The 56,291-nt window shown below is 62.0% G+C and carries 52 protein-coding genes (2 of these 52 running past the window's edge); 36 read left to right on the forward strand and 16 right to left on the reverse strand.

Translation table 11 applies throughout. From position 1 onward, the window contains the following. The 3 genes from nirD to cobA all read left to right on the forward strand — a co-directional run. Positions 1-181 carry the 3' portion of a nitrite reductase small subunit NirD gene (gene nirD / locus LCH97_RS02095; protein ID WP_227303151.1) on the forward strand. Its footprint begins 134 nt before the window's first position, so 181 of the gene's 315 nt are visible here — the last part of the coding sequence; its start codon lies beyond the left edge, outside the window; the stop codon is at positions 179-181. Between the two features lie 30 nt (positions 182-211). Then, entirely contained in the window at positions 212-2,905 is a 2,694-nt protein-coding gene (locus LCH97_RS02100) for a nitrate reductase (protein WP_227303152.1), read from the forward strand. Between the two features lie 109 nt (positions 2,906-3,014). After that, positions 3,015-3,773, forward strand: coding sequence for a uroporphyrinogen-III C-methyltransferase (gene cobA, locus LCH97_RS02105; protein ID WP_227303153.1), 759 nt, complete (start codon positions 3,015-3,017; stop codon positions 3,771-3,773). A 10-nt stretch (positions 3,774-3,783) separates the two neighbouring features. On the opposite strand, the gene LCH97_RS02110 is transcribed toward cobA, so the two are convergent. Beyond that, on the reverse strand, positions 3,784-4,191 hold the full coding sequence (locus LCH97_RS02110; RefSeq protein ID WP_227303154.1) for a hypothetical protein: 408 nt from the start codon (positions 4,189-4,191) through the stop codon (positions 3,784-3,786). 258 nt (positions 4,192-4,449) lie between these two features. Between LCH97_RS02110 and LCH97_RS02115 the strand changes: the two genes are divergently transcribed. Both LCH97_RS02115 and katG read left to right on the forward strand, forming a co-directional pair. Next, positions 4,450-5,646 carry an amino acid aminotransferase gene (locus tag LCH97_RS02115; RefSeq protein ID WP_227303155.1) on the forward strand — a complete coding sequence of 399 codons (1,197 nt, stop codon included), beginning with the start codon at positions 4,450-4,452 and terminating at the stop codon, positions 5,644-5,646. 191 nt (positions 5,647-5,837) lie between these two features. Beyond that, positions 5,838-8,048: a catalase/peroxidase HPI gene (gene katG, locus LCH97_RS02120; protein WP_227303156.1), complete on the forward strand. Its 2,211-nt coding sequence runs from the start codon at positions 5,838-5,840 to the stop codon at positions 8,046-8,048. A gap of 132 nt (positions 8,049-8,180) precedes the next feature. On the opposite strand, the gene LCH97_RS02125 is transcribed toward katG, so the two are convergent. Genes LCH97_RS02125 through LCH97_RS02140 form a run of 4 tightly spaced genes read right to left on the reverse strand, consistent with a single transcriptional unit; the run spans position 8,181 to position 11,824 of the window. Then, complete coding sequence (locus LCH97_RS02125; protein WP_227303157.1) at positions 8,181-9,308, reverse strand: branched-chain amino acid ABC transporter substrate-binding protein; 1,128 nt, start codon at positions 9,306-9,308, stop codon at positions 8,181-8,183. Then, positions 9,305-9,526, reverse strand: a complete 222-nt coding sequence (locus tag LCH97_RS02130; RefSeq protein ID WP_227303158.1) for a hypothetical protein — start codon at positions 9,524-9,526, stop codon at positions 9,305-9,307. The genes LCH97_RS02125 and LCH97_RS02130 overlap by 4 nt, the downstream gene beginning before the upstream one ends. Positions 9,527-9,566: 40 nt before the next feature. Beyond that, positions 9,567-10,820, reverse strand: coding sequence for an FAD-binding oxidoreductase (locus LCH97_RS02135; protein ID WP_227303159.1), 1,254 nt, complete (start codon positions 10,818-10,820; stop codon positions 9,567-9,569). A gap of 2 nt (positions 10,821-10,822) precedes the next feature. Continuing rightward, a complete protein-coding gene (locus tag LCH97_RS02140; RefSeq protein WP_227303160.1) occupies positions 10,823-11,824 on the reverse strand; it encodes a 4-hydroxyproline epimerase in 1,002 nt (333 codons plus the stop codon). A gap of 314 nt (positions 11,825-12,138) precedes the next feature. Here LCH97_RS02140 and LCH97_RS02145 point away from each other — a divergent pair, with 314 nt between their 5' ends. From LCH97_RS02145 to LCH97_RS02160, 4 genes are all read left to right on the forward strand, one after another. Beyond that, complete coding sequence (locus tag LCH97_RS02145) at positions 12,139-13,041, forward strand: dihydrodipicolinate synthase family protein (RefSeq protein ID WP_227303161.1); 903 nt, start codon at positions 12,139-12,141, stop codon at positions 13,039-13,041. Between the two features lie 179 nt (positions 13,042-13,220). Next, positions 13,221-14,648 carry an aldehyde dehydrogenase family protein gene (locus LCH97_RS02150; RefSeq protein WP_227303162.1) on the forward strand — a complete coding sequence of 476 codons (1,428 nt, stop codon included), beginning with the start codon at positions 13,221-13,223 and terminating at the stop codon, positions 14,646-14,648. Between the two features lie 160 nt (positions 14,649-14,808). Continuing rightward, entirely contained in the window at positions 14,809-15,516 is a 708-nt protein-coding gene (locus LCH97_RS02155; RefSeq protein ID WP_227303163.1) for a GntR family transcriptional regulator, read from the forward strand. Between the two features lie 124 nt (positions 15,517-15,640). Further along, positions 15,641-16,885 (forward strand): sensor domain-containing diguanylate cyclase, encoded by a 1,245-nt coding sequence (locus LCH97_RS02160; RefSeq protein ID WP_227303164.1) that lies wholly within the window; start codon positions 15,641-15,643, stop codon positions 16,883-16,885. Positions 16,886-17,103: 218 nt separating this feature from the next. Here LCH97_RS02160 and LCH97_RS02165 read toward each other — a convergent pair whose 3' ends face one another. The 3 genes from LCH97_RS02165 to fliW all read right to left on the reverse strand — a co-directional run bounded on the left by LCH97_RS02165 (position 17,104) and on the right by fliW (position 18,903). Then, a complete protein-coding gene (locus LCH97_RS02165) occupies positions 17,104-17,532 on the reverse strand; it encodes a BLUF domain-containing protein (protein WP_227303165.1) in 429 nt (142 codons plus the stop codon). A gap of 8 nt (positions 17,533-17,540) precedes the next feature. Further along, positions 17,541-18,257, reverse strand: a complete 717-nt coding sequence (gene folE, locus LCH97_RS02170) for a GTP cyclohydrolase I (protein WP_227303166.1) — start codon at positions 18,255-18,257, stop codon at positions 17,541-17,543. 205 nt (positions 18,258-18,462) lie between these two features. Continuing rightward, entirely contained in the window at positions 18,463-18,903 is a 441-nt protein-coding gene (gene fliW / locus LCH97_RS02175) for a flagellar assembly protein FliW (protein WP_227303167.1), read from the reverse strand. 108 nt (positions 18,904-19,011) lie between these two features. Between fliW and LCH97_RS02180 the strand changes: the two genes are divergently transcribed. The 6 genes from LCH97_RS02180 to argS all read left to right on the forward strand — a co-directional run bounded on the left by LCH97_RS02180 (position 19,012) and on the right by argS (position 24,961). Next, complete coding sequence (locus LCH97_RS02180; RefSeq protein ID WP_227303168.1) at positions 19,012-19,863, forward strand: ferritin-like domain-containing protein; 852 nt, start codon at positions 19,012-19,014, stop codon at positions 19,861-19,863. Then, positions 19,847-20,059, forward strand: coding sequence for a hypothetical protein (locus LCH97_RS02185; protein ID WP_227303169.1), 213 nt, complete (start codon positions 19,847-19,849; stop codon positions 20,057-20,059). Before LCH97_RS02180 ends, LCH97_RS02185 begins: the two co-directional genes overlap by 17 nt. Positions 20,060-20,217: 158 nt before the next feature. Continuing rightward, complete coding sequence (locus LCH97_RS02190; protein ID WP_227303170.1) at positions 20,218-20,637, forward strand: hypothetical protein; 420 nt, start codon at positions 20,218-20,220, stop codon at positions 20,635-20,637. Positions 20,638-20,652: 15 nt separating this feature from the next. Continuing rightward, entirely contained in the window at positions 20,653-22,002 is a 1,350-nt protein-coding gene (gene yegQ / locus LCH97_RS02195) for a tRNA 5-hydroxyuridine modification protein YegQ (RefSeq protein WP_017509228.1), read from the forward strand. Between the two features lie 84 nt (positions 22,003-22,086). After that, a complete protein-coding gene (locus LCH97_RS02200) occupies positions 22,087-23,127 on the forward strand; it encodes an MBL fold metallo-hydrolase (protein WP_227303171.1) in 1,041 nt (346 codons plus the stop codon). Positions 23,128-23,242: 115 nt separating this feature from the next. Then, the gene (gene argS, locus LCH97_RS02205; RefSeq protein ID WP_227303172.1) at positions 23,243-24,961 is read left to right on the forward strand and encodes an arginine--tRNA ligase; all 1,719 of its coding nucleotides are present in this window, start codon (positions 23,243-23,245) and stop codon (positions 24,959-24,961) included. Between the two features lie 51 nt (positions 24,962-25,012). Here the strand turns inward: argS and LCH97_RS02210 are convergent, their stop codons facing one another. From LCH97_RS02210 to LCH97_RS02235, 6 genes are all read right to left on the reverse strand, one after another. Next, complete coding sequence (locus LCH97_RS02210; RefSeq protein WP_227303173.1) at positions 25,013-25,846, reverse strand: ABC transporter substrate-binding protein; 834 nt, start codon at positions 25,844-25,846, stop codon at positions 25,013-25,015. A gap of 58 nt (positions 25,847-25,904) precedes the next feature. Further along, entirely contained in the window at positions 25,905-26,672 is a 768-nt protein-coding gene (locus tag LCH97_RS02215; protein ID WP_227303174.1) for an ABC transporter substrate-binding protein, read from the reverse strand. 123 nt (positions 26,673-26,795) lie between these two features. After that, positions 26,796-28,589, reverse strand: a complete 1,794-nt coding sequence (locus LCH97_RS02220; protein ID WP_227303175.1) for an aminopeptidase P family protein — start codon at positions 28,587-28,589, stop codon at positions 26,796-26,798. Positions 28,590-28,780: 191 nt separating this feature from the next. Further along, positions 28,781-29,962, reverse strand: coding sequence for an acetyl-CoA C-acetyltransferase (locus tag LCH97_RS02225; RefSeq protein WP_227303176.1), 1,182 nt, complete (start codon positions 29,960-29,962; stop codon positions 28,781-28,783). Between the two features lie 73 nt (positions 29,963-30,035). Next, complete coding sequence (locus tag LCH97_RS02230) at positions 30,036-31,811, reverse strand: alpha/beta hydrolase (RefSeq protein ID WP_017509235.1); 1,776 nt, start codon at positions 31,809-31,811, stop codon at positions 30,036-30,038. A gap of 296 nt (positions 31,812-32,107) precedes the next feature. Next, a complete protein-coding gene (locus LCH97_RS02235; RefSeq protein ID WP_227303177.1) occupies positions 32,108-33,718 on the reverse strand; it encodes a methyl-accepting chemotaxis protein in 1,611 nt (536 codons plus the stop codon). Between the two features lie 115 nt (positions 33,719-33,833). Between LCH97_RS02235 and LCH97_RS02240 the strand changes: the two genes are divergently transcribed. From LCH97_RS02240 to LCH97_RS02255, 4 genes are all read left to right on the forward strand, one after another. After that, positions 33,834-34,478, forward strand: a complete 645-nt coding sequence (locus LCH97_RS02240; protein ID WP_227303178.1) for a fumarylacetoacetate hydrolase family protein — start codon at positions 33,834-33,836, stop codon at positions 34,476-34,478. Continuing rightward, entirely contained in the window at positions 34,475-34,882 is a 408-nt protein-coding gene (locus LCH97_RS02245) for an RNA-binding S4 domain-containing protein (protein WP_227303179.1), read from the forward strand. The genes LCH97_RS02240 and LCH97_RS02245 overlap by 4 nt, the downstream gene beginning before the upstream one ends. A 140-nt stretch (positions 34,883-35,022) precedes the next feature. Continuing rightward, positions 35,023-36,186 (forward strand): MFS transporter, encoded by a 1,164-nt coding sequence (locus LCH97_RS02250; protein WP_227303180.1) that lies wholly within the window; start codon positions 35,023-35,025, stop codon positions 36,184-36,186. Beyond that, positions 36,183-36,605: a VOC family protein gene (locus LCH97_RS02255; protein ID WP_227303181.1), complete on the forward strand. Its 423-nt coding sequence runs from the start codon at positions 36,183-36,185 to the stop codon at positions 36,603-36,605. Before LCH97_RS02250 ends, LCH97_RS02255 begins: the two co-directional genes overlap by 4 nt. 26 nt (positions 36,606-36,631) lie before the next feature. Here LCH97_RS02255 and LCH97_RS02260 read toward each other — a convergent pair whose 3' ends face one another. Beyond that, entirely contained in the window at positions 36,632-37,405 is a 774-nt protein-coding gene (locus LCH97_RS02260) for a helix-turn-helix transcriptional regulator (RefSeq protein WP_227303182.1), read from the reverse strand. A gap of 187 nt (positions 37,406-37,592) precedes the next feature. Here LCH97_RS02260 and leuC point away from each other — a divergent pair, with 187 nt between their 5' ends. The 8 genes from leuC to LCH97_RS02300 all read left to right on the forward strand — a co-directional run bounded on the left by leuC (position 37,593) and on the right by LCH97_RS02300 (position 47,917). Beyond that, positions 37,593-38,999 (forward strand): 3-isopropylmalate dehydratase large subunit, encoded by a 1,407-nt coding sequence (leuC, locus tag LCH97_RS02265; protein WP_227303183.1) that lies wholly within the window; start codon positions 37,593-37,595, stop codon positions 38,997-38,999. A 14-nt stretch (positions 39,000-39,013) separates the two neighbouring features. Beyond that, complete coding sequence (locus tag LCH97_RS02270; protein ID WP_147693626.1) at positions 39,014-39,136, forward strand: entericidin A/B family lipoprotein; 123 nt, start codon at positions 39,014-39,016, stop codon at positions 39,134-39,136. Beyond that, complete coding sequence (gene leuD, locus LCH97_RS02275) at positions 39,133-39,771, forward strand: 3-isopropylmalate dehydratase small subunit (protein WP_227303184.1); 639 nt, start codon at positions 39,133-39,135, stop codon at positions 39,769-39,771. The genes LCH97_RS02270 and leuD overlap by 4 nt, the downstream gene beginning before the upstream one ends. Before the next feature lie 60 nt (positions 39,772-39,831). Then, positions 39,832-40,896, forward strand: a complete 1,065-nt coding sequence (gene leuB / locus LCH97_RS02280; protein ID WP_227303185.1) for a 3-isopropylmalate dehydrogenase — start codon at positions 39,832-39,834, stop codon at positions 40,894-40,896. A 151-nt stretch (positions 40,897-41,047) separates the two neighbouring features. Beyond that, positions 41,048-42,154 carry an aspartate-semialdehyde dehydrogenase gene (gene asd, locus LCH97_RS02285; RefSeq protein WP_227303186.1) on the forward strand — a complete coding sequence of 369 codons (1,107 nt, stop codon included), beginning with the start codon at positions 41,048-41,050 and terminating at the stop codon, positions 42,152-42,154. Between the two features lie 252 nt (positions 42,155-42,406). Further along, entirely contained in the window at positions 42,407-43,420 is a 1,014-nt protein-coding gene (locus LCH97_RS02290) for an aspartate-semialdehyde dehydrogenase (protein ID WP_227303187.1), read from the forward strand. 171 nt (positions 43,421-43,591) lie between these two features. Then, on the forward strand, positions 43,592-45,817 hold the full coding sequence (locus LCH97_RS02295) for a FimV/HubP family polar landmark protein (RefSeq protein WP_227303188.1): 2,226 nt from the start codon (positions 43,592-43,594) through the stop codon (positions 45,815-45,817). A gap of 63 nt (positions 45,818-45,880) precedes the next feature. After that, complete coding sequence (locus LCH97_RS02300) at positions 45,881-47,917, forward strand: LysM peptidoglycan-binding domain-containing protein (protein ID WP_227303189.1); 2,037 nt, start codon at positions 45,881-45,883, stop codon at positions 47,915-47,917. Here the strand turns inward: LCH97_RS02300 and LCH97_RS02305 are convergent. Further along, positions 47,907-48,146 (reverse strand): hypothetical protein, encoded by a 240-nt coding sequence (locus LCH97_RS02305; RefSeq protein ID WP_227303190.1) that lies wholly within the window; start codon positions 48,144-48,146, stop codon positions 47,907-47,909. The genes LCH97_RS02300 and LCH97_RS02305 overlap by 11 nt on opposite strands. Here LCH97_RS02305 and LCH97_RS02310 point away from each other — a divergent pair. The 9 genes from LCH97_RS02310 to LCH97_RS02350 all read left to right on the forward strand — a co-directional run. Further along, complete coding sequence (locus tag LCH97_RS02310; protein ID WP_227303191.1) at positions 48,145-48,546, forward strand: hypothetical protein; 402 nt, start codon at positions 48,145-48,147, stop codon at positions 48,544-48,546. The genes LCH97_RS02305 and LCH97_RS02310 overlap by 2 nt on opposite strands. Beyond that, positions 48,543-49,331, forward strand: coding sequence for a tRNA pseudouridine(38-40) synthase TruA (truA, locus tag LCH97_RS02315; RefSeq protein WP_227303192.1), 789 nt, complete (start codon positions 48,543-48,545; stop codon positions 49,329-49,331). Before LCH97_RS02310 ends, truA begins: the two co-directional genes overlap by 4 nt. A 1-nt stretch (position 49,332) precedes the next feature. Beyond that, a complete protein-coding gene (locus LCH97_RS02320) occupies positions 49,333-49,986 on the forward strand; it encodes a phosphoribosylanthranilate isomerase (protein WP_227303193.1) in 654 nt (217 codons plus the stop codon). Positions 49,987-50,009: 23 nt separating this feature from the next. Then, a complete protein-coding gene (gene trpB / locus LCH97_RS02325) occupies positions 50,010-51,209 on the forward strand; it encodes a tryptophan synthase subunit beta (RefSeq protein ID WP_227303194.1) in 1,200 nt (399 codons plus the stop codon). Next, on the forward strand, positions 51,206-51,535 hold the full coding sequence (locus LCH97_RS02330; RefSeq protein WP_227303195.1) for an antibiotic biosynthesis monooxygenase: 330 nt from the start codon (positions 51,206-51,208) through the stop codon (positions 51,533-51,535). The genes trpB and LCH97_RS02330 overlap by 4 nt, the downstream gene beginning before the upstream one ends. Beyond that, a complete protein-coding gene (gene trpA / locus LCH97_RS02335) occupies positions 51,532-52,326 on the forward strand; it encodes a tryptophan synthase subunit alpha (RefSeq protein ID WP_227303196.1) in 795 nt (264 codons plus the stop codon). Before LCH97_RS02330 ends, trpA begins: the two co-directional genes overlap by 4 nt. Positions 52,327-52,405: 79 nt before the next feature. After that, positions 52,406-53,278, forward strand: coding sequence for an acetyl-CoA carboxylase, carboxyltransferase subunit beta (gene accD, locus LCH97_RS02340; protein WP_227303197.1), 873 nt, complete (start codon positions 52,406-52,408; stop codon positions 53,276-53,278). 333 nt (positions 53,279-53,611) lie between these two features. Beyond that, positions 53,612-54,238: a methylamine utilization protein gene (locus LCH97_RS02345; protein ID WP_227303198.1), complete on the forward strand. Its 627-nt coding sequence runs from the start codon at positions 53,612-53,614 to the stop codon at positions 54,236-54,238. A gap of 19 nt (positions 54,239-54,257) precedes the next feature. Beyond that, on the forward strand, positions 54,258-56,291 hold the 5' portion of the coding sequence (locus LCH97_RS02350) for an EAL domain-containing protein (protein WP_227303199.1). It continues 258 nt past the right edge of the window; the window shows 2,034 of its 2,292 coding nt (coding positions 1-2,034); its start codon is at positions 54,258-54,260; its stop codon lies beyond the right edge, outside the window.

The raw sequence follows: 56,291 nt of genomic DNA on the forward strand, positions 1-56,291 counted from the left end.
CTGCCCGCACAAGGGCGGGCCGCTGTCGCAGGGCATCGTGTCCGGCCATCGCGTGGCCTGCCCGCTGCACAACTGGCACATCGATCTGGCCACTGGCCAGGCCTGCGCGCCGGACGAAGGCTGTAGCGGCCACATCCCGCTGAAGCTGGAAGACGGCACCGTCTACCTGGCGCTGGACTGAGCACGGCAAGGTTGGCCGCAAGGAGCGAGCATGAATGACACAAGCGCATCGGATGGCGACATCGCCACTGTCTGCTGTTACTGTGGTACCGGTTGCGGCGTACGGGTAAGCCCGCAGCCGGATGGCAGTCTCCGGGTGGAGGGCGATGAGCAGCACCCGGCCAACTTTGGCCGCCTGTGCAGCAAGGGGCGCACGCTGGGGCAGAGCGTGGGCGTGGCCGGCAGCCGCCTGCTGCAGCCGCAGCTGCGCACCGGCAAGGACGAAGCGTGCCAGCCGGTGAGCTGGGACAGCGCGCTGGACGCGGTCAGCAGCAAGCTGGCTGCCACCATTGCCGAGCATGGCCCGGACGCGGTGGGCTTTTACCTGTCCGGCCAGCTGCTGACCGAAGACTACTATGTGTTCAACAAGCTGGCGCGGGCGCTGGTGGGCACGAATAACGTCGATACCAACTCGCGCTTGTGCATGTCCAGCGCGGTCAGCGGTTACAAGCGCACGCTGGGCGCCGACGCACCGCCGGCCTGCTACGAAGACTTCGATCACGCTGGCTGCGTGTTCATCGCCGGCGCCAATATGGCGGTGGCGCACCCGGTGCTGTTCCGCCGGCTGGAAGCAGCGCGTGCGGCCAACCCGGGCATGAAAATCATCGTGGCCGACCCGCGCCGTACCGACACCGCCAGCCTGGCCGACCTGCACCTGCCGGTGCTGCCGGGCACCGACGTGGCGCTGTTCCACGCCATGCTCAACGTGATGATCTGGGAAGACCTGATAGACCGCGACTACATCGCGCAGCACACCGCTGGCTTTGCCGCGCTGCGGGCGCGCTTGCGCGAGTACACGCCGCGCGCCGCCAGCCAGCTGTGCGGCGTGCACGAAGACGACATCGTCACCGCTGCACGCTGGTTTGCTGGCAGCCCGGCCACGCTGTCGTGCTACACCATGGGGCTGAACCAGTACAGCAATGGCAGCGACAAGAACGCCGCGCTGATCCACCTGCACCTTGCCAGCGGCCACATCGGCCGCCCCGGCGCCGGGCCGTTTTCGCTGACCGGCCAGCCCAATGCCATGGGCGGGCGCGAGGTAGGCGCGCTGGCCACGCTGCTGCCCGGCCACCGCGACCCGGCTGACGCTGGCGACCGCGCCGAGCTGGCCGCGCTGTGGGGCGTGCCGGCGCTGCCGGCCAACCCCGGCCTGCCGGCGGTAGCGCTGTTCGAAGCCGCCGCGGCCGGGCGTATCAAGGTGTTGTGGATCGCTTGCACCGACCCGGCGTTTTCGCTGCCGGACCAGGCGCTGGTGCGTGCCGCCTTGCAAAAGGTGGACTGCGTCATCGTGCAGGAGGCCTTTGCCAGCAGCCACACGCTGCCGTTTGCCGACATCGTGCTGCCGGCCGCCACCTGGCCGGAAAAAGACGGCACCGTCACCAATAGCGAGCGCCGCATCAGCCGCGTGCGCGCCGCGCTGCCGCCAGCCGGGCAGGCGCGCGAGGACTGGCGCATCGTGGCCGGTGTGGCGCAGCGCCTGGCCGCCAGCATTGCCCCGCAGCGGGCGAGCTTGTTTGCGTTCGCCGATGCCGCTGCCGTGTTTGCCGAGCACGCCGCTACCACCGCCGGGCGCGACCTCGACTACAGCCGGCTGAACTACGCATTGCTTGACCGCCTGGGGCCGCAGCAATGGCCGTTTGATGGCCACGCTGGCCGCAGCCGGCTGTACGGCGATGGCGTCTACCCCACGCCCGACGGCCGCGCCCGCTTTGCCGACATCGGCTGGCAGCCGCCGGCCGACAAGGTGTCGGCGCACTTTCCGTTGCGGCTGACTACCGGCCGCCTGCGCGACCACTGGCACAGCATGAGCCGTACCGCGCTGGTGCCGGGCCTGACCCGTCACCAAACCTTGCCGCAGCTGGCGATGCACCCGCGCGACATGGCCCGCCACGGTGTGCAGGCTGGCATGCTGGCCACGCTGCGCAACAAGCGCGGTAGCGCGGTGCTGCCGGTAGTAGCCGACGAGGGCTTGCTCCCCGGCGTGGTGTTCGTGCCCATGCACTGGGGTGGCGCCACGCTGGGCGGCCTCGGCATCAATGCGCTGACCAGCCGCGCGGTGGACCCGCATTCGCAGCAGCCGGAGCTGAAGTTGGCCGCCGTCAGTGTGGCCCCGGCACGGCTGCCGTGGCGAGCATCGCTGCAAGTACTGGGCGATGTGGCCAACTTGCGGTCGCGGCTGGACATGCTGCGCGCGGCGTTCCCTTACGCGGTAGCGGTGGCCATCAGCCTGGACGGCAAGCCCGGCCTGCAGCTGGAGCTGGCTGCTGCCGAGCCACCCGCACCGGCGGTTTTGCAGCAGCTGGCCAGCGTATTGCAGCCAGCCGGTGCGCTGTTGGCCGCGTTCGACGACCCGGCGCGTGGCGTGCTGCGCCGCGTATGGCTGGACGGGCGTACGCCGCAGGGCTATCTGCTGGCCGGCGACACCGCCGCCGCCTCGGCCTTGGGTGCGTGGCTGGACGGTGGCGCAGCACCCGCCAGCCTGGCGGCGCTGCTGCAGGGCAGGGTAGGCGGGCCGGCGCTGGCAAGGGTGGTGTGCAGCTGCGAGGGCGTACGCGAAGACGCCATCGTGGCCGGCGCGGCGCGCGGGCTGGACCTTGCCGGCCTGCAGCGCGAGCTGCGCTGTGGCACCGGCTGCGGCAGCTGCGTACCGGAGCTCAAGCGCCTGTGCCAGCGCGCCACGGTATAAGTACCGAATGTAGCTATTTGGTTATAAGAAAACGGTCTGGCAGAACTTTTGGCTTGATGTATCGTGCAAAGCGGCCCGCGCCCCGGACCGATGCAGAAAGGAAAGCAGCATGAGTGGCAAAGTATGGTTGATCGGTGCCGGCCCCGGCGATGCGGAGTTGCTGACGCTCAAAGCGTTGCGCGTGCTGCAGGCCTGTGACGTATGGCTGGTGGACGACCTGGTGGGGCGCGACATTCTGGATTTTGCCCGCCCCGGCACCCGTATCGTGCCGGTGGGCAAGCGCGGGGGCTGCAAGTCCACGCCGCAGGCCTTCATTTTGCGGCTGATGGCGCGCTATGCCCGCCAGGGGCGGCAGGTGGCGCGGCTCAAAGGTGGCGACCCGTTCATTTTTGGCCGTGGCGGCGAAGAGTGGGCGTGGCTGGCCGAGCGCGGCGTGGCGGTAGAGGCGGTGAACGGTATTACCGCCGCGTTTGCGGCGGGCGCCGACCTGGGGCTACCGCTAACCCATCGTGGCGTCGCGCGTGGCGTGGCGCTGGTGACCGCCCACACCCAGGACGGTAGCCAGCCGGACTGGGCGGCGCTGGCGCACAGCCGGCTGACCGTGGTCTGTTATATGGGTATGGCCGGCTTGCCGCAGCTGGTGCCGCAGCTGCTGGCCGCCGGCTTTGCGGCCAACTTGCCGGTGGCGGTAGTGCACCGTGCCGGCTGCCGCGAGCAGCAGCACCTGGTGACCACGCTGGCGCATCTGCAAGCCGACGTGGCGGCCAGTGGTCTGGCCAGCCCTGCGGTGATCATTCTGGGTGAGGTGGTGGATCACGCCATGAAAATAGCCTTGCCGGCGGCAGAAGCCGGCAGTGCAGTAGCGTAAAAACTGCTGCTCAGGCTAATCGCCAGGGTTGGCGCCGGGTGGTGTAGCCCACTGCAGCGCCTGCGCCGCTGGCGGCTAGCATCAGCAGGTAAAGGGCACTGTCTTGCGTACCCGGCGCGTGGCCACCGAGCCACCACAGCGTGGCAAGCTGTAGCGGCCAGCCAGCCGCCACGCAGCGCCCCAGCGTTATGGGTGTCGCCCTTGCTTGGGGCGCGGCGGCAAGCCAGCCTAGCGGCACATAAGCCAGCAGCAGGGTGAGCAGCAGCGGTAGAGATAACCACCAATACAGCCCTGTTGGCGGTGCCAGCACGATAAGCCCCAGAGAGGGCATGGCGGCTAGCGTGGCGGTGCGTCCCAGCGCCGACGCAAGGGGTGCCAGCAACAGGCTGGCCAGCAGCAGGCGAGTGGAAGGCTTCATAGTGGTGACCCTGGCGCGTAATGGGCTTTCATTATAACCCCAATGGCATTTTTTCTTTATGCGCGGACACCGTGGTTACACGTGCATTGCAATAAAGTATTGGCGATATCGCCACGCCGGGGTGTTTGATTGCGCATTTTAGGCTTTGTGCTACCGTGGTCTGGCGCTGTGGCGCCAATGTGGTACTTTTATCGACGGATACCCCCGTGTACTGCGCCTTGCGCGGTGCCAGACGTTAGAGAGAGAAACCACAAGATCATGTTTGCACACGTTGAAGCCTATGCTGGCGACCCCATCCTCACCCTGGTGGAAACCTTCAACAAGGATAGCCGCAGCCCGAAAGTGAACCTGGGCATCGGCTTGTACTACGACGAGGAAGGCCGCATTCCGCTGCTGCCGTCGGTACAGCAAGCCGAAGCGCGCCGCGTGGCCGAAGCCGGCCCGCGCAGCTACCAGCCGATGGAAGGCGCGGCCAACTACCGCACCGCCGTACAGCAGCTGCTGTGGGGTGCCGAGCACGAAGCGGTACAGGCTGGCCGCATTGCCACCATCCAGACCATTGGCGGCTCCGGCGCGCTGAAAATCGGCGGCGACCTGCTCAAGCGCTACTTCCCGAATGTGGATGTATGGGTCAGCAACCCTACCTGGGATAACCACCGCGCCATGTTCGAAGGCGCCGGCTTCACCGTGCACGACTACCCGTACTACGACGCCGCCACCGGTGGCGTGAAGTTTGACGACATGATCGCCTGCTTCAGCCAGCTGCCGGCCAAAACCATCGTGCTGCTGCACCCGTGCTGCCATAACCCTACCGGCGTGGACCTGGACAAAGACCAGTGGCGCAAGGTGATCGAGGTGGTAAAAGCGCGTGACCTGCTGCCGTTCATGGACATTGCCTACCAGGGCTTTGGCGACAGCCTGGACGACGATGCGTTTGCCATCCGCGCCATGACCGAAGCCGGTGTGAGCTTTGTGGTGAGCAACTCGTTCTCCAAGAACCTGTCGTTCTACGGCGAGCGCTGTGGCGGCTTGTCGGTGGTGTGTGGCACGGCAGAAGAAGCCGGCCGCGTGCTGGGCCAGATGAAAGCCACCGTGCGTCGTAACTACTCCAGCCCGCCAACCCACGGCGGCCAGGTCACTGCCATCGTGATGAACGATGCTGCCCTGCGCGCCGAGTGGGAAGGTGAAGTCACCGAGATGCGCGTGCGCATCAAGGCCATGCGCCAGAAACTGTACGAGGTACTGAGCGCCAAGGTGCCGGGCCGCGATTTCAGCTACTTCATCAAGCAGCGCGGCATGTTCAGCTACACCGGCCTGAGCCCGGCGCAGGTAGACCGCCTGCGCGAGGAGTTCGCCGTGTACCTGGTGCGCTCCGGCCGCATGTGCGTAGCTGGCCTGAATAGCCGCAACGTGGAATACGTGGCCGACGCCATGGCCGAGGTGCTCAAAGGCTAAGCCTGGCCGCAGTTAGCCAAGAGTAAACCCCGCTGCTGTAGCGGGGTTTTTTGCGCCCTTGTTATAGTTGTTTGCTATGCGATAGCAAATATTCATTGCTTTCATTAAATCAATTCAATAGTCATGTTGGCCGCGGCCAACTATGCTGATCTCACCAAGTCAGACAGACACCCCAAGCAAGGAGAGACAGCATGAGCAACGAACAGAAATGCCCCTTCCACAGTGCTTCCGCTACCAAAGCCACTTTCGGCGCCCGCGCCAACCGTGACTGGTGGCCCAACCAGCTGAACCTGGGCATCCTGCACCAGCATGCCCCGGCGTCCAACCCGCTGGGCGACGATTTCGATTACGCCGAAGCCTTCCAGCAGCTGGACCTGGCCGCGGTGAAGAAGGACCTGTACGCGCTGATGACCACCTCGCAAGCCTGGTGGCCGGCCGACTGGGGCCACTACGGTGGCCTGTTCATCCGCATGGCCTGGCATAGCGCCGGTACCTACCGTACCGCCGACGGCCGCGGTGGTGGCGGCACCGGCAACCAGCGTTTTGCGCCGCTGAACAGCTGGCCCGATAACGGCAACCTGGACAAAGCCCGCCGCCTGCTGTGGCCGATCAAGCAAAAGTACGGCAACCAGCTGTCGTGGGCCGACTTGATGATTCTGGCAGGTAACTGCGCGCTGGAATCCATGGGCTTCAAGACCTTCGGTTTCGGCGGCGGCCGTGCCGACATCTGGCAGCCGGAAGAAGACATCTACTGGGGTGGCGAAAAAGAATGGCTGGCCACCAGCGACAAGGAAAACAGCCGTTACAGCGGCAAGCGCGAGCTGGATAACCCGCTGGCTGCCGTACAGATGGGCCTGATCTACGTGAACCCGGAAGGCCCGGACGGCAACCCCGACCCGGTAGCCAGCGGCCGCGACGTACGCGAAACCTTCGGCCGCATGGCGATGAACGACGAAGAAACCGTAGCACTGGTAGCCGGTGGCCACACCTTCGGTAAAGCGCACGGCGCTGGCGACCCAAGCCTGGTGGGCCCGGAGCCGGAAGCCGCCCCGCTGGAAGCCATGGGTCTGGGCTGGATCAACCAGTTCGGCAGCGGCAAGGGTGTGCATACCACCACCAGCGGCATCGAAGGTGCGTGGAAACCTAATCCCACCACCTGGGACAACGGCTACTTCGACATGCTGTTCGGCTACGAATGGGCGCTGACCAAGAGCCCGGCCGGTGCCCACCAGTGGGTAGCCCAGAACGTGAAGCCGGAGCACATGATTCCGGATGCGCACGACCCGAGCAAAAAGCACGCGCCGATGATGACCACGGCCGATTTGAGCCTGCGCTTCGACCCGGTCTACGAGCCGATTGCCCGCCGCTTCCATCAGGACCCGCAAGCGTTTGCCGATGCCTTCGCCCGTGCCTGGTTCAAGCTGACGCACCGTGATATGGGCCCTAAAGCGCTGTACCTGGGGCCGGAGGTGCCGGCTGAAGACCTGATCTGGCAAGACCCGATCCCGGCGGTGGATCACGTGCTGGTAGATGACGCCGACGTGGCCGCGCTGAAGGCCGAGGTGCTGGCCAGTGGCCTGAGCGTAGCCGAGCTGGTGTCCACCGCCTGGGCGTCGGCGTCCACCTTCCGCGGCTCCGACAAGCGTGGTGGTGCCAACGGTGCCCGTATCCGCCTGGCGCCGCAGAAGGACTGGGAAGTAAACCAGCCGGCGCAGCTGGCCCGCGTGTTGGCCGTGCTGGAAGGCATCCAGCAACGCTTTAACGCTGCACAGCAGGGTGGCAAGAAAGTATCGTTGGCTGACCTGATCGTGCTGGCTGGTGGCGCTGCGGTAGAGCAGGCTGCAGCGGCAGCCGGCCACGCGGTAACGGTACCGTTTGCACCAGGCCGCATGGACGCCCTGGCCGAGCAGACCGACGTGGAATCGTTCGCTGTGCTGGAGCCGCAGGCCGATGGCTTCCGCAACTATCAGAAACAGGCGTTCCGTGTGCCGGCCGAGCAGTTGCTGGTGGACAAGGCCCAGCTGTTGAAGCTGAGCGCGCCGGAAATGACGGTACTGGTGGGCGGCCTGCGGGTACTGGGCGCCAACGCCGGCGGCGTGCAGGACGGTGTGTTCACGCAGCGCCCTGGCGTATTGAGCAACGACTTCTTCGCCAACGTGCTGGATATCGGCACCGTGTGGGCGCCAACGTCGGAAGAGGCCAGCCGCTTTGAAGGCCGCGACCGTGATACGGGCGCCGTGAAATGGACTGCCAGCCGCGTCGATCTGGTGTTCGGCTCCAACTCGCAGCTGCGGGCGTTGGCCGAGGTGTACGCCCAGCAGGATGGCGAGGCTCGCTTCGTGCGCGACTTTGTCCGCGCCTGGAACAAGGTGATGACGCTGGACCGTTTCGACCTGAAGTAAGCGCTGTATCGCTGCCGCCTGTGTCACGCAGGTGGCAGCATCGCCAACAGCAAGGCCCCGCCAATGGCGGGGCCTTGTGCTTTGCGTTGCGGCCAACCTTGCCCGTGAAGCCAAGGTTGGCCGCAGCGGGGGTTATTGAACCACCGACTTCACTTTCCAGTCGTTGCCTTCCACTTGCGAGATGGTCACCGGCGCGTTTTTCAGGTTGCCGGCGGCGTCAAAGCTGAAGTCGGCAGTCACGCCTTTGTAAGCGGTCTTGGCGATCAGCGGCAGGAACTTGGCCGGCTCGGTGCTGTTGGCGCGTTTCATCGCGTCGGCCACGATCATCACGCCGTCGTAAAACTGCGGCCCCAGCAGCACCACGTCCTGCTTGAAGCGTGCCTTGTAGCGGCTTTCAAAATCCTTGCCCGCCGGGCGGCTGCCTAGTTCGCCACCGGCTACCGCCGAGTAGTGGCCCACGGCATCCGCGCCGGCCAGCTGGATGAAGGTGGGCGTGTTCAGCATGTCGCCGCCCATCAGCCGCGCGTTAATGCCCAGACGCTTCATCTGGCGCGCCATCGGCGCGGCCTGGGCGTCGGCGCCACCGTAGAACACCACGTCCGGGTTCTGCGCTTTCAGCGCGGTGAGGATGGCGGTGAAGTCGGTGGCCTTGTCGTTGGTGTATTCACGCTTGAACGGCTTTTTGCCCATGCCGGCCAACGCTTTTACAAACTCGTCGGCAATGCCCTGGCCGTAGGCGGTGCGGTCGTCGATGACGGCAATGCGCTGCGCTTTGAGTTGCATCACCGCGTAGCGCCCCAGCGAGCCGCCAATCTGGCTGTCGCTGCCTACCAGGCGGAAGGTGGTCTTGTAGCCGCTGGTGGTGTAGGCCGGGTTGGTGGACACCGACAGCTGCGGGATGCCGGCGTCCGAGTAAATGCGCGACGCGGGGATGGATACGCCGGAGTTGAAGTGGCCGATCACCGCCTTCACGCCGGCGTCTACCAGCCGCTGCGCCACCTGGGTGCCTACGCGCGGGTCGGCCTGGTCGTCTTCCGATACCAGCTCGAACTTCACCTTCTGGCCGGCCACGGTGATGGGCTTGGCGTTCAGGTCGTCTATGGCCATGCGGGTGGCGTTTTCGTTGTCTTTGCCGTAATGCGCTTGCGGGCCGGACATCGGCGAGGCAAAGCCGATTTTCACCACGGTGTCGGCAAATGCCGGAGACGACATGGCCAGAATTGCGCCGGCTACCCATACCGCCAGTTGTTGCTGCTTCATGTGTTCACTCCATTTCTCGTTGCAAGGTCCAGGTTGGCCGCAGCGCGGCCGATTTGCCCGGCGGCTGCCGGGCGGGTGTTGCCGGTAAGACGGCGGTGGCATTGCACGTGGCGTGCCTGCTGGCCGGCTTGCCGGTTTCTTATAAATTTCTTTTGTTTAACAATGGCTTGCAGCTTTTTGCTGGCGTGGGTGAGATGATGGCCCTGCACCAATTGCATACAAACGATTGTCAATGATCGACCAATGCGGTGCGCGTGCTCAGAAACGGTTCAGCCGGTACGGCGCCATGTCGATGCCACAAGCTTGGCCGCCAATCTGCGCCGCCAGCAGGGCGCCTGTCGTCGCCGCCAGCGTCAGGCCCAGGTGGCCGTGGCCGGTGGCAAAGTACAGCCCGGCCACGTCTGGTGCCGGGCCGATCACCGGCACGGTGTCGGGCACCGATGGCCGGTTGCCCATCCAGACGCTCATGCCCTCGGTGCTGAAATCGCCCACGATGCGCCGCGCCTTGTCCTGCAGGATGTGGGCGCGGCGCCAGTCCGGCGCGGCGTCGCGATGCGCCAGCTCCACCGTGCCGGCCAGGCGCAGGCCACCGTTGGCCATCGGCAGAATCACAAAGCTCTCGCTGGCGCACTGGATAAAGTGCTGCAGCGCCACGCCGGCCTGGGGCAGCGTGACGTGGTAGCCGCGCTCGCTTTCCAGTGGCAGCCGATAGCGGCCCTGGCGGGCGAAGCGGTCGCTCCACACGCCGCAGGCAATCACCACCGCATCGCCGTGCAGCGTGCCGTGGTTGGCGGTGTCTACGCCCTGGCATTGCCCGCCGCTGCGGCGTACCTGCAGCACCTCGTCTTGCATAAAGCGGCCGCCGTCGCGCACAAAGGCATCGAACAAGCCACGGCTGAAGGTGTACGGGTCGTCCACGTGCGACCACGCCGGCACGTGTACCGCGTATTGCCATTCCTCTGCGATGCCGGGCGACGCGGCCAACAGCGCGGCGCGATCCAGTGCTTGCCACTGCACGCCGTGCGCGGCCTTGGCTTGCCAGGCGGGCAGGGCGGCGCGGAACTCGGCCTCGCTGCGGTATAGCGTCAGGTTGCCGTGGCGGCGCCACAGGTGTTGCAGGCCGGCGTGTTCGATTAGCGGGGCGTAGTCGTCGTTGACGCGGTTCAGCAGCGCCGCCAGCGCGCGGGTGAGTTCGACTACCCGGCGCGGCCGGCTGGCGGCGACAAAGCGCGCCAGCCACGGCGCCAGCGTGGGCAGATAGCGCCAGCGCACCGCCAGCGGCCCTAGCGGGTCCAGCATCCAGCCGGGTACCTTGCGCAGCACGCCAGGCTCGGCCAGCGGGATGACGTCGCTCACCGCCAGCGCGCCGGCGTTGCCGTAGCTGGTTTCGCGCGCCGGTTCGCCACGGTCCAGCAGCGTGACGCGGTGGCCGGCACGTTGCAGCTGCAGTGCGGTGGCGATGCCGACAATGCCGGCGCCGGCCACGATGATGTGTTGAGCGGGCTTGCTCATGTTCAGCCCACCACAAAGCCGTGTACGTACGGGTCGGCGTCGTCCAGCAGGATACGGTTGTAGCCGGTGGTCATCGCCCAGCCGGCAATACCGGGGATGATGGCCGGCATGCCGGCTACTTCGGTAACAGCCTCGATGGTGCCGGTGAACTGGCTGCCGATCAGGCTTTCGTGCACCAGCACGTCGCCCGGCTGCATCAGGCCGCGGCCAAAGCGCTGCGCCAGCCGCGCCGAGGTACCGGTGCCGCACGGCGAGCGGTCCAGCGCGGCGGCGCCGTACAACACCGCGTTGGCCGCGTGCGAGCCGGCTTGCTTCGGGGCACCGGTCCACTGTACGTGGCGCACGCCGCGGATGGTGGCGTCCAGCGGGTGCACGATGTCGTAGTGGGTGTTGATGTAGTCGCGCAGCTCGTTACCCATCGCCACCAGCTGGCCGGGGGTGTAGTCGGCCATGTCGCGGTAGTTTTGCTGCGCTTCCACGATGGGGTAGAAGTTGCCACCGTAGGCGATATCCACTTTTAGCCGGCCCAGCGCGGCGATTTCTACCTCGACATCGCGCAGCAGCAGGAAGGACGGCACGTTGGTCAGCTTCACCGATTGCACCTTGCGGCCAAGCTGGGTGTATTCGGCCACCACCTTGCCAGCGGGGGTGTCCAGGTTCAGTACGCCTGGCGTGCGCGGTGTTACCAGCTGGTGTTCTATGGCCATGGTCACCACGCCGATGGTGCCGTGGCCGCACATGGGCAGACAGCCGCTGGTTTCGATGTACAGCACCGCCACGTCGCAGTCGTCGCGGGTGGGCGGGTGCAGGAAGGCGCCGGACATCTGGGCGTGGCCGCGTGGCTCGAACATCAGCCCGGTGCGCATCCAGTCAAAGCGGGCCAGAAAGTCCTGCCGCCGCTCGGCCTGGGTGTTGCCCGCCAGTGGCGGTGCGCCCTTGGTCACCAGCCGTACCGGGTTGCCACAGGTGTGGCCGTCTATGCATTCAAACTCCGTCACTGCCATTGCCATGCTCCTTTGCTTGCGGTGGCTTCACTGTATGCAGTGGCAGTTTTGAATACAATAATGGATGCAATATTTGTTGAAATGCCACAGCGTGTACGGCTGCTTCTTGTGATGGCTAATGTTTATAAAATTTATAAAAAACAACAATATATAGCGTTGTTGTAAAAAATCACTGCTGCATTGCGGTAAGTGGTGATCAAGAAATAAACACCATTTTGTATACAAAAATTCTTGTTTTTTGGATGCAAAATTCCCTAGCATGAAATGGACCCGCAGCCACTGCGCTGCACCCACACCCTGCAAGGAGCACCCTGATGGCACACCTCTGGACTGGCGTTTTCCCCGCCGTTACCACCAAATTCCACGCCGACGAAAGCCTGGACCTGGCCGCCACGGTCAGCCACATCCAGTGGCAGCTGGATTGCGGCGCCGACGGCATTATTGTTTGCGGCTCGCTGGGCGAAGCGTCCACCCTCACCGCCGATGAAAAAATCAGCATTCTGAAAGCGGCCAAGGAAGTGGCCGGCAACAAGCCGGTACTGCTGACCGTGGCCGAAGACAGCACCCGCGCCGCCGCCGCGCTGGCGCAGGCCGCGCACGCTGCCGGTGCCGACGGCATCATGCTGCTGCCGGCCATGCGCTACGTGTCCGACGAGCGCGAAACGCTGAACCACTACCAGCGCGTGGCCGACGCCAGCCCGCTGCCGATCATGATCTACAACAACCCGGTGGCTTACGGCGTCAATATCACGCCCGAGATGTACGCGCAGATGGCCGCCGAGCCGAAGTTCGTGGCGATCAAGGAATCCAGCGGCGACATCCGCACGCTGACCAATGTGATCAACGCGGTGGGAAGCCGCTTTGCCATCTTCAGCGGCGTGGACGACCTGGCGCTGGAAAGCCTGCTGATGGGCGCCGACGGCTGGGTGGCAGGCCTGGTGGTGGCGTTCCCGAAAGAAACGGTGGCTATCTACAAGCTGGCGCGCGCCGGCCGCGTGGAAGAGGCCCGCGCCATCTACCGCTGGTTCGCGCCGCTGCTGCACCTGGACGTGTCGATGAAACTGGTACAAAACCTGAAGCTGGCCGAGGCCATGGTGGGGGTGGGCAGCGAGCACGTGCGCGCGCCGCGTCTGCCGCTGGCCGGTGCCGAGCGCGAGCGGGTACAGGCCATTATTGCTGCCGGTATTGCCAGCCGCCCGGCGCTGCCAGCGCTGTAAGCACCTGCGGCCAACCTTGCCTGGCTGGGTTGGCCGCATGGCTTTGTGGCGGTGGGCAAGGCGCTGATTGCTGCGTCTGTCGCTAAGTAAAAGTGATTTTTGAAAGACAACTCTGTCTGCTTGCCAGGCCGGGTTTGTCACCCATCACGGGCGGCCATGCCGCCCCAGGGAGCCAAGCAATGTTCTGCAACCTGATAGACGGGCAGTGGCGCGGCAGCGGCCACGCCATCGTCAACCGAAACCCTTCCGACCTGCACGACGTGGTGGGCGAGTTTGCCGCGGCCAGCGCCGACGATATGCGCGACGCGGTAGCCGCGGCGCGGGCGGCGCTGCCGGGCTGGCGTGCCATCACGGTGCAGCAGCGCGCCGACATTCTGGACGCGGCCGGTAGCGAAATCCTGGCGCGCAAGCAGGAGCTGGGCACGCTGCTGGCGCGCGAAGAGGGCAAGACCCTGGCCGAGGCGGTGGGCGAGGTGGCCCGCGCTGGCCAGATCTTCAAGTTTTTTGCCGGCGAGGCGCTACGCGGCCACGGCGAGTGGCTGGATTCGGTGCGCCCCGGCGTGGAGGTGGCAATTAGCCGCGAGCCGGTGGGCGTGGTGGGGCTGATTACGCCATGGAACTTCCCCATCGCCATCCCTGCCTGGAAGGCCGCGCCGGCGCTGGCTTTCGGCAATACCGTGGTGCTGAAGCCGGCCGAGCTGGTGCCGGCCAGCAGCTGGGCGCTGGCGGATATTCTGCAGCGTGCCGGCCTGCCGGATGGTGTGTTCAACCTGGTGATGGGCAGCGGCCGCGTGCTGGGCCCGGCCATGCTGGAGGCCGGTATCGATGCGCTGAGCTTTACCGGCTCGCAAGCCACCGGCCAGGCGCTGGCCGCTGCCTGCGCCGCCAGCGGCATCAAACTGCAGCTGGAAATGGGCGGCAAGAACCCGCTGCTGGTGGCCGACGACGCCAGGCTGGAGCAGGCGGTGGAGTGCGCGATCAACGGCGCGTTTTATTCCACCGGCCAGCGCTGTACCGCCAGCAGCCGGCTGATCGTGTGCGCCGGTATTTACGATGCCTTCGTGGCGCGGCTGACCGAGCGTACCGCCGCCTTGCGGGTGGGGCACGCGCTGGCACCGGACACCCAGATCGGCCCCGTAGCCAGCGAGGCGCAGCTGGCGGCCAACCTGCGCTATGTGGCGCAGGGGCAGGCTGAAGGCGCTACCTTGCTGTGCGGCGGCGACGCTTTGCAGCTGGCCACGCCCGGCTACTACCAGCAGCCGGCGCTATTTGCCGACTGCACGGCGCAGATGGCCATCAGCCGCGAAGAAATTTTCGGCCCGGTGGCGGCGGTATTGCGCGCCGACAGCTACGAGCACGCACTGGCGTTGGCCAACGACACGCCGTATGGCCTGGCCGCCGGCATCTGCACCCAATCGCTGGCGCTGGCCACTCATTTTCGTCGCCACGCCGAGGCCGGCATGGTGATGGTGAACCTGCCCACTGCCGGCGTGGACTACCACGTGCCGTTTGGCGGCCGCAAAGGCTCCAGCCTGGGCCCGCGCGAGCAGGGCCGCCACGCGGTGGAGTTCTACACCACCGTGAAAACCGCTTATCTCGGCCTGTAGGCACGCTTTGCCCCTGTGAAGCGTGCCTGGCCGGTGGTGCTGCCCCCGCGGCACTGCCGGCAACAGGGCTTGCTCTGCCTTGTGCAGCCTGGCGCCCCCGCACGGGGGCGTTTTTTTTGCCGCTGTGTTAGGGTTGGCCATCTTTAACGGGTGATGCTTCATGAGTACACAGCAGGAAACAGGTAGCCAGAGCCTGGTGCAGGTGGCCACCGAGGCGATCCGCCAGCGCATTCTGGCGGGAGAGTGGGCCGATGGCGGCCAGCTGCGGCAAGAGGCGCTATCGCGCCAGCTGGGCATGAGCCGGGTGCCGATCCGCGAGGCACTGCGCCAGCTGGAGGCCGAAGGGCTGGTAACGATCAACGAAAACCGCGGCGCGGTGGTAGCGCAGCTATCGTTGCCCGAAATCGTGGAGCTGCTGCGCGTGCGCGTGCTGCTGGAATGCGACGTGCTGCTGGAGGCGATACCGCGCCAGACCAGCGCCGACATTGCCGAAGCCGAGGCGCTGCTGGGGCAGTTTGAAGTAGCGCTGCGCAATAAGGACATCGGTGCCTGGGGCATCCTCAATGCCCAGTTTCACCTGGCGCTGTACCGCGCCGCCGGCCGCAGCCAGACGCAGGCCATCATCGAGCAGTTGCATAACCGCACCGACCGCTACACCCGCATGCAGATCCTGCTGACCGGTTTTAGCGACCGCGCCCACCACGAACACAGCCAGCTGCTGGCGCTGTGCAAGCAGAAAGACGCCATTAGCGCAGCGGCCTTCCTGCGCCAGCACATCCTGCATGCGGAAGAGGCGCTGGAGGCGTGGTACCGCGCCCACGAGGTGGTGCCCAAGCCGCGCCGGGGCCGCAAGCCTGCTGCGGGCTAGCGCGGCGTTATCTTGTACAAACTGTTCTGGTGCAGCGCATCATCTGCTGGTTTCTTTTATTGAAACCGGAGCGATACGTCTCTAGTATCAAATAACGATATGCCATAAGGTGGTGCCGGGAATCATGCCTGTTTATGAAGCGTTGAATGCACTGAGTACCCCGGTATGGATTGTGTCACCCCAAACCGGCGAGGCGCTTTTTGCCAATCAGGCTGCCACTGTCCTGGCAAAGGGGCGCAGCGTCAGCGAGCTGCGCCTGGGTAGCCTGTCGGCGCGGCCGCAAGTCAGGCTGGCGGACTACACCCCGCCCATGCTGGCACGCGAGCAGGTGGTGGAAATCTGGACATTCCAGCGCCACGGCCAGGCGGTGTCTTTGCCGTGCCGGCTTACCCTGTTAAGCATGGGCGAACACGCCGGGGCCATTCTGGTGGAGGCGCTGGCGTCCGGCGATGCCATGCTGCACGGTTGGCCGCCGGAGGAGCCGTGCTTGTCCAGCCCACGGCAAGACAGCGAGGTGCGCGGTTTTTACGAAATACTGTTCCGTACCAACTCGGCCCCCATGTTGCTGATCGACCCGCAGGCCGATGGCCGTATCCTGGACGCCAACGAGGCGGCCACGCGGTTTTACGGCTACCCGCGTGATGTGTTTGCCGGTAAGCACACGTGGGAAATCAATGAGGCCGGGCGCAGCATATTGCCGGTGATGCAGGCCGTGGCCAGCCTGCCTGGCGGCCATAAGCCGCTGAATTTTGTGCACCGCCTGGCCGATGGCAGCCTGCGCAATGTGCAAACGTACGCCGGCCCGGTGGTGCTGGATGGCCGCCGGCTGATGCTGTGCGTGGTGCACGATATTACCGAGCAGGAGCAGCTCAAACGCGAGCTGGAGCAGGCGGCACTGCGCGACCCGCTAACCGGTTTATGGAACCGGCGGCACATGATGGCGCAGCTGGAGCAGGCGCTGGCAGGCAAGCGGGCGCACGATAATGCCTTTTGCCTGATCTTGCTGGATGTCGATCACTTCAAGCTGGTGAACGATAGTTATGGTCACCAGGCCGGCGACCGCTTGCTGGTGGCGCTGGCGCACACGCTGACCTCGCGTTTGCGCGAGAGCGATACCTTGTGCCGTTGGGGAGGCGAGGAATTCTTGCTGTTGCTGCCGTCCACCCGGCAGGACAGTGCACAGCAGTTGGCTGGCATCCTGCGCCAGACGGTAGCCGCCATGACGCACGATGATTTGCCAGGCATTACCATCAGCCAGGGCGTGGTACAGCACCAGCCAGGCGAAAGCCTGCACAGCCTGGTAAGCCGCGTGGATACCGCGCTGTACCAGGCCAAGAACGCGGGGCGCAATGTCGTGGTAACGGGTTAGCGATGGTGCCGCGGGCGGTTGAAAGCGAATTGACAGCTTGCCGCACTACACTTGAGCCTGCTTCTCGGATTTGTTGCCTCTTTGGATTGTTTGGCTGTTAGCCGCGCCCGCCCCTTCACCGGCGGGCTTTTTCTTGCCCGCTCGCGGCATTGTGCTGTTGTTAATGGCAAAACGCCCGGGCAGCAAGGCTGGCCGGGCGTGGTAGCACTATTGGCTGATTAGTGATTGCGGCCAACGATGGCGGCAGTAGCAATCAGCTCTTCCAGCAGGGCTAGCGAGCAGCTGCCAGTGAGGCGGAACGGGTCCAGCTGCGGTTTTTCCGAGTAGCGCAATAGCAAGCTGGGGTTGACCTTGGCCAGGTTCACCTGGCCCATGGTCCAGCCGGCAAAGCGGCGCTGGCTGATTTCTTCCAGCATCAGGATTTCCACGTCGTGGTGGCGCGGGTCTTTGGCGATGCTGTTGTACAGCGCGCTGACTTCGGCCCGGCTGCCTTCCAGAACCTGCATGAAAATATCGCCGCTGTAGCACAGGATGCCGGTAATGCCACGGGCCGGGTTATGGGCATGGGACTGGGCCAGGATGGTTTCCAGCAGTGCCGCAGTGTGCGGCTGGCTGCTGCGGCTGGCGTAGAGCAGGCGAACAAGCATGGTTTTCCTCAGGCTTTCTTGTTGGGCAGCAGGGACAGGAACTCGCGGCGCAGGTCCGGGTTAGTCAGGAACACGCCTCGCATCACACTATTGATCATCTTGGAATCCATGTCCTTGACGCCGCGCCAGTGCATGCAGAAATGGTCGGCTTCCATCACGATGGCCAGGCCGTCCGGATTCATTTTGTCCATCAGCAGGTTAGCCAGCTGGATCACGGCTTCTTCCTGGATTTGCGGGCGGCTCATGATCCACTCGGCCAGACGGGCGTACTTGGACAGGCCGATCAGGTTGCTGTGCTCGTTGGGCATCACGCCTATCCACACCCGGCCCATGATGGGGCAGAAGTGGTGCGAGCAGGCGCTGCGCACGGTGATGGGGCCGACGATCATCAGCTCGTTCAGGCGTTCGGCGTTGGGGAATTCGGTAACAGGCGGCTGGCTGACATAGCGGCCCTTGAACACTTCGTTCAGGTACATCTTGGCCACACGGCGCGCGGTGTCCTGCGTGTTGTGGTCGCTTTCGGTGTCGATCACCAGGCTGTCCAGCACGTCTTTCATGCGGGACTGCACTTCTTCCAGCAGCTCGTCCATTTCGCCGGGCTGGATGAACTCGGCAATATTGTCATTAGCGTGAAAACGGCGTTTTGCGCCGCGGATGCGCTCGCGGATACGTGCGGATACCGGTACGTAAGTCGGGGCGTTGTGCTGGGTGCTGTCTTGGCTCACGCGTTTATGCTCCTCATCGTGCGGGTAGCACGCTTGGGTTTCTATAGGGTAGGGCGCTTGGAAGATAGCTGTGCAGGCGGCGAAAGGCAACACCTTGCCTAGTAGGGGTTTGTCCGTTGCAGCCTGGTGGCTGCGTAAGGTGGCCGGGGCGCTACCGGCCAACAGCGCACCGGGAGGGCGCGCTTGCCTGGCCTGATAGGCGGGTTCAGGTGTTGTGGAATACGATATCGCATTCCAGATTGGACTTTTGCATGCCGCGCAGCGTGGCCAGGTTGATGATCAGCGGGCTGCGTACATTGGCGCGCAGCTGGGCTAGCACGGGGTTGGTCTCCTGGCTGTTGAGCTCACGGTACACAATCAGCAGCACCATGGCGTCTTCCGGGCGTGCCAGTGCCAGGGTGGCGATTTCCTCGTCGGATAGCAGTACCTCGTAACGAATACCCAAGCGGCTGGGGTCGGTTACGCTAAACAGCACGTCCGGGTTGTCCAGTGATTGCAGCCAGTACACGCGCGGGTTATTGCGGTCCGCATCGTGAAACAGCTTGAAGCGGGTGCAGTTCTCAAAGGCTGGCAGGCCATGTGCAAAAGTAATGATGGTGTTTTCGTCGACGTCTACTTCGCCCAGCAGGCTGGAATTGAACAGCATGGCGTGCTCCTTGTGTGGTCAGGCTTTCATTATGCACAAGGCGTGCATCCCGGCCACTGACATTTGTCAGCTTTGTGGTGGCTGCAGGGGCAGGTACAATGCCGCGCCATGAGCGACACCCTTTCCCTGTATCCGGCAATCGAGGCCGCACTGATGTGCGACTGCATCGTGGCCAAGCCCGCGCAGGCGCAAGCCTTGTACCGCCAATGGCTGGCGGCTGGTTATGTGCGTGCCGGTGGCCCGCTCTACCCGGTGCCGGCACCGGGCCGGCCGGCGCGCCCGCAGCTGGTGGCGGCTACCGATGTGCCACGGCGGGGGCTGGGTAGTGTCGAGGGGCGTGCGGCACTGTTGCACGCTATCGCGCATATCGAATTCAACGCCATCAACCTGGCGCTGGATGCCGCCTGGCGCTTCCGCGCTATGCCGGACGCCTTTGTGGAAGACTGGCTGCGCGTGGCGGCAGAAGAGGCGCAGCATTTTTTGCTGTTGCAGCACAGGTTGGCCGCACTGGGTTACGCCTATGGCGATTTCCCCGCGCACAACACCTTGTGGGACATGGCGGTACAAACCGACCACGACGTGCTGACGCGCATGGCGCTGGTGCCGCGGGTGATGGAGGCGCGCGGTCTGGATGCCGTACCGCCGATACAGCGCCGGCTGGCCATCATCGGCGACCACGATAGTGCGGCGGTACTGGCCACCATCCTGCAAGAAGAAGTCGGCCACGTGCGCATCGGCAATTACTGGTTTACTACGCTGTGCGATGCGCGCGGGCTGGAACCCCTGGCCACCTTTCGCAGTCTGCTGGGCCAGTACCATGTGGCACTGCTGCGCGGCGAGATGAACCGCAGCGCCCGGCTAGAGGCCGGTTTTACCGAATTTGAACTGAGCATGCTGGAAGACTTTAGCGTTACCCGGCAGCGTACTGGTACACGGAGCAAGCATGAACAAGCTGTTTGATACCCTGCGGCACAACCGCCGCCTGGCCATGGTGGTGACGCTGGCGGGCACCCTGTTGTTTACCCTGGCGTCTGCCGCGCGCGCAGCTGCCGGTGGCAGCGGCTGGGAGGCCGCACTGGCAGCATTATTGATGCTGATTGGCGTGGCGGGCCAGTTCATGGGCATATTGGCGCTGATGAAAAAACCCCGTCGCTAAAAGGGTGTTGAAAAACAGGGCTTTATGTCGCGATTGTGATCGTTTGCCACCTTGACGCTAGGTAGGGGCACGCGCATAATCGCGCCGCACAAAACCCTTATGACCAAACAAGGCTCCTACCCGGAGCCTTTTGCTTTGTCTTGTATCCGGAGACACCCATGGATTTTCAGGCATTTTTGCGCGAGCTGGAAAGCCACGCGCTGCCTGCCGCCGAGTTTAACCACCGCGCGCACCTGCAGGCCGCGTGGGCCTACCGCAGCCGCTATCCGGCGCGGGAAGCCGCCGCCCGCTGCGCGCATACGCTGTCGCGCTACGCCATGGCCCACGGCGCGGCAGAAAAGTATCACCACACACTGACCATGGCGCTGTTGGCCATCATGTACAGCCGCCTGGACGCTACGCCAGCGCAACAGGCCAGCTGGGACGACTTTGTGACGGCCAACCCCGATTTGTTCAGCGGTACCCAAGCGTTGATAGCCCAGCATTATTCCGAACAAAAACTGCAGGAACATGACGCCCGCCGCGGTTTTGTCGCACCCGACCGTGCGCCGCTGCCTATGTCCTGCCTGCTGCACTGAGACAAGAGACGATCAATGAAAGCACCCGAACTGCTCCTGCCCGCCGGTACGCTGGACAAAATGCGCGCCGCCTACGACTTTGGCGCCGATGCCGTGTACGCCGGCCAGCCGCGTTACAGCCTGCGCGCCCGCAACAACGACTTCAAGCTCGAAGAGCTGCGCATCGGCATCGAAGAAGCCCACGCCCGTGGCAAGAAGCTGTTTGTGGCCAGCAACATCCTGCCGCACAACAGCAAGATCAAGACCTATATGGCCGACATGGAGCCGGTGATCGAGATGAAGCCGGACGCGCTGATCATGGCCGACCCCGGCCTGATCATGATGGTGCGCGAACGTTGGCCGCATGTGCCTATCCACCTGTCGGTGCAGGCTAATACCACCAACTACATGGGCGTGAAGTTCTGGCAGAAGATGGGCGTGGAGCGCATTATCCTGTCGCGCGAGCTGAGCCTGGACGAAATCGCCGAAATCCGCCAGGAATGCCCGGACATGGAGCTGGAAGTGTTCGTGCACGGCGCGCTGTGCATTGCCTACTCCGGCCGCTGCCTGCTGTCCGGCTACTTCAACCACCGCGACCCGAACCAGGGCACCTGTACCAACGCCTGCCGCTGGGACTACAAAGTGCACGACACCCAGGGCGACGACGCCGGTGACGTGAAGCCGCAAAAGATCGACTTCGACTTTGGCAAGGCGCTGGAAGAAGCCAACCAGAGCTTCTCCTCCTGCGGTAGCCAGCAGCGCCACCCGCTGGCCGACAAGACCTACCTGATCGAAGAAGCCAACCGCCCCGGCGAGCTGATGCCCATCATCGAAGACGAGCACGGCACCTACATCATGAACTCCAAAGACCTGCGTGCCGTCGAGCAGGTGGAGAAACTGGTGAAAATCGGTGTGGACTCGCTGAAAATCGAAGGCCGCACCAAGAGCCTGTACTACGTGGCGCGTACCGCCCAGACCTACCGCCGCGCCATTGACGACGCGGTGGCCGGCCGCCCGTTCGACTACAGTCTGCTGGCCGAGCTGGAAGGCCTGGCCAACCGCGGTTACACCCCGGGCTTCCTGGAGCGCCACCAGACGCAAGAGCACCAGAACTACCTGTCTGGCCATTCCATCGCCAAGCAAAGCCAGTACGTGGGTGACGTGATGGAAGTGGACGCCGACGGCTGGGCGCTGATCGACGTGAAAAACCGCTTTGCCGTGGGCGACCGCGTGGAAATCATCCACCCTAGCGGCAACCGCACCGTCGAGCTCACCGAAATGACCCGCAACGGCGAGGCCACCAGCGTGGCACCAGGTAACGGCGTGAAGGTGAAGATCCCGGGCATGGCCGGTATGGAAAAAGCCCTGCTGGCACGCCTGCTGTAAGCCGCCGCTGCGTTTGTGGTATCGAAAGGCCGCCTTTTAAGGCGGCCTTTTGTCATAATGCATTTTTTTGCGCAGGAAGCAGGCATGAAGCATGGCATCGCCGCGGCACTGGCCGCCTTGACGTTGGTTGCGTGCGGTAGCGGCCAACCGCCAGCGGGAAGCCCGCCGCACCACACCGCCGACGGCTACCAGAACCTGTACCCCTTCCACCAGCCGGGGCTGGGCGACATCCTGCGCTGGCGCTGGGAAGAGTGGACCGGCCCCGAGGTGGTGCAGCGCCCCGAACGCATCCCGCGCGTACAGCCGGACCTGGCCTGGCTGGCGGCCAACCGCAGCACCGCCAGCTATACCTGGCTGGGCCACGCCAGCGGCCTGCTGCAGCTGGGCGGGAAGAACGTGCTGATCGACCCGATTTTTTCCGAGCGCGTGTCGCCGTTGCAGTGGCTGGGCCCGCGCCGCTATCTGCCGGTACCGGCCACGCTGGCGCAGCTGCCGCGTATCGACGTGGTGCTGATCTCGCATAACCATTTCGACCACCTGGACCGTGACAGCATCGACGCCTTGCTGGCGCAGCCCGGCGGCCAGCCGCAGTTCGTGGTGCCGCTGGGTATCGATGCCTGGCTGCGCGAGCGTGGCGCTACCCGCATCACCGCGCTGGACTGGTGGCAAAGCGCCGAGCTGGGCGGCCTGCAGTACACCGCTACACCGGCGCAGCACTGGAGCAAGCGCAGCTTGAGTGATACCAATGAAACGCTGTGGGCCGGCTGGGCAGTAAAAGGGCAGGGCAAGACGGTGTGGTACTCGGGCGATACCGGCTACCAGCAAGCATTGTTTACCGACATCGGCCGCCGCCTGGGCACGATAGACCTGGCGCTGTTGCCGGTGGGGGCCTACCTGCCGCGCTGGTTCATGGCGTCGCAACACGTGGACCCGCTGCAGTCTGTGCAGATGTTCCGCGACGTGAAGGCGCACCAGGCGGTGGGCATACACTGGGGCGTGTTCGCGCTGGCCAGTGAGGCAGTCGATGCACCGCTGGACGACCTGCCGGCGGCACGGCGCCAGCTGGGTGTAAGCGAGCAAGCGTTCCGCCTGCTACCGCTGGGCGGTACGCTGCGCTTGCCATAAAGTACGCGTGGCTTGCGGCAAAGGTTGGCCGCAGGGCGCTTTGGTCGTAAAATTGCTGCATTGCATTCGAGCCGGGCGCTTTGGCGCCCGGCCTTTGATTTTATAAAGGCCCACCATGACCATTCAGCAACTGATCAGCGACCGCGTTGCCGCTGCCCTGGCCGCCGCCGGCGCCCCCGGCGCCCCGGCCGTTGTGCAACCTGCCTCCAAACCGGAATTCGGCGACTACCAGGCCAACGGCGTGATGGGTGCCGCCAAGGCGCTGAAGACCAACCCGCGTGCGCTGGCCGAGCAGGTGATTGCCCTGCTGGACTTGCAAGGCATTGCCAGCAAGGTGGAAATCGCCGGCCCCGGCTTTATCAATATCCACCTCGACCCCGCTTTTATTGCCGGCCGTGTGGAAAAAGCACTGGGCGATGACAGCCTGGGCATTGCCAAGGCCGAAGCGCGCCGCGTGATGGTGGAGTACTCGTCGGTAAACCTGGCCAAAGAGATGCACATCGGCCACCTGCGTGGCGGCATCATTGGTGACGCGCTGGTACGCGTGAACAGCTTTATCGGTCACGATGTGATCCGCCAGAACCACGTGGGCGACTGGGGTACACAGTTCGGCATGCTGGTGGCTTATATGGTGGAAACCCAGAAAGCCGGCGACGCCGCTGTCGAGCTGAAAGACCTGGACACCTTCTACAAGCAGTCCAAAAAGCGTTTTGACGAAGACGAAGCCTTTGCCGACCTGGCACGCGACTATGTGGTGAAGCTGCAGTCCGGCGACGCCGAGGTGCTGGCGCTGTGGCAGCAGTTCGTCAAGCTGTCGCTAACCCACTGCAACGCCATCTACCAGAAGCTGGGCCTGCTGCTGGACGACGGTGACGTACGTGGGGAAAGCTTCTACAACGCCGATCTGCCAGTGTTGGTGAACGAACTGCGCGAAAAAGGCCTGCTCACCGAAGACCAGGGCGCGCAAGTGGTGTTTCTGGACGAGTTCAAGAACAAGGAAGGCGAGCCGGCAGCGTTTATCGTGCAAAAGCAGGGCGGCGGTTACCTGTACGCCACCACTGATCTGGGGGCTATCCGCTTCCGTATCGGTACGCTGAAACTGGACCGCGCGCTGTATGTGGTGGACTCGCGCCAGAGTCTGCACTTCCAGCAGCTGTTTACCACCGCGCGCAAGGCCGGGTGGCTGCCGGAAGGTGCCGACTTCGAGCACATCGGCCACGGCACCATCATGGGCCCGGACGGCAAGCCGCTGAAAACCCGCTCCGGCGAGAACATCAAGCTGGTCGAGCTGCTGGATGAGGCCATCGAGCGCGCCTACCAGCTGGTAAGCAGCAAGAACGCCGAGCTGCCGGAAGCCGAGCGCCGCAATATTGCCCAGGCAGTCGGCATTGGCGCGCTGAAGTACGCCGACCTCAGCAAGAGCCGCAACACCGATTACATCTTCGACTGGGACGCAATGCTGAGCTTCGAGGGCAACACCGCCCCGTACCTGCAGTACGCCTATACCCGCGTGCAGAGCGTGCTGCGCAAGGCCGACGACTTCAACCCTGCAGCCAACATCGTGATTGCCGAAGCGGCCGAGAAGCAGCTGGCCGTGGCGCTGACCCAGTTCGAGGACGTGGTGTTCACCGTGGCCGATGGCAGCCAGCCGCACCATTTGTGCAGCTACCTGTACAACGTAGCCACGCTGTTCTCGCGCTTCTACGAGGCTTGCCCGATCCTGAAGAGCGAAGGCGAAGTGCGCCAGAGCCGCCTGCAGTTGGCCGCAGCCACCGCCAAGACCCTGAAAACCGGCCTGGGTTTGCTGGGTATTGCCGTGCTGGAAACCATGTAAGCCTGCTGTGCGTTTATCGCATGCCAGAAACCCGCCATCAGGCGGGTTTTTTTATGGGCTGATGGTGGTTTGCGGTGGCGTGGCGCTGGTGTCGCTAGCGGGTGAGGCCAGCGCCGGGTCGTGGCTGTGCAGGTCTACCTGTTCGATGGGGGCTTCCATTGGCAGCCAGCGCAGGTGAATGGCCAGGTAGCTGCCGTCTTGCAGCATGCCTTCCAGTGCGTGCTGCCAGCGGCGTACGGTATCCGGTGCCGTGCCGCGGGAAAAGCTCAGGTACAGCGGCAGGCTGCTGAGGGTGGCAACCGGGGCGATAGCCTGGGCTTGCGTGCCGGTGAAGCGCAAGATCGGTACAACGGCGGTGTTGGCCTCTACCCATAGCCGCACGCGGTTACCCAGCAGCAGGCGCAGGCCCTGCTCGCTATCCCGTGTGCGATGGGGGCGAAAGCCGGCTTCCAGTGCGGCAGCCTCGGCAATGCTGTCTTGTGCGGCCACGGTGGCTTCACCAGCCAGCTGGGTGGCAGTTAGCCTGGCCAGCCCTGCGGCGTTGCGTGGCAGGCCATAGGCGGTAACGCTGGCCACCATGATGGGCCCGAGCTGGGTAAAGTCGCGACGGTTGTCATCGGTATCGCCCAGCGTGAACATCATGTGGTCGGGCTGGCTGCGCAGTAGCGCATTGGCTTGGTCCCACGTTTTGAGCTGCATGGGGGCAATATCGCCGGTGCGTTGCTGTAGCTGTTGCACGATATCTACCGCCATGCCGGCGGGCTGGTCCACGGCATTCAGGTAGACAAAGGGTGGCCATTCTTCGGCCAGTATGGTCAGCGGTGCCGCCTGGCTGAGCCGGGCTAGCAAAAGGGTAAACAACAGAGAGGTGGCGCGCAGTAACATGCAGGGCTATGACGTATGGCTGGTTGGCCGCCATCATAACACTGATTGTCCGACAATATCAGCGCTGTATGCCCAGGCGCTCGACCTGTAGCGGCACCGGGTCCTGCGGGAACCAGCGCTGGTGGATGGTGGCAAAGCTGCCATCCTGCTTGATGTCATTCAGCGCTTTTTCCCAGCGCAGTATGGTATCGCGCGGCACATTGGGTGAAAAAGCCAGGTACAGGCTCAGGCGATCCAGCGTGGCCACGCGCTCTACCGTGGCCAGGGGCAGGCCCTGTTCGCGTAGTACATTGCCCACCACCACATTGCCTTCCACCCACAGTTTTACACGGCCTGCTGCCAGCATGCGTGCCGAATGGGCGGGGTCGGTAGTGGGGAAAACATTGAAACCCCGGCTGTGCGCCGTACTTTCAAAAATGCTGCCACGGTAGGCGGCGGTGGGGAGCTTCTGCATGGCTGCCGGGCTGAGCTTGCGTATTTCTGCCGCGTACTGGCGCAGCGCAAACACATCGGTGCTGAATACCAGAATAGGCCCCAGCAGCGTCATCAGGCGTTCGCGTTCGGCGTTGCGGCCAACCGTAAACAGCAGCACGTCTTTTTCATTGAGCAGGCTGTTATAGGCGCGTGCCCAAGGCTGTATCTGGATGGGAGTGCTGTCTTTCAGGCGTTCCTGCAGCAGTTTGACGACATCTACGGCCATGCCGTCGGGCTGGCCTTTGTCGTTGGCGAAGCTGACAGGGGGCCAGTCCTCGGTCAGCAGGGTAAGTGCTTTGGCAGAGAAGCTGGCAGCCAGTAGTGCTACTAGCAGTATCAGGCGATATTTCATGGGTTATCCGCGTGCCAAGGCATTGAATTTAATATGGCACAGTTGCAAGTTGGCCGCACGATGCATTGCATCGGTGCGGCCAACTTGTTTGGGTGCAGCCTTGGCGGGCTGCGCCGTAGCAGCTTACAGCGGGCGGGTAGCCTGTTGCAGCCAGGCCAGCGCGTCCCCGCTGACCAGCGGGCTGACACGGGCCAGTACTTCGGCGTGGTAGGCGTTGAGCCAGGCCAGCTCGGCGGGCGTCAGCAGGGCCGGTACGATACAGCGCGTGTCGATCGGGCACAGCGTCAGCGTTTCAAAGCGCAGGAAATCACCGAACTCGCTGCTGCCGGCGTCCACATTCAGCAGCAGGTTTTCGATGCGTACCCCCCAGCGACCCGGGCGATAGATGCCTGGCTCGTTGGAGGTGATCATGCCGGCTTCCATCGCCATATGCGGCTCGGGGATGGCGCGCGAGATGCTCTGCGGGCCTTCGTGCACGTTCAGGAAGTAACCTACGCCGTGGCCCACGCCGTGGCCGAAGTCGATATTGGCTTGCCAGATCGGTGCACGTGCCAGCGCGTCCAGCATGGGCGACAGCGTGCCCTGCGGGAAGTGCGCCAGGCTCAGCTGGACCATGCCTTTCAGTACCAGCGTAAAGTCGTGCTTTTGCGCGTCGCTCGGCGTACCTACCGCTACCACGCGGGTAATGTCGGTGGTGCCGCCGTGGTACTGGCCGCCGCTGTCGATCAGCAGCAGGCCGTCGCCGGCGATCTCGCTGTGGCTGTCTTCGGTAGCGCGGTAGTGCGGCAGTGCGCCGTTGGCGTTGAAGCCGGCGATGGTGGCAAAGCTGGGGCAGACAAAACCGGGGCGGCGGGCGCGCGCGGCGGTGATTTCTTCATCGATGGTCAGCTCGGTGAGGCGGTTGCGGCCAACGTTGGCCTCGAACCAGGCAAAGAACTCGGCCAGTGCCGCGCCATCTTGCGCCATCGCTTCGCGTACGAAAGCCGCTTCTTGCGCTGTTTTGCGTGACTTCATCAGGGTGGATGGGTTGATGGCCTCGATTACCTGAACACCATCGGCCACCGCCTGGCGCAGGCCCAGGGTGATGCGGCGCGGGTCCAGCAGCAAGCGGCTGCCGGCGGGCAGGGCGACCAGTGCCGGCTTGGTGGCGTGGTAGTCGGCTACGCTGACACCATCGGTGGCCAGCGTGGCGGCCAGCGCGGCGTCGATCTTGCCTGCGCCGACAAACAAGGTGGCACCGTCGTGGCGCAGCAGTGCGTGCGCGATGAACACCGGGTTGTAATTAACATCGGCGCCGCGCAGGTTGAACAGCCAGGCGATGTCGTCCAGCGTCGAGATAAAGTGCGCGTCGGCGCCGTGCTGCTGCATGGCGGCGCGTACCGCAGCCAGCTTGTCGCGGCGCGGGGTGCTGGCAAACGGTGGCAGATGTTCGTAGACAGCGGCGGCCGGCAGTGCAGGGCGCTCGGCCCAGATGGCAGCCAGCGGGTCGAGGTCGGTGCGCAAGGTGGCGCCGGCTTTGTCCAGTGCGGTTTGCAGCGCGCGCGCGGCGGCCAGGCCCAGCACATCGCCATCAACAGCCAGTACATCACCGCTAGCCAGGTTGACCGCAAGCCATTCCAGGTGCAGCGGGCTGGCCACGGTCTGGATCTTCATCAGCTGGATCTCGCTGCCGGCCAGCTCGGCCTCGGCTTGTACCCAATAACGGCTATCGGCCCACAGGCCGGCAAAATCGCGGGTAACGATCAGCGTGCCTACCGAGCCGTGAAAGCCCGACAGCCAGCGGCGGCCTTGCCAGTAGCCGGGCAGGTATTCGGACAGGTGCGGGTCGGAAGACGGAATCAGACAGGCGGCGATGCCGTGTTGCTGCATGTGTTGGCGCAGGGCGGCCAGGCGGGCGGAGACAGGGGTGGCGGTCATGGTGGTTCTCGCTGGAATATTGTATCCATTTTGCGGCGAGCGGCGATGGCTTGCAAGACGGCCAATGGGACAGGACGTAATGTTCTGTAAACAGAATGCCGGAAAGGCGGGGGATCATGCCAAGGCGTGCGCTGGCCATATAGCAAAAAGCCCCGCCGAAGCGGGGCTTTGCTCGCCGTGAGACGGGCGAATTACGGGCGTTCTACCGCAAGTGCCACGCCCATGCCACCACCGATGCACAAGGTAGCCAGGCCTTTCTTGGCGTCACGACGCTGCATTTCGTGCAGCAGGGTCACCAGCACGCGGCAGCCGGACGCGCCGATAGGGTGGCCCAGGGCAATGGCGCCGCCGTTCACGTTGACCTTGTCGGCACCCCAGCCCAGCTCGCGGGCTACACCCAGTGCTTGTGCGGCAAAGGCTTCGTTGGCTTCTACCAGGTCAAGGTCTTCCACTTTCCAGCCAGCTTTATCCAGCGCTTTGCGGGTGGCGGCTACCGGGCCGATGCCCATGATCTCCGGCTCGCAGCCGGTGAGGGCGTAGGACTTGATCACTGCCAGTGGTTTCAGACCCAGCTTGTCGGCGCGTTCTGCGGTCATCAGCATCACGGCGGCAGCGCCATCGTTGATGCCGGAGGCGTTACCAGCGGTAACGCTGCCGTCTTTCTTGAAGGCAGGGCGCAGTTTGGCCAGGCTGTCGGCGGTGGTGCCGGCCTTGATGTATTCGTCTTTGGCGAAGGCTACCGGGTCGCCTTTGCGTTGCGGTACCAGAACCGGCACGATTTCGGCATCAAACTTGCCGGCGGCCTGGGCGGCCTCGGCACGGTTTTGCGAAGCCAGTGCCAGCGCATCTTGCTCTTCGCGGCTGATGCCGTACTTGGCGGCCACGTTTTCGGCAGTAATGCCCATGTGGTACTGGTTGTATACGTCGGTCAGACCGTCGGCCACCATGGTGTCCACCAGCTGGGCGTTGCCCATGCGGAAACCGTCACGCGAGCCCGGCAGGATGTGCGGGGACAGCGACATGCTTTCCTGGCCGCCGGCAATCACGATCTCGGCGTCGCCGCTGGCGATGGCCTGGGCGGCCAGATGCACAGCGCGCAGGCCGGAGCCGCATACCACGTTCAGTGTAGAGGCCGGGGTGGAAACTGGCAGGCCTGCCTTGATGACTGCCTGGCGGGCAGGGTTCTGGCCAGCGCCAGCAGTCAGTACCTGACCCAGGATTACTTCGCTGACGTCTTCCGGCTTCACGCCGGTTTGCGCCAGCAGGCCCTTGATGACGGTAGCGCCCAGTTCCGGGGCGGGGATTTTGGCCAGGGAGCCGCCGAAGCTGCCAACGGCGGTGCGCAGTGCTGCAACGATAACGATGTCTTGCATGGTTTTCTCCAGGTTGTTCTGTTCTGTGCCAGATTCGGGTGAAACCGCAATCTAGCACAGAAGTCTTTGCAGATTATTGCAGGGTGGCCAGCTGGGCCGGCATGGCCTTGGCTTGCACGTATTCGCCAGGGGCGTCGCACAGGGCTGGCAGCTCTTTGCTACCGAATACCTTGGGTGCGGCTACCTTGTCACCCGACTGCGGTGCCAGCCAGCCATCCCAGTCTTTCCACCAGCTGCCCGGTCGGCTTTCGGCACCGTCCAGCCAGGCGTCCGCGCTGGCGACCAGGTTGTCGTTCACCCAGTAGTTACGCTTGTCTTTGGTGACAGGGTTGATAGAGCCGGCAATATGGCCGGATGCCCCCAGTACATAGCGGCGCGAGGCTGCTCCGCTGAGGTACTGCACGCCGTCGTAGGCCGATTTCCATGGCACGATGTGGTCTTCGCGGGCGGCAAAGATGTACAGCGGGATATCGATCTGCGACACATCGATCTTCACGCCGCACAGCTCGATGCTGCCTGGCTTGGTCAGCGCGTTGTTGATATAGAACTCTTTCAGGAAGAAAGTGTGCATCGGCAGCGGCAGGTCGACAGCGTCGTTGTTCCAGTACAGCAGGTCGAACGGTGGCGGCGTCTTGCCCAGCAGGTAGTTGTTGACCACGTAGTTCCACACCAGATCGTTGGCGCGCAGGCTGGCAAAGGTACGGCCCAGCTCCTTGCCGCTGACAATGCCGCCACCACCGGTAGCGAGTTTTGCTTCGCGGGTCTGGATCAGCTTGTCGTCGATGAAGACCTTGATTTCGCCCGGGTCGGTATGGTCTACCAGCGAGGTCATGAAGGTGGCGCTGTCGATGTAGTTCAGCTTGCGGTGTTTGAGCACGCACAGCGCGGTATTCAGGATGACGCCGCCAATGCAGAAGCCCAGCGCGTTCATCGATGGCTGCTTGGTGATCTTGCGAATGGCTTCGGCCGCTGCAATCACGCCTTCTTCGATGTAGTTGTCCCACTTGTAGTGCTTCATGTCCGGGGTGGCCGAGCGCCAGCTCACCAGGAACACGCGGTAACCCTGGGCCACGAAGTGGCGCACCATGGAGTTATCCTGCTGCAAGTCCATCAGGTAGTACTTGTTCACGCACGGCGGTACGATCAGCAGCGGCTTTTCGTAGACCTGCTCGGTGGTAGGGGTGTACTGGATCAGTTCGATCAGCTTGTTGCGGAATACCACTTTGCCCGGGGTGCAGGCAATGTTTTTGCCGATCTCGAACTTGCTTTCGTCCGACATGGAGATATGACCTTTCTGCAGGTCTTCCACCATGTTTTTCATGCCTTCCACCAGGCTTTCGCCCTTGGTTTCCAGCGCACGCTTCACCACTTCCGGGTTGGTCAGCATGAAGTTGGTCGGCGCCATGGCGTCGATGTACTGGCGCGTGGCAAAAGCCAGGCGTTCCTTGTCTTCGCCTTCCAGCTGGGATTTGTCTACCAGCTCGGTCATCCATTTGCTGGTCAGCAGATAGCTTTGTTTCAGGAAGCTGTAAAAAGGGTGCTCGTTCCATTCCGGGGCGGCAAAACGGCGGTCGCCTGCGGCAGGCTGGGCGGCGGGGGCGCCACCGGCGGGCTGGCCCAGGAAGGAAAGCCAGATGTTCATCTGCTGCTGGTACAGATTGTTTTGCAGGGCAACAAACTGGTTGGCGTTGTCTACCATCTGCTGCCAGGCGCCGGCCATCGGGTTGGCCGCATCTTGGGGCGACAGGCCGCTACCCAGCGAATTCACGAACTGCTGCATCCACTTCTGATTGGCTTCGGACAGGTTGGCAAAAAAACTGTCCAGTGAGGTGGGGGTTTCCTGACTCATTGATATCTCCTTCAAATGGGGGAAGACAAACAGGCCGTGCTGCCTTGCGTGACAGGATGTTTTTCTTGTTGGGCGCAATCTGTTGAGTAAAGACTTTACCATTGCTTTATGACAAAACACAGCAAGGTCATGCTGCATTGCGATATAAACGCGGGTAATGGGTATACAGGCAACAACAGGTGACAGCCCGGCGGCGGGCTAAAGGCAGGAGTATGCAGCTTTTATTTCTATGGCATGTTGTTTTGCATCAATAGTACTTGCCGCCCTGGTGCATCTATTCCAGGGCGGCAAGCTGCTCACACGGTAAAGTTCTTGACCTTGCTTTCCAGATGGTCGGCTTTGTCTTCCAGCTGGTCGGCATAGCCGTCCAGATTGACGGCACTGTTGGCATTGTTTTCCGAAAGCTGGGCTATCTGCTCTACACGCCGAGCCATATCGTTACTGGCGGTACGTTGCTCGGCCAGGGCGTCGGCGATTTCGCTGGCCGACTGCGAAACCTCGTTGATGGTGTGCTGGATGCGGCCGATGGCTTCCTGCATTTCGGTGGTCAGTGCCTCGCCTTTGCTGACGCGGCTGACGCTTTGCTGCATGGCCAGATTTGCCGCCTGGGCCGACTGGGTAATCTCGCGCACCATCTGGTCGATCTGCACGGTGGATTGTGCCGAGCGTTCGGCCAGCTTGCGTACTTCGTCTGCTACCACGGCAAAGCCGCGGCCCAGGTCGCCAGCGCGGGCAGCTTCGATGGCTGCATTCAGTGCCAGCAGGTTGGTCTGGTCTGCCACGTCACGAATCACGTCCAGTACGCTGACGATGGTATGGCTTTGCCGTGTCAGCGCCGCAACTTGCTGCTCGCTATGGCGAATGGCGGTGCCAATGGCGGTAATTTCCTGCAAGGTGGCGTCAATCACCCGCGAGCTGTCACTGGAAGCCTGGCCCGCCTGGCTGGCGCGCTGCTGGGCGACTTCGGCGCTATCGGCAATGTGGGTAATGCTGACGGCAAACTGTTCTACGGTGCTGGCAATGGACGAGGTGGCCTCGCTTTGCTGGCGCGAGCTGCCGCTGATGGCTTCCGATGTCTGGCCGATCTGGCGTGCCATCTGGTTGATATTGTCACTGCTATGGCGCACGTCCTGGATGATGGTGCCCATATTATCCATCAGGCTGTTGAGCTGGCCGGCGATTACGGCCAGTTCGTCGTTACCGCGTACCGGAATGCGCAGGCTGAGGTCATGCTTTTGCGTAATGGCCTGGCAGGTGTCGGCCAGCTCGCGCACGCTGCTGTTGAGCCTGCTAGCCAGGCGCCAGGCCATGATGCTGCCGATAGCCAGGCTGGCTAGCAGTGCCGCGCTGGCAAACAACAGGCTGGTGTGCAGGTTCTGTTCGCTGCTCAGGTAATTTTTTTCCGCCTCGGCCAACTGCAGGTCTATCAGTTTGCTGATATCGGTACTGAGTGGGTCAACAGCAGGGTAGAGCTGGCTGGATGCCAGGGTTTGCAGGGCTTCTTTTTGGCCGCTTTGCATCAGTGAGCGTGCCTGGCGGGCTACGCCCAGGGCATTGTTTATTTTGCCTTTCGCGCTTTCTACCAGGGCTGCTTCTTCGGTGGTGAGCTGGGTGGCTATGTAGGCCGACCACTGTTTGTTGAATTCGGCTTCGGCGGTGGTAATGGCGGCACTGCCGTCTGCTGTAGAGAGGGTGCCGGCATTGGTTTTATGAATGGTATCCACCACATTCACGGCAAACATATCGGCCACGACTTTCAGCTGTTTCAGGGGGATAACCCTGTCCTGGTAAGTGCTGGCAAAGGCATTATTGCTCTTTTGCAGCATTAAAAACATGCTGCCGCATAGCAGCAACATCAACAAAAGCAGGCTACCGGCCAGCCAGAAAACGCGTGCTTTGATACTCATATTGCCCCCTAGGCGTGCTGACTCACTATCATGTCCTTATCTGTTTTTAGTGTATTTTGCGGTTTGTTGTAGATTTCTGTAGTTAAAGCCACGTTTATTAGATAGAGGTCGGTTTATGAATGTTTGTCTGGCAGGGGTGGAACAGCGTGTCAGCACAGTGTTTTGTATTGGTCGGAACTATGCAGCCCATGCCGCCGAGCTGGGTAATGCCATGGAGGAAGAGCCGGTCGTTTTCCTGAAACCGGCGGCGGCGCTGCTGCAGGGCGGGCAGCCTTTGCAGCTGCCTGCCTTTTCGCAAGATGTGCACTACGAGTGCGAGCTGCTGGTGTTGATTGGTCGCGATGCCGACAACATCCACGAGGCGGATGCACTGCAATACGTAGCAGGTTACGGTATCGGGCTGGACCTGACTGCGCGTGACGTGCAGACCGAAGTCAAAGCCAAGGGCCTGCCATGGACCAAGGCCAAAGGCTTTCGCGGTGCCGCCTGCGTATCCACATTTGTTCCGGCCGGCGAGCTGGACCCGTTGGCCGCACGCTTCACGCTGCAGGTCAACGGCCAGCTGCGTCAGCAAGGTGACACCACGCTGATGCGTTTTTCTGTGCCCTATATTGTGAGCTACCTGTCGCAGGTGTATGGCTTGCGCGCGGGCGACGTTATCTTTACCGGCACGCCGGAAGGGGTGGGGCAGCTGCATGCAGGCGATGTGCTGCAGCTGGACCTGGGCGTGGTACAAGCACAGTGGCAGGTGGCGGTATGAGCAAGACAAAGTTGGCCGCAGACGACGACAAGGTACGGCTGGACAAATGGCTGTGGGCGGCGCGTTTCTTCAAGACCCGCCAGCTGGCGCACGAGGCGCTGGAGCTGGGGCGCGTGCTGGTTAACGGCGAGCGGGTGAAGGCGTCGCGTGTGGCACGCGAGGGCGAGCTGCTGCAGATCCGTATCGATAAACTGGTGTACAACGTTACCGTGCTGGGGCTGGCCACGCAGCGCCGCCCGGCGGCCGAGGCGCGGCTGCTGTATAGCGAAAGCGAGGAGTCCATCGCCGCGCGCGAGCATCAGATTGGCCTGCAAAAAGCCGAGCACGCCAGCTTCCCGTATGGCGACGGGCGGCCTACCAAGAAAGCCCGCCGCGATATCGTGCGTTTCAAAGACAGCTGGTAGCCATACAGCTGGGCGGGGAGTCGGCACAAAACAGTCTGTTTTATCGGTAAGCGGGGCATGCGTGCTTCATATGCGGGGGCTTTTGCGCTATATTGACGCCCCGGTGCGCTGCACCCGCTTCCCCTTATTAGTTCTGCATCATGTCTGCATCTGCCCCTCTGGCTGCCCTGGCGGCGTTTTATTTTTCCTATTTTGCCTTCCAGGGTCTGTTTGGCCCGTTCTGGTCGCTGTATCTCGAATCGCTATCCTTCAATACCGTTCAGATCTCCATCCTGATGGCGCTGTCCACGCTGGCGCGTATTGTGGCGCCCATGTTCTGGGGCTGGCTGGCTGACCGTAGCGGGCAACGCCGCGCCATCATGCTGTGGACTTCGGTGGTGTCCATGGCCAGCTTTGTGATGGTGGCCTGGCAGCATAGCTTCTGGGGTATGTTTATCTGGCTGGCGGTAAACCATTTCTTCTGGGCTGCCGCGCTGTCGCTGGGCGAGGCCTCGACCGCGCACCTGACGCGTAGCCAGCCGGGCCGCTATAGCCGTGTGCGGGTCTGGGGTTCTATCGGTTTTGTCTGCTTTGCTGCCAGTGGTGGTTACCTGCTGAATCTGGTCACCATGGCCAACTTGCCATGGCTGATTGTTGGCCTGCTGGGGCTGATCGTGCTGGCGTGCTGGCGCGTACCCGAGGTGGCCATCGAGCGCGCCAAGGCAAAGCCGGAGCCAATCTGGGCCACGGTGCGCCAGCCTCATGTGGTGGCGCTGTTTGCCTGCTGCTTCTTGTTGTCGTTTGCCATGGGGCCGTACTACAACTTCTACTCCATTGGCCTGAAAGAGGCGGGTTATAGCGCCAGTACCACCGGCCTGCTGTGGGCAGCCGGGGTGATGGCCGAGATCGTGGTGTTCTGGCAGATGCCACGGCTGATGGCGCGCTTTACGCTGGAGCGCCTGATGCTGGCCTCGCTGCTGGTGTCAGCGCTGCGCTTTGCGCTAATGGCCACGCTGTTGCCCGTGGCGGCGGTAGCCTTTGTGGCACAGCTGGGCCACGCTTTTACCTTTGGCGTACACCACGCCGCTGCCGTGGGGTTGATTCACCGCAACTTTGCCGAGCAACACCAGGCGCGTGGCCAGGGTCTGTACACCGTGGCGTCGTTCGGTGTGGGCGGTAGCGTAGGCGGCTTGCTGGGTGGCGTGTTGTGGCAATACGGTGGTGTGGGGCTGACCTTTGGCGTGTCCACCTTTGCGCTGCTGCTGGGCGTGGCGGTGTGTTTGAAGTGGTTGCGGCCAACCCCGGCTGCGGTACCGGTGGCATGAGGTCGCGCCTAAATCTGATTCTGCTGGGTGTGGCCGATGTGGCGCGAAGCGCCGATTTTTACTCGGCGCTGGGCTGGCAGCGCTCGCCACGAGGCTCGGCAGAGTTTGTGCTATTTGACCTCGGCGGCGTGGCGGTGGCACTGCAATCGCGCGAGGCGATGGCTTGCGACGCCGGTTACCCCGATGCCGCCAGCAACGGCTTTGCCGGTATGGCGCTAGCCTATATTGCCCGGAATGCCGACGATGTTTACCGGGTGCTAGACAAAGCGGTTTCCCTGGGTGCGACGCGCGCCGTACCTGCTCGGGCAACTGCTTGGGGGCATAGTGGCTATTTTCGCGACCTGGATGGTCATCTGGTCGAGGTGTTGTACGAAGATGGCTGGCAGTTTGATGCAAACGATACCTTGTGTCTGGACTAATCCCCGGCGATGAAAAACGCGCCGTGCTACAACAACATCACCAGTTTCAACTCCGGCGCGTGCGCCAGCCTTAGCGTCAGCTGCTGGTAGCTTAGCCGCCCCAGGCGGGCGTGGTTGAACACCCGCTCGCCGCCTTCTCTTCCCAATACATCCTGTTGCCGCCATAGCTCGTCAAATGTCGTGCTGGCTTCGCGCAGGCTGGCAATCAGCGTGGTGGCGGCTTCGTGCTGCAGCGCGCTGGTGTCGGCGCGAAACTCGGCCACCATGCGCCGTGCCCGCGTGGGCCAGTCGTCTACCAGCTGTGCGGCCAAGGGGTGGCAGAACATGAACTGCAGCAGGTTCTTGCTACCCGGCTCGTCCAGCCAGCCGGCAAACAGTTCGCCGGCTTCGGTGTTCCAGGCTGGTACCTGCCAGAGTGCGTCTAGCACGTAAGCCGGTCGGCTGATGTGGGCGGTGGCGGCGGCCAGCATTTGTTCGGCTTCAGGGTTGGCCGCAGCGCTGCTGGGCTGCGGGTTTTTTTGCCCGGCCAGGTTAAACAGGTACTCGGTTTCGGCGCGCGACAGTTGCAGCGTGCTGGCCAGCGCGGTGAGCGTGGCGGCCGATACCGACTGGGTGCGGCCTTGCTCGATCCACGTCAGCCAGGTGGGGCTGATGCCGCATAGCGCGGCCACCTCTTCGCGGCGCAGGCCTTTGGCGCGGCGGCGGCTGCCGGCGGGCAGGCCGGCGTGTTCCGGCTGCAGGCGTTCGCGATGGCTGCGGATAAAGTCGCCAAGCGGGCTGGGTTGGCTGGGCTTGCTCATGCGTGGGCCTGCTGTTTGGCTGTTAGTGTTAGTACTAGTATAAAAGCTTATCTTGTACTAGGAAAACGCCTGCGTCATGATGGTGGTCAACGCAGGATTTGCGCCGGCGCAAAGCTGGGTAGTGCCGCAGGGCGCACGCTGGCCGGCAGGCAAATCCCTTGTTCCCTCTTTACCTGAAGGCGCGACCATGACCGCACAAACCCTGTACGACAAGCTGTGGCACAGCCACGTGGTGCACGAAGAAGCCGACGGCACCGTTTTGCTTTATATCGACCGCCACCTGGTACACGAAGTGACCAGCCCGCAGGCGTTTGAAGGCCTGAAGCTGGCCGGCCGCCCGCTGTGGCGCGTGGATTCGGTGGTATCGACTGCCGACCACAATACGCCGACCAACGACTGGGACAAGGGCATCCAGGACCCGATTTCGCGCCAGCAGGTAGAAACGCTGGATGCCAACATCAAGGCTTTTGGTGCGCTGGCTTACTTCCCGTTCAAGGACAAAGGCCAGGGCATCGTGCACGTGATGGGGCCGGAGCAGGGCGCCACGCTGCCGGGCATGACCGTGGTCTGTGGCGATAGCCACACCTCCACTCACGGCGCTTTCGGCGCGCTGGCGCACGGTATCGGCACTTCGGAAGTGGAACACGTGATGGCCACCCAGACGCTGGTGGCCAAGAAATCCAAGAACATGCTGGTGCGCGTAGATGGCAAGCTGCCGGCCGGCATTACCGGTAAAGACGTGGCGTTGGCCATTATCGGCAAGATCGGCACCGCTGGCGGTACTGGTTACGCCATCGAGTTTGGCGGCGAAGCCATTCGCGAATTGTCGATGGAAGGCCGCATGAGCCTGTGCAATATGGCCATCGAAGGCGGTGCCCGCTCCGGTCTGGTGGCGGTAGACCAGAAAACCATCGACTACGTCAAAGGCCGCCCGTTTGCCCCGAAAGGTGAGCAATGGGACGCCGCCGTAGCCTACTGGAACACGCTGCATTCCGACGAAGGCGCGCACTTCGACCAGGTAGTCGTACTGGATGCGGCTGACATCCAGCCACAGGTAACCTGGGGCACTTCGCCGGAAATGGTCACCGACATTAACGGCCGCGTGCCGGACCCGGCGCAGGAAGCCGACCCGGTTAAGAAGGGCTCCATCGAGCGCGCGCTGGCCTATATGGGCCTGCAAGCCGGTACCCCGATGAACGAGATTCCGGTAGATATCGTGTTTATCGGCTCCTGTACCAATAGCCGTATCGAAGACCTGCGTGACGCCGCAGCGGTAGCCCGTGGCCGCCAGAAAGCGGCCAACGTGAAGCAGGTGCTGGTGGTGCCGGGCTCCGGCCTGGTAAAAGCGCAGGCGGAACAAGAAGGCCTGGACAAGGTCTTTGTCGAAGCAGGCTTTGAATGGCGCGAGCCGGGCTGCTCGATGTGTCTGGCGATGAACGCCGACCGTCTGCAGCCCGGCGAGCGTTGTGCGTCTACCTCCAACCGCAACTTCGAAGGCCGTCAGGGCCAGGGTGGCCGTACCCACCTGGTGAGCCCGGCCATGGCTGCCGCGGCTGCGGTGGCCGGCCACTTTGTTGACATCCGCTCGCTGTAATAGAGGCAAACATCATGACTACCCGACTTTTTGTGCTGATCTGCGTCGCCCTGGCCATCACTGGCTGTAACACGGTTTCCGGCATTGGTAAGGACATCAAGAAGGCGGGTAGCGCCATTGAAAGGGCTGCACAATGAAAGCATTCACCACACTCAACGGCCTGGTCTGCCCGCTGGACCGCGCCAACGTTGATACCGACGCCATCATCCCCAAGCAATTCCTGAAATCGATCAAGCGTTCCGGCTTTGGCCCCAACCTGTTCGATGAGTGGCGCTACCTGGACCACGGCGAGCCGGGTATGGACAACAGCCAGCGCCCGCTGAACCCGGATTTCGTGCTGAACTTCCCGCGCTACGCCGGTGCCCAGGTGCTGCTGGCGCGCGAAAACTTCGGCTGTGGTTCCAGCCGCGAGCACGCGCCGTGGGCGCTGGAAGATCAGGGCTTCCGCGTGGTGATCGCACCAAGCTTTGCCGATATTTTCTTCAACAACTGCTACAAGAACGGCCTGCTGCCCATCGTGCTACCGGGCGAGGTGGTAGACCAGCTGTTTCGCGAGTGCGAAGCCGCCGAGGGCTACACGCTGAACGTGGACCTGCCGTCGCAGACCATCACCACACCGGCGGGTCAGACCTTTGCCTTCGACATCACCGAGCACCGCAAGCATTGCCTGCTGGGTGGCCTGGACGAAATCGGCCTGACCTTGCAGCATGCCGACAAGATCAAGGCTTACGAGGCGCAACGCCGCCAATCGCAGCCCTGGCTGTTTGCCTGATACACCCAAGGTTGGCCGCACGCGGCCAACCTTCTGCCCCCATAGCACAGGATAAAGATCATGAAAATTGCAGTTCTGCCGGGTGACGGCATCGGTCCGGAAATCATTGCTCAAGCCAAACGCGTGCTGGATGTACTGCGTAGCGACGGCCTGCCTATCGAAATGGAAGAGGCGCCGCTGGGTGGTGCTGGTTATGACGCTTTCGGCCAACCTTATCCATCGTTTACGCAAAACCTGTGTCGCCAGGCCGACGCAGTACTGCTGGGTGCCGTTGGCGGCCCGGCGTACGACAATCTGGACCGCCCGCTGCGCCCGGAGCGCGGCCTGCTGGCTATCCGCAAGGACCTGAACCTGTTTGCCAACCTGCGCCCGGCCATTCTGTACCCGGAGCTGGCCAATGCCTCCACGCTGAAGCCGGAGGTGGTGTCGGGGCTGGATATCATGATCGTGCGCGAGCTGACCGGTGACATCTACTTTGGTCAGCCGCGCGGCATCGCCGTGAACGAGTTGGGCGAGCGCGAGGCGTACAACACCATGCGCTACAGCGAGAGCGAGATCCGCCGCATTGCCCACGTGGCGTTCGGTATCGCCATGAAGCGCAACAAGAAGCTGTGCTCGGTAGACAAGGCCAACGTGCTGGAAACCACCGAGTTCTGGAAAGAAATCATGATCGACGTGGCGCGCGAATACCCGCAGGTAGAGCTGAGCCATATGTACGTGGATAACGCCGCCATGCAGCTGGTGCGCAACCCCAAGCAGTTCGACGTGATGGTGACCGGCAATATCTTTGGCGACATCCTGTCCGACGAAGCCTCCATGCTCACCGGCTCCATCGGCATGTTGCCGTCGGCGTCGCTGGACCAGAACAACAAAGGCCTGTACGAGCCTAGCCATGGCTCCGCGCCGGATATCGCCGGCAAAAACCTGGCCAACCCGCTGGCCACAATCCTGTCGGCAGCCATGATGCTGCGTTACACCTTCGGTCAGGAAGCTGCCGCGCAGCGCGTGGAAAATGCCGTAAAAGCTGTACTGGCCAAAGGCTATCGCACTGCTGATATTTTCGAGGCAGGCTGCGAGAAAGTCAGCTGCAGCGGCATGGGTGATGCCGTGGTTGCTGCCATGTAAATGACCGTTTTAATACCATTCAAATAAAAAACATCTACCCCATTGTGCGTGCTGCTGTTGCCCTGCACAATGGGGTAGATCACTAGATAAGCCTTGGTTTTAACCGAGGGCAGCGGTTTCAAACACCCGACGACATTCAGGAGAAATTATCGTGCGAGTAGGTTTTGTAGGTTGGCGTGGCATGGTGGGTTCCGTGCTGATGCAGCGCATGCTGGAAGAGAACGATTTTGCTGTGATCAACGAGCCGGTGTTCTTCACCACCTCCAATGTGGGTGGTGCTGCACCAAACGTTGGCCGCGACGTGCCGCCGCTGAAAGACGCGCGCAATATCGACGAGCTGAAGGCCATGGACGCCATCGTGACCTGCCAAGGTGGTGACTACACCGCCGAGGTGTACGGCAAGCTGCGCGCAGCCGGCTGGACTGGCTACTGGATCGACGCGGCTTCCAGCCTGCGCATGGAAGACAATGCCGTGATCGTGCTGGACCCGGTTAACCGCAACGTCATCGATGCTGCGCTGGCCAAGGGTGTAAAAGATTACATCGGCGGCAACTGTACCAACTCCATCATGCTGATGGGTATGGGTGGTCTGTTCCGCGAAGGCCTGGTGGAGTGGGTGTCGTCCATGACTTATCAGGCGGCATCCGGTGGCGGTGCCAACCACATGCGCGAGCTGCTCAAAGGCATGGGCGTGGTACACGCAGCCGTGGCCGACGAGCTGGCTACGCCGTCGTCCGCCATTCTGGACATCGACCGCAAGGTGGCTGCCGCCATTCGCGAAGACGTGCCGACCGAGTTCTTCGGCGCGCCGCTGGCCGGTGGCCTGATCCCGTGGATCGACAAGCAGCTGGATAATGGCCAGTCCAAGGAAGAGTGGAAAGGCCAGGCCGAAGTGAACAAGATTCTGGGCACCGACGCCACCATTCCGGTAGATGGCTTGTGCGTGCGCATCGGCGCCATGCGCTGTCACAGCCTGGCACTGACCGTGAAGCTGAAAAAAGACCTGCCGCTGGAAGAAATCGAAGCCATCATCAAGTCGGGCAACGACTGGGTGAAATGGGTGCCGAACGACCGCGAAATCAGCGTAAAAGAGCTGACCCCGGCGGCCATTACCGGTGGCCTGCAAATCGGCGTGGGCCGCGTGCGCAAGCTGAATATGGGTGGCGAGTATCTGTCCGCCTTCGTGATTGGCGACCAGCTGCTGTGGGGCGCTGCCGAGCCGCTGCGCCGCATGCTGCGCATCCTGATCGAACGCTAAGCTTGCCAGGCTGCGTGCCTGCCGAGCGCTTAAACAGCCTGTCACCGTTGGTGGCGGGCTTTTTTACTGGCTGATTCGCTTTATTTGTGGGTGGGGTGCGCTAAAATGACGGCAATTCATTTTTTGTGTAGCCCCCGGGGTTTTATGGGCTGCGCATTTTTATAAGGAAATCTTGCTGTCGGCGCCGCTGGCTTGCCTGCATTTCCTGGCAGATTTTCTGCTTTTATCCGTATTGAAACTCAAGGTATTTACATGTCTGAAACGATTCGTCTTGCTGTTGTTGGTGCCACCAACCTGATTGGTGAAGCTGTGCTCGATTTGCTGGCCGAGCGCCACTTGCCGATTGGTCGTGTATTTGCGCTGGATGTTGCCGATAAAGAAGGTGAAACCGTTTCGTTTGGTAATCTGGAGCTGGACGTTGCTTTGGTGGACGAGTTTGATTTTGCCAACGCATCGCTGGCCATTTTTGTGGGCGGTGCCGAAATGACCCGCCGCTATGCGCCAGAAGCGCGCCAGGCTGGCTGCGCCATTATCGATTTCAGCAGTGTCTACCGTCTGGCAGAAGACGTGCCGCTGTATGTGCCCGGTGTAAACGATGCCGTGCTGGATGATCTGGGCGAGGGCTTGCTGGTGTCGGTGCCCAATTGTACCGTCACGCCGCTGGTGCAGGCATTGGCGGCATTGCGCGCGTCGGGTCTGGAGCGTGTTACCGTGTCCACTTACCAATCGGTGTCGGGCTCTGGCCGTGCAGCGTTGGAAGAGCTGGCTAACCAGACTACCGCGCTGTTTGGCGCCCGTGATGTAGAGCTGGAAGTGTATCCTAAACGTATTTCATTCAACGTGTTGCCATTGATCGGTAGCGTGGATGAACAGGGCGTTAGCGAGGAAGAGCTTTCTGTCGAGCAGGAATTGCGCAAGGTGCTGGCCTTGCCTGCGCTGGAGGTTGAGGCGACCTGTGTGCGTGTGCCGGTATTCTTTGGCCATGGCTGGGCTGTGACGGTAAAAACCGACGAGACCATTACGGCAGATAAAGCCCGTGAGCTGTTCAAGGCGGCCGGCCTGCATGTCATGGACGATCCGGCGGGCGAGATGCCTTACATTACCCCGCTGGAGGCCTCGGGTAATGAGGCGGTCTGGGTAAGCCGCGTACGTCAGACTGGCCGTGCCTTGTCGTTCTGGCTGGCGGCTGATAATGCGCGCACTGGTGCAGCTTTGCCGTGTGTGGATGCTACGGCGGCGCTTATGAAGCGCGGGTATTTTGCCTGAGCTGACAACTGCTAGTAGTATTGCAAATAAACAAGGCTATGTAGTTTGACTGGCTTTCCGGCTGTTGCTTGGCGGCGCAGGCGTAATGACATGGATGACCGCCATGCTGCAGGCCGGAAACAAGAATATTTCACCGAAAGGTAGCGCATTAAGATGCTAGCCAATAAAAAGATGAGCTCGCTGTTGGTGGCCTTGCTGTTCTCGACGGCCGCCTGGGGCGGGCTGGGAGGAATCGCAGTACGCTCCAATCTGGGCGAGGTACTTCGTGCCGATATCGACCTGACCGGCAGTGCCGAAGACGAGATTGTGCGTGTTGGTCTGGCCTCTCCCGATACCTTTCGTGATCTGCAAGTAGACTACAGCCCGGCCTTGACCAGCCTGCGCTTTGCCTTGGCGTACCGCTCCAATGGCAAGCCGTATATCCGGGTGCTGTCGGTACAGCCCATTAGCGACCCGTATCTGCGCTTTGTGGTTGAGGCGAAAACTGCCAGTGGCCGTTCCATCCGCGAATACACAGTGTTGCTGGATCCGCTGGAATACCCCAATAAAGCCGATGCGATTGAGCGATCGGCAAAAGCCATTGCTGCGGCTGAGCCTGCGCGGCTGAAGCCTGCCAGCCCGACTGCGGTGCGCACCCCGCTGCCTGCACCGGCTTCCGCCGCGTCTGTTCCGGCAGCACAGCCAGACTTTATCGTCGTCAAGCGTGGTCAGACGCTGGCCCAGGTTGGCCGCATTGCCCGTGCCGAAGGCGCCACCTTGCGCCAGACCATGGCTGCATTGGTGCTGGCCAACCCGTCGGCCTTTGTAAACGGTGACCCGGCCACGCTTAAAACTGGTGCCCGCCTGAAAGTGCCCGCAGTTGCTACGGCAAGGGCATTGAAGCCGGCACGTGTCTCCGAAGTGCTGGATGGTTTTGCCGCACCTGTCGCCAAACCGGTGGTCAAGGCCGCTGAACCACTGTTGCCGCGCCCGGCTGCGCCAGCCAGTACCGCGCAGCCTGTATTGAAACTGGAGCAGCCGGAGCAGGCTTCTGCGCCTGCGGCTGCCCAGGATGTCCAACTCAAAGCGGCACAGCAAAAGATCCAGGAACTAGAAGAAAAGCTCAAGTCACTGCAGATGGCTGCATCGGCAGCGTCGGCCATGGCAGCCATTCCGGCTGAATCCGCATCGGCGCCAGTGCACGCCGCCGCTTCGGCGCCAGTGCACAAACCAGCGGCCGTGCCGCCAGCCAGTGCACCGGAAGAAGAAGGCCCAGGCCTGATGTCACAGCTGATGGACTACCTGCCCCTGATAGCCGGTGGTAGTGCGGCAGTGCTGCTGGGGGTGGCTGCGGTGATCTTCATGCGTCGTCGCAAGAAAGGTATCAAGGCGGCGACGGAGGCGGCGGGTGCTTCTATCCTGGGTGCCAATACGGTTGGCCGCGTTGCAGGTGTTGACGAGGCTGGCAGCAATACCTTTCTGGCAGACTTTACCCGTACGGGCATGAACGGCGTGGATGCAGGCGAGGTAGATCCGATTGCAGAGGCTGAAGTCTATCTGGCTTACGGTCGCGACCAGCAGGCTGAAGACATCCTGAAAGATGCGCTTGCCAAAGACCCTACCCGCCACGAAGTGCGCATGAAACTGATGGAAATCTACGCATCGCGTCAGGATAAAGCTGCCTTCGAAGCGCAGGCTCGCGAGTTGCATGCCGCGGTGGATGGCAAAGGTGCACTCTGGTCGCGCGCTGCGGCGATGGGCTTGTCTATTGATCCATCCAACGCTTTGTACGCTGGTGATGCCAGCCCGACAGCGGCGGTTGCTGCTGCGCCTGTTGCTGCGGCAGCGGCCGCCATGAATATTGATCTGGATTCGGAGTTGATGGGTGATCCGGAGCCTTTACCGCAAGAAGCCTTCATTGAGCCAGAGGCCATTGCGGTAGAAGATGATGACCCATTGCGTAATGCGCTGTTTGGCGAGCCTGAAGTGACCAATGCGGCACCAGAGCCAGACCTGGATCTGGAAAGCCTGCTTGCCCAGCCGGCAGCAGAGCCTGTGCCTCAGGAGGAAGAGGCACCAGAAGACAAGCATATGCTGGACTTTGACTTCAACCTGGATACCCCTGAGCCTGCAGCGGCACCTGCTGCAGTACCTCAGACAGAGTCGGTTGACGATGCATTTGATTTTGATATGTCCACGCTGGATAGTCTGGGTAGTACAACGCCTAGCGAGCCTGCTGCACCGTCGCTTGATGGCATGAGCCTGTCGGATGACCCGCTGTCTACCAAGCTGGATCTGGCGCGTGTCTATCTGGACATGGGTGATAAAGAAGGCGCGCGTGAAGTGCTGGAAGAGTTGGCCGCAGAAGCACAGGGTGGGCTGAAGGCGGAGGCGGAGGCGTTGTTGGCATCACTGTAAATATTGATGCAGATCTGTTTTAAAACTTAATGTGCTTTGTTATCGCTGCTGCTTGCGGGTACTATGTCTGAACATCCAAAAAAACTGAAAAAAGGATATGGGGTGACATTGCGGCCATTAGTTGCGGGACTGGCGCTTGCATTCGCGGCAGCTTCGCCGTTGGCGCTAGCGGGTTTGGGGGGGATTCGCCTGCTAGCTGGCCCGGGGGAGCCGTTTTATGCAGAAGTGACTCTGGACCCAGAGCAGGGGCTGGAGAATCCTTTTGTCTCCCTAGCATCGCGCGAGCGTTACTCCACCTTGGCTCCTTACTCCGATAAGGCAAGCCAGCTACAGATCAGAACAGTTGAAGTTGCTCCGCAGCAATACTTGGTGCGGATCACCGGCCCAGCCTTGGCGCCGGGTGAACCTTTCAATTTTGCCCTCGAACTATCGTGGCCCTCTGGCAAAGTGGTCCGCGAATACCGCATCAGTGGCGGCGCGCCTGCGCCTGGCCAGTCTGGCAAAAAAGAAGATAGCAGTGCCGCACTGGCAGAGCGCCATCCGCTGATGGACGAGCCGGGTGGTTTGGCCTTTGGCGAGGGGAGGCTGCTGTCTGCCCGGGGGCTGCCGATGCGGGCAGAAATCGAGCTGCTTGGTGACTGGCCAGACACCATTAGCGCCGCCAGCTTTGCCGTCTTGTCAGACGATAATGCCCTAGGCAAGCCCAAGCTGGAATTGCACCAGCGCAAAGGGCGTCAATGGTTATCAATCAGCTCAAGTCTTCCCCTGCAGCAGTCGCGTGTGGCGTTTGGGCTGGAAGCGCGCCATGAGGGCGCAGTGATTCAACGTGGTTTTGTATTTGCTGTGCCGCAGCGTGGCGTCTATCTGGGGAAGTTGCCAGTACGCCCTGCCGTGTCGGCGATGAATTTGCCGGGACAATATCGTGTACAGCCAGGTGATACGCTTTCGAGCCTGGCGCGGCGTTTTGCCCAAGACAAGGCGGTGTCGGAAACTGAAAATGCGCTCTATGCGGCCAACCCCAAAGCGTTTGCCCATGGTGACCGTAACCTGCTGTTTGCCGGTGCCTTATTGCGTGTGCCGGAGCAGACAAAATCCGAAGCACCTGTAGTCGAGAAACCGGCTGCAGAAACCAGTGTTGTGGCCAAACCGGTAGCGCCGAAGGTGCTTGCCTCGTCGGCTGCTGCTGTGGTGCCAGAAGCATCTGCCGCGGTGGCGGAGCAAGCTGCTTCGACACCGGTAGCTTCTGCCGAAGAGCAGCAAAAACTCGCGCAGCTGAAGGCCGCGCAGCAGCGCCTGGACTGGCTGGAGGCGGAAATTAACCGTTTGTCGGCCAGCACGCCCAAAGCCACGATTGCCCATCGCCCTGATGTGCCGGAAGCGCAGGATGAAGCCTTCCTGGATGAAAATCTCACGCAGTGGGTGCTGTATGGCGTGGGTGGGTTGTCAGTGGCCAGTTTGCTGGCGTGGTTGCTGGTCAAGCGCCGTCGTGCTGCGACAAAGCCTGTGCCTCAGGCTTCGAGGCAGCGTAGCGCCATGGGCCCGGTCACCATAAGCGCATCACTAGGCCCGGACGAGCAGCCGCTTGTGCAACCGATTGCTGATGATATCAACCTGCAGGCTATTGATGTGCTGGCCGAGGCGGATGTCTTGATGGCTTATGGCCGGTTTGATGCGGCAGAGCAGCTATTGCGCGAAAGCCTTAGCCACGAGCCTGACCGTGAAGATTTGCGCATGAAGCTGCTTGACCTGATTGCACGTAAGGGGAACCGGCAGGAGTTCGAATCGGTTGCGCTGGATCTGCTGGCGGTATTTGGCCCAACTAGCGGCCTGTGGAAGCGCGTACTGCAGCTGGGTGGGACGCTGGATCCGGAAAATCCTTTATACCGCCCAGCGCCTGATACGCAGGAGCACTTTGTGCTGGATACGCCACGGGCGCCGGTAGACTTGGGCAGCTTCGGTCCCGAGCCGGACGAAATGGTACCTTTGTCCAAGCAAGTTGATAATGTTGAAGCAGCCCAGGACTTGGCGCGTCTTTATCGCGAGATGGGCGATACAGAAACGGCCGATGCCTTGTTGCGAGAAGCCGGTATCAAAGCGTGATGGTCACCTTATTCCACCCTGCAGCCAGCCTGATAGTCTGGCTGTTTTTCATTGTGGCCTTGTCCGGCATGCACGGCTTGCCCTTGCTGCTCATGGCAGCTGTGTGGCTTGCCTTGCCTGGGGCCTGGCATGCTTTACTGCAAGCAGCATGGCGCATGCGTTTCTTGTTGGCTGCCTTGTGTTTTTTGTCTGGCTGGTTTGTTCCGGGGGAGCCCTGCTTGCCAGGCATGGCGTGGTCTCCGTCGTGGGCAGGCTTGCAGCTGGGGGGCGGGCAGGCTTTGCGCTTGCTGGTGATGGCTGCAAGTGTGCGCCTGTTGTGGCAGGCCTATGGCCAGCACGGTTTTCTTGCCGGCTTGCATGTCTTATTGAAACCGCTGGCGCTCGTGGGCTTGCCTGTGTGCTGTTTCAGCTTGCGTCTGGTGCTGACATTGCAGCAGGCAGAGCGGCTGGTGCAGGCGCGGCCCAAGCTGTCGCTGTCTTGGCTGGCTGGCCAGCTACAGGCAGGCGAGGGGTCACAAACCCTGCCAGATAAGGTAGAGTTGGGTTTTTACTCTTGGCAGTATCGGGATGGGGTGCTGGTCGGTGTGGCCTGCCTGGTTCTGATCATCATCATGAAAGTAGTGCAATGAGAATCGCGCTGGGTCTGGAATACGACGGGCGCGCTTTTGCTGGCTGGCAAACGCAGCCAAGCGGCAATACCGTACAAGACAAGTTGAACCAGGCGCTATCGACTATTGCCGGTGAAAGCATTAGCACCCTGGCAGCCGGGCGAACCGATGCGGGTGTGCATGCCCTGATGCAGGTCGTGCATTTTGATGCGCCTGTCAGCCGCCCGCTAAATGCATGGGTGCGCGGCGTAAACGCACATTTGCCGCCGTCGGTGGCTGTAGTGTGGGCGCGAGAGGTTAGCGACGAGTTTCATGCCCGGTTTTCTGCTTTTTCCCGTTCTTACCGTTATTTCTTGCTGACGCACCCGGTGCGTCCGGCGCTTACCGCCGGCAGGGTGGGGTGGTATCACCAGGCGCTGGATCTCGATGCCATGCGCGCTGCTGCAGCGGTGCTGCTGGGTCAGCATGATTTTTCCAGTTTTCGGGCGGCGGAGTGTCAGGCCAAGTCGCCGCTGAAGCACTTGCAGCAGCTGGACATCAGCGAGAGCAATGGCCTGATCCGCTTTGACCTCACCGCCGATGCTTTCTTGCACCATATGGTGCGCAATATGGTTGGGGCGCTGGTTTATGCCGGCAAGGGTAGCCTGGATGTGGCGGGCATGCAGGCCTTGTTGGCCGCATGCGACCGCACCAAGGCACCACCTACCTTCATGCCGGATGGGCTGTACCTGACAGGTGTGGGCTATCCGGCGGTTTTTGATTTGCCAACCCAGGCGCAGCCAGAGCGGCTAACGCTGTGGAGATAGCATGACAGTGCGCACCAAGGTTTGTGGTTTTACCCGCCCGCAGGATGCAGCCGCCGCTGCGGCGCTGGGTGTGGACGCCATAGGGTTGGTTTTTTATGCGCCCAGCCCGCGCAATGTCACCGTTGCCCAGGCACAGGCCATCATTGCCGCATTGCCACCTTTCGTGACGGTGGTGGCACTGTTCGTCAACCCGAGCGAGCAGGAGGTACAGCAAGTGCTGGCCGCCTGTGCTATCGATGTGCTGCAGTTTCACGGTGAAGAATCGCCGGCATTCTGTCGCGGCTTCCAGCGTCCTTACCTGAAAGCCGTGCGCGTACGCCCCGGGATGGATTTGGCAGCCTATGCGGCCAACTACCACGATGCACGCGGCCTGCTCACCGACGCCTTTGTCGAAGGTGCGCATGGTGGCACCGGTGCGGTGTTCGACTGGACGCTGATTCCTGCCGAATTGCCATTGCCGCTGATTTTGTCTGGCGGGCTGGATGCGGCCAACGTGGCCGATGCCGTGCGGCGTGTCAAACCCGCTGCGGTAGATGTATCCAGTGGCGTGGAGGCAGGTAAAGGTATCAAACACCCTGAGCGCGTGGCTGCCTTTCTGGCAGCAGTGCGGGCAGGGCAATATTCAATGGCACCGGACACTGGTCTGGTGCCTTAAAACAAAACCATCAGGAGCATTCCATGAGCAGTTATGACTTCCCCGATGCACGTGGCCGTTTTGGCGCGTATGGCGGTGTCTACGTAGCGGAAACATTGATGGCAGCATTGGACGAGCTGAATGCCGAGTACGCCCGCGCCAAGGCTGACCCGGCATTCTGGCAAGAGTATCACCACGAGCTGAAGCACTTCGTGGGCCGCCCCAGCCCCATTTACCACGCCAAGCGCTGGTCGGAGCAGCTGGGCGGTGCGCAGATTTACTTCAAGCGCGAAGATTTGAACCATACCGGTGCGCACAAGGTAAACAACACCATTGGCCAGGCGCTGCTTGCCCGCCGCATGGGCAAGAAGCGTGTGATTGCCGAAACCGGCGCCGGTCAGCACGGTGTCGCTTCGGCTACCGTGGCCGCGCGTTACGGTATGGAATGCGTGGTGTATATGGGCTCTGAGGACGTGAAACGCCAGGCGCCCAACGTGTTCCGCATGAAGCTGCTTGGCGCCACCGTGGTGCCGGTAGAAAGCGGCTCCAAAACCCTGAAAGACGCGCTGAACGAGGCGATGCGCGACTGGGTCACCAATATCGATAGCACCTTCTACATTCTGGGCACTGCAGCCGGCCCTCACCCGTACCCGATGCTGGTGCGCGACTTCCAGCGCATCATCGGTATCGAGGCCAAAGAGCAGATGCAGGAGATGGTTGGCCGTCAGCCGGATATGGTGGTGGCGTGCGTGGGCGGTGGCTCCAATGCTATCGGTATCTTCCATCCTTATGTGGATGTAGAAGGTGTGCGCCTGGTAGGCGTTGAGGCGGGTGGTGATGGTGTGGAAACCGGCCGTCACGCGGCGCCGCTGTCAGCGGGCAAGCCGGGTGTGTTGCATGGCTTCCGCAGCTACCTGATGCAGGATGAAGACGGCCAGATCATCGAGACCCACTCGGTATCTGCCGGTCTGGACTACCCGGGCGTCGGCCCGGAGCACAGCCTGCTGAAAGACATCGGCCGTGCCGAGTACGTGGCTATCAATGACGATGAGGCGCTGCGCGCCTTTGAAGACTGCTGCCATCTGGAAGGCATCATTCCTGCTCTGGAATCCAGCCACGCGCTGGCGCATGCTGCCAAAGTGGCGCCGACCATGGGCAAAGACCAGATTATTCTGGTGAACCTGTCCGGCCGTGGTGACAAGGACATCAACACCGTAGCCGGCCTGATGGGCATCACCCTGTGATTGTGGCGCCGGTACTGGAGGCCGCCTATCTGCAGGTGAGAGAGGGCGAGGTAGTCGCGTTCGAGCAGGCTTTTGCCGAGGCTTCGCCGCTGATCGCCACAACTGCCGGTTATGCCGGCCACACTCTGCAGCGTTGCCTGGAAGTGCCGGGGCGTTACCTGCTGCTGGTGCAGTGGCAGACGCTGGAGGCCCATACGGTGGGCTTTCGGCAGTCTGCACAATATCAGCAGTGGCGCGCATTGCTGCACCATTTCTATGATCCGTTCCCGGTGGTGGAGCATTTCACCACCGTGTTGAACCATGCATGCAAGGACCATACCGCATGAGTCGCGTAGCAGAAACCTTTGCCCGCCTGCAGGCTGCAGGCGAAAAAGCCCTGATTCCCTTCATTACCGCGGGTGACCCGAGCCCGGTATTGACCGTAGACCTGATGCACGGCCTGGTAGAAGGCGGTGCCGACATCATCGAGCTGGGTATCCCGTTTTCCGACCCGATGGCCGACGGCCCGGTGATCCAGCGCGCCAGCGAGCGCGCCTTGGCGCACAAGGTAGGTCTGCGCCACGTGCTGGCCATGGTAAAAACCTTCCGCGAAACCAACCAGCACACCCCGGTGGTCCTGATGGGTTACCTGAACCCGGTGCACGTGCTGGGCTATGAAGCATTTGCCCAGGCGGCCACCGCAGCGGGTGTGGATGGCGTACTGACAGTGGACTGCCCGCCGGAAGAGGCGGAAGACTTGACGGCGGCGCTGACCGCTGCGGGGCTGGATCCGGTATTCCTGGTGGCACCTACCACGCCGATGGAGCGGGTACGTGAAATTGCCCGTTTGGCGCGGGGCTATGTCTACTATGTGTCATTAAAAGGCGTGACCGGCGCAGGAAATCTGGACATTGACGACGTAGCGCGTAAAATTGCCGCCCTTAGAGAACACATTACTGTGCCGATCGGCGTGGGCTTTGGCATTCGCGATGCGGAAACCGCCCGCGCCATCTCTGTGGCAGCCGATGCCGTAGTGGTGGGGAGCCGTCTGGTACAGGAAATCGAGGCGGCTACACCCGAAACTGCCAAAGAGCAGTTGACCCGTCTGGTGGCTACATTGAAAGCCGCTATCCGTTAGAACAATGCTGGCCTACCCGTGCCAGCCAGCCTGCGGCCAACCTTTGGTAGACCGCAGCTTTTAGATTCAAGGAGTCAGCATGAGCTGGTTGAACAAACTCCTGCCGCCGAAAATCAAGCGCGATACGCGCGTGAGCAAGTCGTCGGCGGTGCCGGAGGGGCTGTGGAGCAAATGCCCGGCCTGCGAGGCGGTGCTTTACCATACCGACCTCCAAAGCAACCTGCAGGTCTGCCCCAAGTGTGGCCATCATCACCCGATCCACGCGCGCGAGCGCCTGGATATGCTGCTGGATGCCGAAGGCCGCCGTGAAATAGGTGCTGAAGTCAAACCGGTAGATATCCTGAAGTTCAAGGACAGCAAGCGCTACCCAGACCGTCTGGATGCCGCGCAAGAGACCACAGGTGAAGATGACGCGCTGGTGGTGATGCAGGGCAGTATCCACAACTTGCCTGTTGTTGTGGCAGCATTCGAGTTCCGTTTTATTGGTGGCTCGATGGGCTCTGTCGTCGGCGAGCGTTTTGTCCGTGGTGTGCAGGCGGCTGTTGAAGCGCGTGCGCCATTTGTATGTGTTGCCGCCTCGGGCGGTGCGCGTATGCAGGAAGGTCTGAATTCGCTGATGCAGATGGCCAAGACCTCGGCTGCATTGCAATTGTTGTCCGACCATCAGCTGCCGTTCATCTCGATCCTGACCGACCCGACCATGGGTGGTGTGTCAGCCTCGTTTGCTTTCCTGGGTGATGTGGTGATTGGCGAGCCGGGCGCATTGATCGGCTTTGCCGGCCCGCGTGTTATCGAACAGACCGTGCGCGAAACCCTGCCGGAAGGCTTCCAGCGTTCCGAGTTCCTGGTGGAAAAGGGCGCGATCGACATGATCGTGGATCGTCGGGAGCTCAAGCTCAAGGTCGCCACGCTGCTGGCCTTGCTGCAAAAAGAGCCAACGGTTGCTGCCTGAGTAAACACAATGTAGCCCTTTGCTGGGCGGGTGTTAATGAAAAAGCCTGCTTGTCTTCCAAGCAGGCTTTTTCATATGTGACGCTGGCCGTCCGTGGGCGCGCTCTGTTTGTGCGTGCTGTTGCCAGTCTGCCTGGCGGTTTTTTATTGCGGTAAATCTATAGAAACTCTTTTGGGTAATTTGCGCTGCGGTGGCAGGTTCTTGTATTTCGCTTAAAATAACACTTATAAATATCGATGATTTTTTGCGCTGTATTAATTTGAATGTTGCTTGAAGTAGGCTGTCGAGTGGCTTTGATAGATAATGGCAGTGAAACATGCATAGGGCGGCGGGATGAGTAATGACAAAGTGGCGGTGAGGGTGCGTGCCGCAGTGTTGGCAAGCCTGCTTTGTGCGCCTGCAATCGCTGCAGATCTTTCAGTCACCGTGGCAGATATGCAGGGTTTGTCCGTGCCGGATGCTGCAGTGTACTTGCTGCCATTGCAGGGCAAGGCACCCAGGGGTTCACAAAAAGGGTCTATCGAACAGATGGACAAGACGTTTATTCCCTATGTCTCCGTTGTGCAGGCAGGTACGGCAGTTTCTTTCCCCAATAAAGATACAGTGCGCCATCACGTGTATTCGTTTTCGGCACCCAAAGTATTTGACCTGAAGCTGTATTCCGGTACGCCTAGCCAGCCGGTGGTGTTTGATAAGCCGGGTCTGGTTGCGCTGGGTTGTAATATTCACGACTGGATGCTGGCGTATGTGCTGGTAGTGGAAACCCCCTGGTTTGCTGTCAGCAAGGATCGCGGAAACGCTGTGGTAGAAAATGTCCCGGCGGGGGATTACAACATGCTGATATGGCACCCCCGCATGAAAGAAGAAATGATGCAGCAGATCAAAGTAGGGGCCGCGGCACAGGCGGTGCGGGTCAGAGTTACATTAAGCAAGCCAGACTTGCGCCGGCAAGGGGGTTGATGTGCGTTTGGCAAAAACCTTGCGTTTCAGGGTCGCCCTGCTGTTTACCACCTTGCTGGCGGTAGTGTTGGGTGTCTCTTTCTTTATGGTCAGTGCGGCCAACCTGGGTATTTTCGAAGAGCAAGCCGAGCAAGAGCTGGAAACCGGGCAGCGCGTATTCAACCGTTTGCTGGAGCAAAACAGCAAGCTGCTGATCCAGGCGACGCAGGTACTGGTGGGGGACTTTGCTTTCCGCGAGGCGCTGGCTACGGCAGATGGCCCGACCATGCTTTCTGCGCTGAAAAACCATGCCAATCGCCTGGGGGCAGAGCTGGTATTGCTTAGCGACCTGCAAGGCAGTGTGCCGGCAGACAATCTGGGGGTGGCGCGTGATGGCATTTACCCCTTCCCCGACTTGATGCAAACGGCCCGCAAAGACGGTGTGGCCAGCGGTATCAAAGTGGTAAAAGGCGAGGCTTATGAGCTGGTGGTGGTACCGGTCAAGGCACCGGTGGTCATCGGCTGGATAACCCTGGGGGTGAAGCTTACCGGCAAGGTTGCCACCGATCTGAAAGAAATGTCCGATCTGGAGGTGACTTTCTTAACCAAGGATGGCAAGGGAGACTGGCATAGTTTTGCTTCTACTCTGCCGCCCGAGCAGCTGAAAGATCTGCTTTCTCACCCTACGCATGAAAAGCGCCTGGAACTGGCCGGTGCACCGTACCAGTCCCGCTTGCTGCCTATTGCGGGCGGTGGTGGCGGCCACGTCTACGCCGTATTGCAGCGCCCGCTGCTGGAAATCCTGGCCCCCTTTTATGCCTTGCAAAAAGCTTTGCTGGCTTTGGCTATTGCCAGCCTTTTGCTATGCATTCTTGCCAGCTTCAAGGTGGCGGGGGTAGTGACGACGCCCTTGCACCGCTTGGTGACGGTAGCCAGGAAAATTCGGGATGGCAGCTATGCCGAAAAAGTAGAGCGCCCTGAAACCAGCGAGCTGGCCGAGCTGGCCGATAGCCTGGACCACATGCAGACAGCCATTGCCGAGCGTGAGCAGGAAATCCTGGCGCTGGCCTACCGCGACACGCTGACTGGCCTGGTGAACCGGGCTGGTTTTCTGAGCGAGCTGGGACGCCGTCTGGAAAACAGCGCGCAGAGCCAGACCGTGATGCTGCTGGATCTGGATCGCTTCCAGCAGCTGAACGATACCTTGGGCCATGTGGCCGGTGACCGTGTCATCATGCGTATCGGCTTCTGGCTGCATGCCGAGGTGGCGCGCTTTGGTGGGGTGCTGGCACGTTTGGGCGGCGACGAGTTTGCCTTTGTTGTCTCCGGCACTGACTATCAGGAAGTGCTGCAGGCGGTGCTGCAAGGTTTCGAGCGGCAGCTGGCGGTAGATGAAAGAAAGCTGGATGTGCGCGCCAGTATCGGCATTGCCAGCTATCCGGAGCACGCTGCTACGGCACAGGACCTGCTGCGCTGCGCGGACGAGGCGATGTATGTATCCAAGCGCAAGAAGTGCACCGTATCGGTATACGACGCGGCCAAACGCCAGTTCCGCGAAGAGCATCTTTCCCTGCTGGGCGACCTGAAAGAAGCGCTGAACCAGGAGCAGCTTACCCTGCATTACCAGCCCAAAGTGGCACTGGATGGCAGCCTGCATTGCGAAGCCGAAGCACTGGTACGCTGGGAGCACCCGGTACGCGGCTTTGTGCCGCCGTTTGAGTTCATTCCGTTTGCCGAACAAACCGGCTATATCCGCGAGATTACCCATTGGGTGATTGCGCGCGCCTGTATTGATGGCGCCGAGCTGTTGGCCGCAGGCACGCCGGTGCGCATCTCGGTCAACCTGTCTACGCGGGATTTGCTGGACGCGGCGCTGCCGGCGTTTGTGGATAGCTGCCTGACCATGGCGGGCCTGCCCAAGCAGTACTTGTGTCTGGAGATCACGGAAAGCGGGGTGATGGAAGACCCGGATCGTGCGCTGGAAACACTGCATGCCTTGCGCAATATGGGTATGGCGCTGGCTATCGACGATTATGGTACCGGCTATTCTTCGCTGGCCTACGTCAAGCAGCTG

Source organism: Vogesella sp. XCS3 (assembly GCF_020616155.1).
Classification (GTDB): domain Bacteria; phylum Pseudomonadota; class Gammaproteobacteria; order Burkholderiales; family Chromobacteriaceae; genus Vogesella.

Excerpts from the sequence above, each read along its gene's own strand:
- LCH97_RS02100 (WP_227303152.1), top strand. The coding sequence starts at position 212 with ATGAATGACACAAGCGCATCGGATGGCGACATCGCCACTGTCTGCTGT.
- cobA (WP_227303153.1), top strand. The coding sequence starts at position 3,015 with ATGAGTGGCAAAGTATGGTTGATCGGTGCCGGCCCCGGCGATGCGGAG.
- LCH97_RS02110 (WP_227303154.1), bottom strand. The coding sequence starts at position 4,191 with ATGAAGCCTTCCACTCGCCTGCTGCTGGCCAGCCTGTTGCTGGCACCC.
- LCH97_RS02115 (WP_227303155.1), top strand. The coding sequence starts at position 4,450 with ATGTTTGCACACGTTGAAGCCTATGCTGGCGACCCCATCCTCACCCTG.
- katG (WP_227303156.1), top strand. The coding sequence starts at position 5,838 with ATGAGCAACGAACAGAAATGCCCCTTCCACAGTGCTTCCGCTACCAAA.
- LCH97_RS02125 (WP_227303157.1), bottom strand. The coding sequence starts at position 9,308 with ATGAAGCAGCAACAACTGGCGGTATGGGTAGCCGGCGCAATTCTGGCC.
- LCH97_RS02130 (WP_227303158.1), bottom strand. The coding sequence starts at position 9,526 with ATGCAATTGGTGCAGGGCCATCATCTCACCCACGCCAGCAAAAAGCTG.
- LCH97_RS02135 (WP_227303159.1), bottom strand. The coding sequence starts at position 10,820 with ATGAGCAAGCCCGCTCAACACATCATCGTGGCCGGCGCCGGCATTGTC.
- LCH97_RS02140 (WP_227303160.1), bottom strand. The coding sequence starts at position 11,824 with ATGGCAGTGACGGAGTTTGAATGCATAGACGGCCACACCTGTGGCAAC.
- LCH97_RS02145 (WP_227303161.1), top strand. The coding sequence starts at position 12,139 with ATGGCACACCTCTGGACTGGCGTTTTCCCCGCCGTTACCACCAAATTC.
- LCH97_RS02150 (WP_227303162.1), top strand. The coding sequence starts at position 13,221 with ATGTTCTGCAACCTGATAGACGGGCAGTGGCGCGGCAGCGGCCACGCC.
- LCH97_RS02155 (WP_227303163.1), top strand. The coding sequence starts at position 14,809 with ATGAGTACACAGCAGGAAACAGGTAGCCAGAGCCTGGTGCAGGTGGCC.
- LCH97_RS02160 (WP_227303164.1), top strand. The coding sequence starts at position 15,641 with ATGCCTGTTTATGAAGCGTTGAATGCACTGAGTACCCCGGTATGGATT.
- LCH97_RS02165 (WP_227303165.1), bottom strand. The coding sequence starts at position 17,532 with ATGCTTGTTCGCCTGCTCTACGCCAGCCGCAGCAGCCAGCCGCACACT.
- fliW (WP_227303167.1), bottom strand. The coding sequence starts at position 18,903 with ATGCTGTTCAATTCCAGCCTGCTGGGCGAAGTAGACGTCGACGAAAAC.
- LCH97_RS02180 (WP_227303168.1), top strand. The coding sequence starts at position 19,012 with ATGAGCGACACCCTTTCCCTGTATCCGGCAATCGAGGCCGCACTGATG.
- LCH97_RS02185 (WP_227303169.1), top strand. The coding sequence starts at position 19,847 with ATGAACAAGCTGTTTGATACCCTGCGGCACAACCGCCGCCTGGCCATG.
- LCH97_RS02190 (WP_227303170.1), top strand. The coding sequence starts at position 20,218 with ATGGATTTTCAGGCATTTTTGCGCGAGCTGGAAAGCCACGCGCTGCCT.
- yegQ (WP_017509228.1), top strand. The coding sequence starts at position 20,653 with ATGAAAGCACCCGAACTGCTCCTGCCCGCCGGTACGCTGGACAAAATG.
- LCH97_RS02200 (WP_227303171.1), top strand. The coding sequence starts at position 22,087 with ATGAAGCATGGCATCGCCGCGGCACTGGCCGCCTTGACGTTGGTTGCG.
- argS (WP_227303172.1), top strand. The coding sequence starts at position 23,243 with ATGACCATTCAGCAACTGATCAGCGACCGCGTTGCCGCTGCCCTGGCC.
- LCH97_RS02210 (WP_227303173.1), bottom strand. The coding sequence starts at position 25,846 with ATGTTACTGCGCGCCACCTCTCTGTTGTTTACCCTTTTGCTAGCCCGG.
- LCH97_RS02215 (WP_227303174.1), bottom strand. The coding sequence starts at position 26,672 with ATGAAATATCGCCTGATACTGCTAGTAGCACTACTGGCTGCCAGCTTC.
- LCH97_RS02220 (WP_227303175.1), bottom strand. The coding sequence starts at position 28,589 with ATGACCGCCACCCCTGTCTCCGCCCGCCTGGCCGCCCTGCGCCAACAC.
- LCH97_RS02225 (WP_227303176.1), bottom strand. The coding sequence starts at position 29,962 with ATGCAAGACATCGTTATCGTTGCAGCACTGCGCACCGCCGTTGGCAGC.
- LCH97_RS02230 (WP_017509235.1), bottom strand. The coding sequence starts at position 31,811 with ATGAGTCAGGAAACCCCCACCTCACTGGACAGTTTTTTTGCCAACCTG.
- LCH97_RS02235 (WP_227303177.1), bottom strand. The coding sequence starts at position 33,718 with ATGAGTATCAAAGCACGCGTTTTCTGGCTGGCCGGTAGCCTGCTTTTG.
- LCH97_RS02240 (WP_227303178.1), top strand. The coding sequence starts at position 33,834 with ATGAATGTTTGTCTGGCAGGGGTGGAACAGCGTGTCAGCACAGTGTTT.
- LCH97_RS02245 (WP_227303179.1), top strand. The coding sequence starts at position 34,475 with ATGAGCAAGACAAAGTTGGCCGCAGACGACGACAAGGTACGGCTGGAC.
- LCH97_RS02250 (WP_227303180.1), top strand. The coding sequence starts at position 35,023 with ATGTCTGCATCTGCCCCTCTGGCTGCCCTGGCGGCGTTTTATTTTTCC.
- LCH97_RS02255 (WP_227303181.1), top strand. The coding sequence starts at position 36,183 with ATGAGGTCGCGCCTAAATCTGATTCTGCTGGGTGTGGCCGATGTGGCG.
- LCH97_RS02260 (WP_227303182.1), bottom strand. The coding sequence starts at position 37,405 with ATGAGCAAGCCCAGCCAACCCAGCCCGCTTGGCGACTTTATCCGCAGC.
- leuC (WP_227303183.1), top strand. The coding sequence starts at position 37,593 with ATGACCGCACAAACCCTGTACGACAAGCTGTGGCACAGCCACGTGGTG.
- LCH97_RS02270 (WP_147693626.1), top strand. The coding sequence starts at position 39,014 with ATGACTACCCGACTTTTTGTGCTGATCTGCGTCGCCCTGGCCATCACT.
- leuD (WP_227303184.1), top strand. The coding sequence starts at position 39,133 with ATGAAAGCATTCACCACACTCAACGGCCTGGTCTGCCCGCTGGACCGC.
- leuB (WP_227303185.1), top strand. The coding sequence starts at position 39,832 with ATGAAAATTGCAGTTCTGCCGGGTGACGGCATCGGTCCGGAAATCATT.
- LCH97_RS02290 (WP_227303187.1), top strand. The coding sequence starts at position 42,407 with ATGTCTGAAACGATTCGTCTTGCTGTTGTTGGTGCCACCAACCTGATT.
- LCH97_RS02295 (WP_227303188.1), top strand. The coding sequence starts at position 43,592 with ATGAGCTCGCTGTTGGTGGCCTTGCTGTTCTCGACGGCCGCCTGGGGC.
- LCH97_RS02300 (WP_227303189.1), top strand. The coding sequence starts at position 45,881 with ATGTCTGAACATCCAAAAAAACTGAAAAAAGGATATGGGGTGACATTG.
- LCH97_RS02310 (WP_227303191.1), top strand. The coding sequence starts at position 48,145 with ATGGCGTGGTCTCCGTCGTGGGCAGGCTTGCAGCTGGGGGGCGGGCAG.
- LCH97_RS02305 (WP_227303190.1), bottom strand. The coding sequence starts at position 48,146 with ATGCCTGGCAAGCAGGGCTCCCCCGGAACAAACCAGCCAGACAAAAAA.
- truA (WP_227303192.1), top strand. The coding sequence starts at position 48,543 with ATGAGAATCGCGCTGGGTCTGGAATACGACGGGCGCGCTTTTGCTGGC.
- LCH97_RS02320 (WP_227303193.1), top strand. The coding sequence starts at position 49,333 with ATGACAGTGCGCACCAAGGTTTGTGGTTTTACCCGCCCGCAGGATGCA.
- trpB (WP_227303194.1), top strand. The coding sequence starts at position 50,010 with ATGAGCAGTTATGACTTCCCCGATGCACGTGGCCGTTTTGGCGCGTAT.
- trpA (WP_227303196.1), top strand. The coding sequence starts at position 51,532 with ATGAGTCGCGTAGCAGAAACCTTTGCCCGCCTGCAGGCTGCAGGCGAA.
- accD (WP_227303197.1), top strand. The coding sequence starts at position 52,406 with ATGAGCTGGTTGAACAAACTCCTGCCGCCGAAAATCAAGCGCGATACG.
- LCH97_RS02345 (WP_227303198.1), top strand. The coding sequence starts at position 53,612 with ATGAGTAATGACAAAGTGGCGGTGAGGGTGCGTGCCGCAGTGTTGGCA.